Source organism: Chryseobacterium sp. GM_Chr_2, assembly GCF_026540445.1.
In the GTDB taxonomy this organism is placed as follows: domain Bacteria; phylum Bacteroidota; class Bacteroidia; order Flavobacteriales; family Weeksellaceae; genus Chryseobacterium.
The window spans coordinates 1-57,671 of record NZ_JALNUD010000007.1 but is presented as its reverse complement, the minus strand read 5'-3'; the positions used below and the strand labels follow the sequence as shown (position 1 = coordinate 57,671).

The following is a 57,671-nucleotide window of genomic DNA, read 5'->3' as shown; positions in this document are numbered from 1 at the left end:
GACGAGTTTCAAGCTTTCTACAAAAAATTCTATGTTCCGAACAACGCTACTTTAGTAGTTGCGGGAGATATTAAACCGGAGCAGACCAAAAAATGGATTCAGGATTATTACGGAGCTATTCCTAAAGGCACAGTTTATCCAAAAGATTTCCCTAAAGACGCGCCTATTACTCAGGAAAAAGAAGTGACGGCTACAGACCCGAATATTCAGCTTCCTGCCTATATTTTCGCTTACAGAACTCCAGGAAACAAAGAAAAAGATGCTTATATTTTAGATATGCTTTCTACGTATTTAAGCAGCGGAAAATCTTCAGTTTTATATAAAAAATTGGTAGATCAGGAGAAAAAAGCACTTGAAGTAGCTGCTTTCAACCAAGGTCTTGAAGATTACGGTATTTTTGCATTCTTTGCCATCCCGATGGGGCAAACATCAAAACAAACACTTCAAACAGATATTGATGCAGAAATTAAAAAGCTTCAGACTACTTTAATTTCTCAGGACGATTATCAAAAGCTTCAAAATAAATTTGAAAACCAGTTTGTAAACGCCAATTCCAGCATTCAGGGAATTGCGGCTTCATTGGCTACCAATCACGTATTGATGGGCGATACCAACCTTATCAACAAAGAAATAGACATCTACAGATCGATCACCAGAGAAGATCTTCAAAATGCGGCTAAAAAATATCTTAATCCTAACCAAAGAGTAATCATTAACTACGTTCCTGAAAAGAAGTAATTTCTGAATTTTAGGTTGAATAATGATTATCAAAAACAATTTTTTACAAATGAAAAAACAATTAACATATATAGCTGCAGCATTTTTCTTTACTGGAATGATCTCTGCACAAAAAATAGATATTAATGCAATGCCGAAAGCGGGACCAACCCCAGCGATTAACATTGCGAAACCAAAAACTTTCCAGCTAAGCAATGGTCTTACGGTAATGGTTGTAGAAAACAATAAATTGCCAAGAGTAAGCGCTACCCTTACGATGGATAGAGCTCCTTATCATGAAGGAAATGTAACGGGGGTTAGCCAAATCATGGCAGAACAGTTCGAAAACGGAACGACCAACATGAGCAAAGATGCTTTCAACAGTAAGGTTGATTATTTGGGAGCGAACCTAAATTTCAGTTCTGGAGGTGCTTTTGCTAATTCACTTTCAAAATATTTCCCTGAGGTATTAAATTTAATGGCTGATGCAATTGCTAACCCTAAATTTTCTGCTGAAGAAATTCAAAATTCTAAAGAAAGAGCCATTGAAGGCTTAAAAACCAATGAAAAAAGTGCGTCTGCCATAGCTTCAAGAGTTTCTAATGCTTTGATGTACGGAAAAAATACAGCTAGAGGTGAGTTTGAAACGGTTGAATCGATCAACAAAATTCAGTTAGCTGACGTTCAAAATATTTACAAAAAATATTACGCTCCAGACAATGCTTATTTAGTAATTGTTGGAGATGTAAAGTTTGACCAGGTAAAACCATTGGTTGAAAAAGCATTTAACGGATGGAAAAAGGCAAACACACCAGCTTCTCCGCTTGAGCCGGCTTCTAATGTTGCTAAAACTGAAATTAATGTAGTTGACGTTCCTTCTGCGGTACAGTCTGTTGTTTCATTAAACAACCTGAACACGCTTAAAATGAAAGACGCCAATTACTTCCCTGCAACAATCGCCAACTACATTCTTGGAGGTGGTGGTGAAGCTAGACTTTTCATGAATCTTCGCGAGAAAAATGGCTTTACTTATGGTGCTTACTCAAGCATGACAGCGAGCAAATATTCTCCGGAATTCTCTGCTGAAGCAAGTGTAAGAAACGAAGTGACGGATAAAGCTGTAAAGGAATTCATGAATGAATTGAATGCAATTTCTACAGTAAAACCTGAAGAATTGGCAAATGCAAAAGCTAAACTGAAAGGTGCTTTCATCATGTCTTTAGAAAAACCTGAAAACATTGCAAGATTTGCTTTAAACCAAAAAGTTCAGGATTTACCTTCTGATTTCTATACAAACTATTTGAAATCTATTGATAAAGTAACTTCTGCAGATGTAACCAACGCTGTAAAAGCAACTATTTTACCAAACCAAAGCAGAATTTTCATCGCTGGTAAAGCATCTGATATTTCTGAAGGATTGGAAAAACTAGGTTATCCTGTAAAATATTATGATAAAGATGCCAATCCTGTAGCAAAACCAACAGCTCAAAAAGTAGATGCTAATGTAACATTAGGTTCTGTTGCTGATAAATACATCAAAGCTATCGGAGGTGCTGCAGCAGTTCAGAAAATCACTTCTATTTCTACCGAAGCAACAACTAAAGTTCAGGGAATGGATATGGCGATGAAAATGACTCAGGCTAAAGGAGGAAAGATGGCGATGAACATCAGCATGATGGGCAACACGATCCAGAAAATTGTTTTTGACGGAAAAGACGGTTATATGGAAGCTCAGGGACAAAAGAAAACTCTTGACGATAAGCAAAAAGCTGAAATGTCTAAAGAAACAGAACTTTTCCCAGAATTAGGTTTTGCTAAAAATTCTACATTGAAATTAGGAGGAATCGAAAAGTACAACAATGAAGATTCTTACGTAGTAAAAGGTGATAAAGTAACTTATTATTACAGTGTGGCTACAGGCTTGAAAACGGGTGAAGTAAAAGCAGGCGAAGGAGGTTCTATCCCTACAAGCTATGCAGATTACAAAGATGTTTCGGGTGTTAAACTTCCCTTTACAATCATCCAGAATATGGGTGGAATGGATATTAATCTAGCTGTAAAATCTTACGTTTTAAACCAGGCTAAAGATTCTGATTTTAAATAAGAACAGCCTTATTTTATATAAAAAACGGCAACAATTGTTGTCGTTTTTATTTTTACCACAATCTTTTTTTGCTATTCGGTAAAAAAAGATTAAATTTGCCCATTCAAAAAGATATCAAAATTAATGGATACTATATTTACACTATTGATGGTTCTTATTATGATCGCCAGCATTTTACTGGTAATCGTTGTTATGGCTCAAAACCCAAAAGGTGGAGGTCTTTCAAGTACTTTTGGAGGTGCATCTTCTGCACAGTTCGGAGTACAAAGAACCAATGATTTCATGGAAAAAGCAACATGGACTCTAGGAGGAACAATTATCGTTCTTATTCTTTTAAGTGTTGTAATCACCGGAAAACCATCAGTTGCAGTTCCTTCAGCAGCTCAACCTGTAAAAACTGAAGCTCCGGCAAAATCTACTGCTCCAGCTTCTACAACGACTCCGGCTCAAACTCCGGCAGCTCCAGCTAAATAAATAATAAAATATTATATACAAAAAAGCAACTCGTTTGAGTTGCTTTTGTTTTTTTATCTTCTATCCTCTATCCTTTCACAAAAGAATTCCAATATTCATTTTGATCTTTCATGAATAAACATTCTATAAAAGAATCTAAGGACATCATATATAATGTTTTTTCATCCATCTTTTCAAATTCTGAATTAAAAAAAGACTGATCGAGTTGTAAATTTTCCCTGTTGATCACTAAAATATTTTTAGGATTATAAAAAGGATAATTTTTAATATCAACATTAGTTGTTACTAATTTTCTTCCGGATGCCAAAACCTCAAAAGTACGTATGGTTAAACCATTCTGAAAAGGTTTATTGATATCAAGCACCGATTTTGTTTTCTTATAATAATCAATAATTTGCTGATGGCTTAATTTATCAAAGCTAAGTTTTTTATTATCGAATTGTTTTAGATTTTTATCCATTAATTTTCTCAATCTAAAAGCAATTCTGCCCAGCGCATAGTAATAGAAAAATGATCTTAATTTTAATTGATTAGCAATCGTTTTCACTTTTTCACCAACAATATATCTATCTGTATGGGCACTCCCGATAAAAATAATATCATATTCCGAAGATTGAGTATTTTGATTTAAATTTTTATACTCATCAAGATAAAATAATGGTCTGAAACTTAAATTATAGGTTACCGAATCATTTCTTTCAAAAGTAAACTTTTTATCGAAATACTTTAAGTTAGAAATAAGTGTAGGATACTCTTTTAAAGGATCAAAATTATAATACACCATTTCCATTTCAGGATTAAGTGCCTTTATTTTTTCAAGAAAATAAGTGGGAACAGCTTCCCCCTTTATTAAAAGAAAATAATCATATTTCTTATGCTGAATATCATTGATAATTTTAGCATAATAATGATTAATAACCGATTGATAAAGATTTTTATTAAAACGAATGATTCCTTTTGTAAAATTAGAATTAGAAGGTCTCTCATCATAAAAATCTACCTCAGCGCCAAGCTCAGAAAGTCTTTTGGCAATCTCTTTTTCGTACTGAAAAAAACTTACTGCTAAAAAAAGAATCTTTTTACCTTTGAGATTTATCATTTCAAAAGACCTTTACGTTTCATTTCTTCAAGTGATTCCTGAAGTTTTACATCCTGAATATCCTGTTGCAAAACCCAATTGGTAAATCTGGAAAGTCCTTCTTCCAGAGATATTTTAGGTTCAAAATTTAATTTTGACTGAATCTTACTGATGTCTGCAAAATTATGTCTGATATCTCCAATTCTGAACTGCCCGGAAATAGTAATTCCAACGTTCTTTTTATAAAGTTTACGCAGATATTCTGCAATTTCAATAACTGTTGTTTGAACACCGGTTCCTACATTGAAAACCTCATCATTTGCGGCTTCATTTTCAATTGATTTTATGATCGCATCTACAGCATCGTCTACATGAATAAAGTCTCGCGATTCTTTTCCGTCTTCAAAAACATTAATATCATTATCATTCAGAATTTGTGATGAAAAGATAGAAAGAATACCTGTATAAGGGTTTAAAAGAGATTGCCCTTCGCCATATACATTTTGAAATCTCAACGAAACAGCTGCAATCCCGATGGACGAACAAGCTGTCATCACCATTTGCTCTTGGCTTTGCTTGGTAATCCCGTAAATAGATACCGGATGAATTTTCGAATCCTCATCAGTCGGAAGAGAAGAAAGTAATTCTCCATCAGCAGATCTCATCTCGAAATCTCCAATTTCCATATCTTTTGCTTTTCTGGAATTTGGAAAAACTTCACCTAATACAGGATGTCTATATTTTCCTTCACCATAGATTGCTCTTGAAGATGCTACAACAATTTTTTTCACAGAATTGGGTTCATTTACAAGAATATCAAGCATTTTAGAAGTTCCCGAAACATTCACTTCGGTATATCTTTCTATTCGGTACATAGATTGGCCCGTTCCTGTTTCTGCAGCCAAATGAATAATTACATCCTGATTTTTAATAGCTTTTCGCCAATCATCAGTATGAATAACATCACCTTTTATAAAATTAACCTTATCCTTGATACTTTTAAACAAAGGAGAAGTTATGTCCGGATATTCACCATGAATTTGTGGAGACAGATTATCTAAAACCGTTATTTCGTAGCCTTTATTTTTCAACTCTAAAGAAAGCTTACTCCCGATAAATCCCGCTCCTCCTGTGATAAGTACTTTCATTATTAGTTTTTCTTTGTGTTTAAATTATAGCAAAATTGTCTGAACAACAAAAGTAGATATTTTGCCTTGTAAAAAAAATGATAAAAAGTATATTGAGGTAAACTTAAATATTTCAAAGCGTACATTTCTTTCAAATTTCGTTTATAACCATTCTTCATTTCTTTTAAATTGGCTGACAAACCAGAAACGCCAAAAGTTCGTTTTCCGCCACCTGCAATCACCAAACTTTCATCCAAAATATACATTTTATTATTTCTGGAAATTTTCATCCAATAGTTTACATCTTCAGCATATCGCTGATCATCATTGAAAAAACCTGTATTTGCTATAACTTTTCGTTTAAAAATTACAGTAGAAGGCTGGGCTTCATTTCTTATCAATAATTTACTAAACGTTATTTCTGCCAAATTATTAACAACTTCGTAAGGTAAAAGTATTTTATGATTATTTCTTCTTGACGCTAAAAAATCAATGTCTAAATTTTTATTATTTAAATAATTTAATTGTTTTTCTATTTTATCTGAATGCCATTCATCATCAGAATCCAGTAAAGCTACAAGTTCACCTTTTGAATGTTTCAAACCTATATTTCTTGCCTTAGAAACACCTCCATTTTCCTGATTGATTAATTGTAAATTCATTTCAGGATTTTCTTTCACGTATGTTTTTACAATATTTTCACTTTCATCTGAAGAACCGTCATTAACCACAATCACTTCAAATTCATTCACACCAATTGTCTGCGCTTTAATAGAATTTAAAGCATTTACAATTGTTCTTTCGGCATTATATATCGGAATAATTACGGAAATCATTTGTTATGTTTGAGGTTTTTGACTTTTAAAAAACGTCAACCCCATTGCAATAATCATAAATGGCATTGACATATTGAAAAAACTGAGATCAAAATTAGAATTAATTATCAAATCATCATATCCCAAAATCATCATAAAGTATAAAAAGGGTAACAAAATACAAATAAACAACAACCCTCCTCCCCACAAAATAATATGCTGAAAAGATTTTACTTTAAAAGATAAAATAATGGCTATTATGATGTAAAATACACTTATTATCATCGGTTGTTTTCCTCCTTGCAGAATAAACGGATTATGTTTTATCATTAAATCGAAGCTATCTGCCTGATGAAAAAACAAGTATAAAACTCCAGAAATAGTAATTAATGAACTTGTGATAAATAGAAGTTTATCTTTAACAGAAAATTTAAAAAAAGGTTTAAATAAGAGAAATATCAACGGAATTATTACTGAAAAACGGGTCAAAATCATCAATGAAGTTAATATAGCAACCGTACTTATTTTAAAATTTTTCTTTTCAATAAAATTTTTCCAGATCAAATAGATAAAACCAACGAGAATAATAAAATTTGAAAATAAGTCACTCTTCGTATAGATTTCCCATAAATAACTTGGAGAAATAGTCAGTAAAATTAAAATGACCAACCTCTGTTTATATTCCTTAAAAATTTTAAAGATTAAATAGGAAAATAATAGAAAACAAAAAGACTGTAAATAACCAACACTTCCAAAAAGAAGATAAAAAGGCATTCCGAGAATAATCAAAAAAGGTAAATTAGAAGATTCTCTTCCCATATAATCCTTGATCGCATAAGGATATTCATTATTAAAAATAGCCCTGATCCCGATTTCCATAGCGTCCCATCGATCGACATTCAGAGATTTTCCGTCTACAAAATAATTGATACCAACACTCCCAATAAAAAAAACACTCAGTAAAATCCAAAATAAAATTTTATAAACAGACTCTTTGCAATTGATCTTATTATAAAAGTTGACAATAGCCAAAATACCAATAAAAAAGGCAGTCAGTATAGGAATATTATACTTTTCACCATATTTCAAAATAAAAAAAGCATTGATAAAAAGATAAATTATAAAAGGATAATATTTACCTAAATTATTTAAAATATGATGGGATGAAATCTTCAAAATGATCGTTATTAGTTTAATTCAAATTATCACGCACCGCTTTCACTATACGGCAACCTATTAACAATCGATCTTCCCAACGAAACCTCATCCGCATACTCCAATTCATCGCCTACAGAAATTCCTCTTGCAATACTTGAAAAATTTACGTTAAAACTCTTGAATTTCTTATAAATATAATAAGCTGTAGTATCTCCTTCCATCGTTGCACTGAGAGCAAAAATGAGTTCTTTTACCCTCCCGTTGTTTAGTTTTTTTTCAATACTTGGGATATTCAACTGGTGAGGTCCGATTCCTTCCATAGGCGAAATTTTACCGCCAAGAATAAGATATTTTCCGGTATATTTTCCGGTATTTTCTATTGCAATTACATCACGAACATCTTCTACGATGCAGATTACCTCGTCATTTCTTTTATCATTACTACAAATCTCACAAATCTCAAAATCCGAGAAATTATGGCATTCTTTGCAATACTTTATTTCATTCACAAGATTGATCAGAGAATTTCCCAAACTCGTCGCGCGGGAATTAGGCTGTTTCAATAAATGCAATGCTAAACGTAAAGCCGTTTTTCTGCCAATTCCGGGTAATCCGGAAATTTCATCCACTGCTTTTGCCAAAACTTTACTTGGGTAATCCATCAGACAAAAATAGTGATTATTGTTGATAATTCTGAGGTGATAGTTTTCAGTTTAAATTAACAAATTAAAAAGAATTTCACATCAAAAAAGGCACATTTATCCCTTTTTCAGGCTTCTTATCTTAAATTAAAAATATTATCTTTGGAAAACTAAATATTAACTTGAAAAAATAAACAATGGTACTTAACAATCTAAACTACCCGTTAGATTTCAAATTCAAAATTTCAACATTAGCGAGTGATTTTAACATCACAGATAAAAACGGAAACTACGTGGCTTACGTTCGTCAGAAAATGTTTAAACTAAAAGAAGACGTTATCGTTTTCAATGACGAAAGCAAATCGAAAGAACTTTTCAGAATCAGAGCCAATAAATGGATCGATTTTAACGCTTCTTATTCTTTAAACGAAGTACAGACAGGAAAAAGCTACGGAAGATTGGCAAGAAAAGGAATGCGTTCTATCTGGAAAGCAAGCTACGATATTTTGGATGCAACCGATCAGCCAAAATTCAAAATTCAGGAAGACAATGCCTGGGTAAGATTTTTTGACGGAATGGTGGGTGAAATCCCAATTATCGGATTGTTTACAGGATATTTCCTAAATCCTTCTTACACAATTACAGGAATGGACGGGAAAGCTTATTTTAAGCTAAAAAAAATGCCGTCTTTCTTTGGAAGAAGATTCCAGCTTGACAGATTAATTGATATTGATGATGAAGACGAAAGTATCGTCATTCTTTCATTATTGATGATGACTCTTTTGGAAAGAGCAAGAGGATAAATAAAATAAACCACAAACAATGAAATACGTAATCATTTTCATTTCGGCGTTCTTATTAGTCGCCTGTAAAAAAGACAAAGAAGCAGCTTCTGGATCTGCAACTTCAGATTCAGTAAAAGTAGTTCAGGATTCTGCCAATGTAAAAAACTCTTCGGAAAAAATTTTAGTTGAAACTTTTGATTTTCCGACTGAAATTAAAGAATGTTCTTGCTATTTCGCCAGAAATAAAGCTGATTTCGAGAACGAAAAATACATTTATGCAGACGATGCAGGAAAAACGGCTTATATGAAACTGGACGGTAAAAGATTGGTAATGAATCTGATCTCATCCAGCGATATGGAAGTTGATGAAGTCTTAACAAAAGAAATTGAAAATGAAGACTATAAAATCTCTGTAAAAGGTAAAAAAATAAAAGGCGAAGAAGCTTTATTATTTGAAGGTACATTAACCATCGAAAAACCTGATGGCACAATGGAAACCATGCCTGTCTACGGTGAATGTGGTTGTTAACTAGCTTCTAGCTTCTAGCTTCTAGCTTCTAGCTTCTAGCTTCTAGCTTCTAGCTTCTAGCTTCTAGCTTCTAGCTTCTAGCTTCTAGCAAAAATATTGCTTCTGTTTTACGGAAGCATTTTTTATTTCGTAATTTTGAGAAAAATAAAAATTTCATGGAGCTATCTAATATAGAACCGCAAATAATCTGGAAAAATTTCTCCAAGTTAAATGCTGTTCCAAGACCATCAAAAAAAGAAGAAAAAGTAATTGCTTTCATCAAAGAATTCGGTGAAAATCTAGGATTGGAAACTACGGTAGATGAAGTAGGAAACGTAATTATTAAAAAACCTGCCACAGCGGGAATGGAAAATCGTAAATCGATTGTGATGCAATCGCATTTAGATATGGTTTGCCAGAAAAACAATGATGTAAATTTTGATTTTGAAACAGAAGGAATCAAAATGGAAGTTGATGGCGACTGGGTAAAGGCAAAAGGAACCACTTTGGGCGCAGATAACGGTTTGGGCGTTGCTACGATCATGTCAATCTTAGAAAGTTCAGACATTCCTCACCCAGATTTGGAGGCACTTTTCACGATTGATGAAGAAACGGGAATGACAGGAGCTTTAGGTTTAAAACCTGGACAATTATCTGGTCAAATTTTGTTAAATCTTGACACCGAAGAAGATGATGAAATCGATATCGGTTGTGCAGGTGGAATTGATGTTACGATTTCTCAAAACTACGAAACAGAAGCTGCTAACGGACAAATTGTAAGATTTGAAGTGAAAGGTTTACAAGGTGGTCACTCTGGAATGGATATCCACAAAGGTTTCGGAAACGCGAATGTAATCTTAGGAAGACTTCTTTATAAAGCATTAGAAAAAGAAAATATTCAACTGATTTCTATTGACGGAGGGGGATTGAGAAACGCGATTCCGAGAGAAGGTGTTGCGATTGCTTCTGTGAGAAATGCTCAGGAATTTATAGAAGAAGTGACTAATAGTCTTAAAAAGGAAATTTTAGAAGAATTTGCAAGCGTAGAGCCCAATCTTCAAATCAATATTGAAAATGCAACGTCTTCTGATAAAGCAATTTCTGAAGCAGATTCAAAGAAAATTATTTTAACGTTGAAATCTCTTCACAACGGAGTTTACAGAATGAGCCCGGATGTAAAAGATTTGGTAGAATCTTCAAATAATGTTGCAAGAGTTGAATTAAAAGAAGGTAGTTTGAAAATTTTAAACCTTTCAAGATCATCGGTAGATTCATCAAAAGATTCAGTTGCGGAACAATTGAAATCTGTTGCAGAATTGGCTGGAATGAATACTGTTTTCAGTGGTTCTTATCCAGGTTGGAAGCCAAAACCAGGTTCTGAAATCGTTCAGCTAATGGAGAAAATCTATACTGAAAAGTTTAACGAAAAACCTCACGTTGTGGCTTGTCACGCAGGTTTAGAATGCGGAATCATCGGAGCAAATTATCCTGAAATGGAAATGGTAAGTTTTGGACCAACAATTCGTGGGGCGCACTCTCCGGATGAAAAAGCGAATATTTCTTCAACTCAGAAATTCTGGGCATTTACGAAAGATATTTTAGCAAATATTCCTCAAAAATAAAATTGTAAAATTGCTATATTGAATCTCCAAAGTTGTTTTGATTTTGGAGATTTTTAGTTTTAATCTAAATATATTTAATTATAGTAAAAATGCTTCGAGACATCTCTAATACTAATCGTTTTATTAAACGGTAAATTTGCAGCGGTGTCATGCTGAGCTGGTCGAAGCATCCAAACAAAATGTAAAAATTTAACAATGAAAAGTATTACAGTATTCTGCGGATCAAGTTTTGGTTCGGATGAAATGTATAAAGAACAGGCAACTTTGTTGGGACAAACTTTAGCAAAGCAAAATATTCAATTGGTTTATGGAGGGGCGGCAACGGGCTTAATGGGGACTGTTGCTAACGGCGCTTTGGATGCTGGCGGAAAAGTAATCGGTGTGCTGCCCTATTTTTTACAGTCTAAAGAAATTGCTCACAAACAATTGACCGAATTGATTTTAGTCGAAACTATGCATGAAAGAAAAACCAAAATGCATGAACTTTGCGACGGTGTAATTGTTCTTCCTGGAGGTTACGGAACGTTGGAGGAGCTTTTCGAAATGATCACTTGGGCCCAACTCGGGCTTCATAAAAAACCAATCGCCGTTTTGAATATCAACGGATTTTATGAGGATTTGATTAAACTGATTCAAACGATGGTTGATAAAGGATTCTTAAAGCAGATTAATCGAGATATGCTGTTGATTAGTAATGATATTGATGAATTATTGAATATGATGAGGAATTATGAAGCTCCGACGGTTGGAAAGTGGATTTCGAAAAAGGAAATTTAAAATTACACAGTTTATCTAAAAATCATTAAATTTGATATAAAATATTAAAAATTATGAATTTAGAAGCACGTAAAATATCGCTTGTTCAAGAATTTTTAAGGATTGATAATGAAGAAATCATCAGTGCTTTGGAAAATGTACTGCACAAAATTAAGTCTGAAAATTTTGATGAAAGTTTAAAACCAATGTCTGTAGATCAATTTAATGATGAAATTGATAAAGCCATTGATGACGAAGCTAATGATAGAATAATTAATATAAAAGATTTAAAAAATAAGATCCAACAGTGGGATTAGATATCTTTTGGACTCAGCTCGCAGAGAATAAACTGTATGATATTTTTCAATATTATAAATTTAAGGCCGGAGCAAAAACTGCAAAGAAAATTATTAATAAAATTATTGATAAAACCTTAATTTTAGAAGAGAATTCTAAAGCTGGACAAGTTGAAGAATTGTTATCAGAACGGAAACATGAATTCAGATATTTAGTTTCAAGTAATTATAAAATAATTTATTACATAAACTTTGAAACAAATAAAATCATTATTGCCAATATTTTTGACACAAGGCAAAATCCATCAAAATTAAAGGAAACATTATAAACAAAAAACTCCCGAAGAAAAATCTTCAGGAGTTTTATATTTTAAATTAAAAATTTTCTAAGGGTAAGGAGCAATTTCTACTTCAAGACCTTCCATTTCCATCACCATGTGCAATTGGCAACCCAATCTGCTGTTCTCTTTTACATGGAAAGCTTCAGCAAGCATTGCATCTTCTTCATCGCCCATTGGCTCAAGCCCTGGATCATTTATTACGTAAACCTGACAAGACGCGCACATTGCCATTCCTCCACACACTCCGATAGTTCCTTCTTCTGCCAATTCATACGAACGGATGATTTCCATTAAATTCATGGACATATCCGTAGGTGCTACCACATCATGAGTCACCCCTTCCCTATCGGTGATCTTTATATTTATATCGCTCATTTTTGTTGATTGTTGATTTGTTTGTAGTTGATGGCATTTGTCATTCTTAACTACTCACCTTCAACCGCAACAAATTTAGTCAATTTTTTTCACAACTGCTTTCTCAGCTTCTTTTCTACTTCCGTCGAATCCGTCTACACCACTCACTGTTGTATATTTCAAAACGAATTTTTTACCAGGATTCAGTCTGTTGTAAACACTCTGGCACATTAAAGTAGCTTCATGGAAACCACAAAGAATCAGTTTTAATTTCCCTGGATATGTGTTGATATCACCGATAGCATAGATTCCATCGATGTTTGTTTGATAGTCTAAAGCGTTATTAACAACGATTGCGTTTTTCTCGATATTCAGTCCCCAGTTTCCGATTTCTCCCAATTTTGGAGTTAAACCAAATAAAGGAATGAAATAATCTGTTTCCATATCATAAGGATCCTGACCGTCAACAGCAACCGTAATGGCTTCTACTTTTCCGTCACCTTTTACTCCGGTAACTTCAGCAGGCGTGATTAATTTGATTTTTCCTTGATTTTTAAGCTCCTGAACTTTTTCAACAGAATCTAAAGCACCACGGAATTCATTTCTTCTGTGAATCAACGTCACTTCACTTGCCACATTAGAAAGGAAAATACTCCAGTCAAGTGCAGAATCTCCTCCTCCGGCAATTACTACTTTTTTATCTCTGAAGTGCTCAGGCTCTTTTACGAAATATTCAAGACCTTTTTCTTCATAATCTGCAAGGTTTTCGAAAGCTGGTTTTCTTGGTTCAAAAGTACCTAAACCACCTGCAATAGCGATCGCTTTACATCTGTGAACAGTTCCTTTATTAGTTACAACTTCAAACCATTCATCATCCACTTTGGTATAAGAAACAGCTGTTTCTCCCAATGTGAATCCAGGTTGGAATTGCTTGATCTGTTCCATTAAATTATCTACTAATTCTCCAGCATTTACCGATGGATAACCAGGGATATCAAAAATCGGCTTTTTAGGATACAATTCTGCCAATTGTCCTCCAGGTTGAGGAAGTGCATCAATAATATGGCATTTCATTTTTAGCAAACCTGCTTCAAAAACAGCAAACAATCCCGTTGGCCCAGCCCCAATAATCAATATATCTGTAGTTATCATAGTATAAAAGATAATTTAATAATATGTATGTCTGCAAATTTACTAATTTTAATGCGAAGCATATTTAATTCATTCTAAATAAAAACCTGAGATTTATCAAATATGTTTCGAAATCTTATTTGGCAACCTTTTTGTAACTGAGTAATCATGAAAAAAACTTCATTTTTTTTAGCAATATTTATATTTTGTCTGAGTTTTGGCCAGATTAATAATATTGCAGATGGCGAATCTCTGACTTTTAGGATCCATTATGGAATCTTAAATGCCGGAAGTGCCAATCTCACCGCTAGAAAAACCGTTTATAAAGGTATTCCGCATTTGTACGTAAAAGGAACCGGAGTAACCACAGGAGCTGTAAAAACATTCTTTAAAGTGGAGGATCTCTATGAAAGTTATATCAACATCAATACAGAACTGCCAAGTTTTTATGTAAGAAATGTACGGGAAGGCGGTTATACACAACATTACGAAACAACGTTTAATCATAGTAATAATACTTTAATTTTAACCGATAAAAAAAATCCGGCTAATGGTTCTAAGGTTTTAAAATCTGTAAAAGGTGTTCAGGATATGCTTTCCTGCTTTTATTATTTAAGAAGTAAAAGTGCTGCAGAATTGAGAATAGGAACCGTGATTAGTATGAATGTTTGGATTGATGATGAAATGTTTCCTTTTCAACTAAAGGTGGTGGGAACAGAAAATTTAAAGACAAAATTCGGAACGATTAATTGTTTAAAAATCACACCATCTGTACAAAGCGGAAGGGTTTTCAAGGAAAAAGAAGGCGTTACCATGTGGGTTTCTAATGATGCCAATCACGTTCCGATGTTGTTAAAAGCAGAATTGGCTGTGGGTTCTTTAAAAGCCAGTATTGATGATATTAAAAATGTGAAATATCCTTTAAAATTCATAAAATAAAAACATATCACTTGTTTGTTAGTGAAGAATGTCTGTAAAAATTTTTACAGACATTTTTTTATTTGATGTAATAGAATTCAATTCCCGATTGTCATAATTATATAAGACTCAATAACCAAGAAAAATCAAATATCATAAAAGCGAAACGCTATTTTTGAATGTTTTATTGTAGGCGCTTCGTGAGAAGTCGAAGCGTCTTTTTCAGAGACACTGTGTAAATTTTCAATACTCGTTTTTAATTACGTTTTGTTTCTAATGTCAGTAATTAAAAACTAAAACCTCCGATTAATTCGGAGGTTTGTTTTTGGAACTTTGCGAAATAATTTTCTTTCATCATTTGTGTTTTTTTATAACACCAAATCACTTTTAATTTTTTTTAAATCATTAATGTCTGTCAAAACCAATGATTATTTTTTTCATCATCTTGTTATTATAGAATTATCAATATGCGAACCAACTGTGCCAAAAATTTGTCGATTTACTTCGCCTTAGTTGTAGATATTCTTCGACAGATTTTATCTTGAAAGACAATAAAAAAACCTTCGATAGATTTCGAAGGTTAAAGATTTTTCATCCGTTTTAGTGCGAAATAATTTTTTTTCGTCATTTGCTTATGTCAAAAACCAAATAACTTTTTTCTCTTTTGTCTGATACAAAAATAACAACATCGAAGATTATTTTCATTACAAAAGCTGTCGATATACTTCGCTGATCCCGTAGATATTTTTCTACAACTTACATTGATTTTTTCCACAAAAAAACCTTCGTGTCGACTCGAAGGTTTTACATTTTCATTTGTGTTTTTGTACGAAATAATTCTTTTTCATCATTTGTGTTTTTTATAACACCAAATCACTTTTAAATTTTTAAAATCATTAATGTCTGTCAAAACCAATGATTATTTTTTCATCATATTGTTATTATATAATTATCAATATGCGAACCAACCGTGCCAAAAATTTGTCGATTTACTTCGCTTGCATCGTAGATATTATTCGACAGATTTTTCATTGTTGAAAGACAAGAAAAAACCTCCGAAAAAATTCCGGAGGTTATATTTTTACCATTTTAATGTAATGGAAGACTTTTGATTTTTTCTCATCATTTGTGCTTTAGAGAAATCAAAAGTCCTTTGTTTATTCTTTTAATAGTTTTTACCCTTTGTGTTGATACAAAGATAGAAACAGAAGAATATATTCTCTAAATAAATAATGTAGATAAATGTCGTTTGCCTTGTAGATTTTTATCTATTTAAACTATTGACTATTTCTGATGAGCTCGATAAGTTCTACGAGATTTTCAATTTCAAGCTTATCAAAAATCCTTCTTTTAATAGTACTTACAGTATTTTGTTTTACATCTAGCTTGCCTGCAATTTCAAGGTTTCCCAATCCTTCAGCATACATTTCTGCAATTTGTAATTCTCTTTCTGTTAATGATGATAAAGGATTTACCATATTAGGATTTTTCATTGAATTTACCAGCAAAGCCTGCGTTGTAGTAGAAATATATTCGCCATCGCTAATCATTTTCTTAATAGCATGCTCTATTACCTCTTCTTCATTCATTTTGCTGAGAAAACCATCAGCTCCGGCATTCAGATAACGCAGCGAATGTGTATTTTCATCAATTCCGGTAAAGATCAGGATTTTAATTTCCGGTTTTAATGTTTTTATTTCGCCTAAAAAGCTTAAACTATTTCCATCCGGAAAGTGAGCGTCTATAATGGCAATATCAATCGGATTCTGCTTTACAGATTCTATGGCTTGTTGTAATGTTGATGCCTGAAAAATATTCTGAGCCAACTCCATATCTTCTAGTAAAAAGACAATGCCCTGTCTTATCAGACTATGATCGTCTGCAAGCAGGAAGTTGATTGATCTATTATCTAGTTGATTCATTTCTTACTATTTAAATTCACAGAAAAAGTAACCGTTGTACCTTTTCCCAATTCGCTTTCCACAAAAATATTTCCTGAGTATAAAGCTACGATTTCTTTACATAAGCTCAACCCCAAACCAGCACCGAGATTTTCTACATCTTCCGATAAAACGCCTTGGTAATAGGGTTCAAATATTTTTTCTAGATCCGATTGAGAAATTCCGGCTCCGGTGTCATTTATTTTAGTTGTCATGGTTATTGTGTTATCATCAATCTTTTCCGTATTTACCGTTACGCTTATCTGTCCGTTTTCGGTAAATTTATTCGCGTTTCCAAGAATATTCATAAAAACCTGATTGATCTTCTTGTTATCAGAATAAACGGTAATATCCGGGTTTATATTTTCATTGATGACAAATTTATTGTTTCTCGTTTCAATATACGGCTCAATAGAGCTTAAAATCGAAGTAATTTCATTTTTAAGATTAAAATCTACAGGAATTAATTTATTTTCCACCGCCTGATTTTTGGTATATTCTAAAATCTGATTAGCCTGCATCAACAAAGTATCATTGGTAAAACTGATAGATTTAAGATATTCTTTAATTTTATCATCATCCGTTTTTTTATTAATCCTATTGATGAAAAGACCAATTATTTTTAATGGCGATCTTAATTCATGACTTAACATTCCTAAGATTCTGTTTTTAAAATTCAAATTTTCATTAATCTGTTTGTTGGCCGCATTCAATTGTTTTTCATAGACAAAAGCAATTCTTGTTAAAATCATAATTAAAACAGATACAATAAACATCAAAATCATAGCACCAAATATCAAATACGTTCTGATCTTGTTGTTTTTAGAATTTTGTGTCTCATATTCCTTCTCCAAATCCTGTTTAGAAGCCTTGATTGAATTTTCATAAATTCCCATCAATCCGTTGCTATACATCAAAAGATTGCTGAACATTTTATAAAACTGATCATTCCCTTTTTGCTTCTCCTTTACATTCACCTGAATTTTTTTCACCTCACCGGAATAATGGTGATCTACCACATTTATAATGCTGTCCAGTTCTTTTTTAATTGTGGAAGCATCCAACTTTTTGCCCTGTTTTACGGTAATCACCGTGCTTTCCTTTCTTACACTTTCCTTCCCCGAAATAGCATCACCCAAACGTCCGAATAATCCTTTTTTCTTTATAGAATCTGTGTATGTTTTGGTCTCGACATCAAATTTATCTAAATTATAATCCAGATCATATTTTTTCAGCTGTGGCAAATCATTATTTATCTTAAAATTAGATTTGGTTGAATATTGATAAGTAGAATCAATCAACAACTTCAAATTTTTAAGCTCCAACGAATCTTTTTTCTGCGAAGCATTATTCTTCAATCTTGGATATTTCTGTTCAAAACGACTGATGCTATCCAAATTATTACCAAGCTTATTTAACGATTTAAAGTAAGAATCTAAATACGTATTATCTTCGCTTACCACATACTTTTGGAGGAAATCCTGAGCGTTCATAAGCTCTTTTCGGGAGTCATCCGTCAAATTCTCCAATAAGTGAATTTCTTTCAGCTGTTTTTCAATAAAAATTAAATTCTTTCTATTAACAAATTCATTATAAAAAAACGCCGCTATAATCAACTGTATTAATAAAATACATAATATAAGGGAATAATGAATAATTTTTCTAAATCTAAAATTCAATGACTTCAACATTTTCACTTGAGTTATCGTATAAAATTAATAAAAAAATCCTGTAAAAATATTGTTTTACAGGATTTTGAATTTGTTTAAGTTTAAATTATATATTTACAACGTTTTAAACTGCTCTAAAGTTCTGATATCATTCTCGAAGAACATTCTGATATCGCTCATTTGATAAAGAAGCATTACGATTCTTTCGATCCCCATTCCGAAAGCATATCCCGAATACTTTTCAGAATCGATATTTACGTTTTTCAAAACGGCAGGATCTACCATTCCGCAACCCATAATTTCTAACCAACCTGTTCCTTTCGTGATTCTGTAATCGGTCTCAGAGTTTAATCCCCAATATACATCAATCTCAGCACTTGGCTCTGTAAAAGGAAAATATGAAGGTCTTAATCTGATTTTTGACTTTCCGAAAAGCTCGGTGGTGAAGAACTGAATCGTTTGTTTTAAATCTGCAAAACTTACATTCTCATCAATATACAACCCTTCAATTTGGTGGAAAATACAGTGCGAACGAGAAGAAACCGCTTCATTTCTGAAAACTCTTCCCGGAGATAAAATCCTGATTGGCGGCTGATTTTCCTCCATATATCTGATCTGTACCGACGAAGTGTGCGTTCTCAACAAAATATCTGGGTTTTGCTCGATGAAGAAAGTATCCTGCATATCTCTTGCCGGGTGATATTCCGGAAGATTCAAAGCGGTGAAATTGTGCCAGTCATCTTCAATTTCCGGTCCGTCTGCTACGGCAAATCCTATAGACTTGAAAATTTCGATAATTCTGTTTTTCACCAAATTAATTGGATGTCTTGAACCTAAATCCAACGGAAAAGAAGGTCTCGTAAGATCCTCTTTTTCAAGGATAATAGAAGATGCAGAAGCATTTTTTAAATCCTCCAATTTTACGTTAACAGCATTCTTCAGAGTATTGATTTTCTGTCCGAATTCTTTCTTCTGATCGTTTGGAACTTCCTTAAATTTTTCAAAAAAATCGTTTAGAATTCCCTTCTTACCATTGTACTTGATTCGGAAGTTTTCAATTTCCTCTTTAGATGTAGCATTAAAGCCATTTACCTCAACGAGTAATTCTTCTATCTTTTCTATCATTGTTTTACCCTTTCAAAATGTTTTGCAAAAATACGGTTTTTCGATGGAATAATTTTCCTATAATTAAAAAAATCTGCCCCTTATTCGGAGGCAGACTTCAATCACTTATTTCACTTAAATAAAAAAATTATTTTTTTTCTAAAGCTTTTACGCTGATCTGAAGAGTCACATCATCCTTGATAACCCCATTTTCGGCAGGTGTCTGAAACTTCACCCCAAACTCTTCTCGCTTAATATCTTTCGGCTCTGTAGCAATACTTACCACACCTTCCTTCACAGATACATTTGCCTTAAACTGAGCAGGTTTTGTAATCCCTTTGATCGTTAAATTACCATCCAAAAGCGTGTTGTAATCACCTTCTGCAGATGGTGTCACTTTCGTAATTTCATAAGAAGCCGTCGGAAATTTTTCTACTTCGAAGAAATCACCACTTTTTAAATGACCGTTTAATTTTCCTAATTGTTCAGCATCATCTTTTAGATCAACCGATGTAAGCGAATTCATATCGGCTACGAATTTTCCACTTTCAAGACTGCCTTCTTTTACGGTAACATCGCCACTTTCGAACTTAATCGTTCCGAAATGGCTTGTGCTTTCAGATTTAAAAATTTTATATCCCTTCCACTCTACTTTACTGTTTAAAGTATCCAATGTAAACTGGTTACCATCTTTAGTTGTCGTCACTTCATTACCATCACTGGTCACAGGTTTTTCTTTATTACAAGAAACCATAACTGCAACGGCAAAAAGTACGGGAATTCCTAATGAAAACAGCTTTTTCTTCATGATTTTTAAATTTTTAATACTTCCGCTAATATAATAAAAAAAATCAATTTTTCCTAAAAACGATTCATTTCATTACATTTGTAATATGCTTTTAGAAATTAATAATTTACACTTTTCATACGCAAAGGAAAAACCTTTGTTTAATAATCTGAATCTAAAATTTGAAGGAGGAAAAATCATCGCATTGGCGGGAGAAAGCGGCTGCGGAAAGTCAACGTTGTTAAGTTTGATTTATGGACTTTTAGATTGGGAAAGTGGTGAAATTATTTTTGATGGCGTGAAGCTTTTAGGCCCGAAAGGAAATATTGTTCCCGGCGAATCTGAAATGAAATTTGTTGCCCAAAATTTCGATTTGATGCCTTATGCAACGGTAGCTGAAAATGTGGGAAAGTTTATTTCTAATATTAATTTAGCCAAGAAAAAAGAAACCGTAACCGAACTTCTCGAAGTCGTGGGATTGGAAGAATTTGCGAATATTTTACCTAAATATTTAAGCGGCGGACAACAGCAAAGAGTTGCCATCGCGAGAGCGCTTTCCGTGCTTCCGAAATTATTGATTCTTGATGAACCTTTCAGCAATTTAGATTTTCCACGAAAAATTGAATTGCGCGAAAAATTATTCAGATATGTAAAACAAAACAATATTTCATTAATTATTTCTACCCATGAACTTCAGGATATTATTCCGTGGTTAGATCAGATTGTGGTGCTTCAGGAAGGAAGATTGATACAGAATGACAGTCCGCAAGAAACGTTCAAAAATCCTTACAATTCTTATGTTGCGAAACTTTTTGGTGAAGTGAATATTTTTAATGAAACTGAAATTACAGATTTTCAACTTTCTAAATTTTTCTATTATCCGAAAGAGGTTAAAATTTCTGAAAATGGTTTTGAAGCCGAAGTTTTAGAAAGTCGATTTGCCGGAAATCATTATTGGAATAAACTAAAAGTAAAAAATAAAGAACTGGTGGTTTACACAGATATGAGAATTGAAAATTTTGTTACAATTTCCTTTGTTTAAACCTGAAATTTAATTGAATGACAGCTTACCTAGCCCTGATCGCAGCATTTGTTTGAGCTCATTTTTGTAGATTCGGCGAAGCGGCTCCGCCGCTTCGCCGAATCTACAAAAATAGCAAGTGCGAAGAGCAGGAAAAAGCTCCTGAACCAACTTAACCATCACATTTCATTACACTTACACTGTTAAATTTTTAATAAAAAAAATACAAACATAAGAATTGAGTTTAAACTTTTCTTACATTTGTATTTCCACAGCATAAGGAAATTTTTGGTTAATTCTCTTTCTGCCTCTAAAGATGAAAATTAGTCTTATTCTAGACAGGACAATCGACTCTTTTGAAAGATTACACTGCCCAATTCTTTCCTTTTTTTTATGCTTTCTTCACAAATTCCGACTTCAAAGCCATTGACCCGAAACCATCAATTTTGCAGTCAATATTATGATCGCTGTCTGGTCTTAAACGAATATTTTTCACTTTTGTTCCTGCTTTTACAGGCTTTGGAGCACCTTTTACCGGTAAATCTTTTACAACAACTACAGAATCTCCATCCTTCAGTTCATTTCCGTTTGAATCTAAAATCACACCTGAATTAGATGTATCAGCAGATACTTCTTCGGGATTCCATTCGTAAAAACATTGTGAACAAACCATCATATTATCGCTTGGATAGGTAAATTCAGAACTACATTTCGGACAAAGTACAGTATCACTCATATTTTTTAATTTTTGCAAAGGTAAGATTTTAAATGGTGGAATGGAAGTCTGATGATGGAGGATGGAAGTTAGATCCTATTAACCTTAAACACAGAACTAAACACTTTGAACCCAAAATTCTCAACTTAAATTTGTATTTTTGCAGATTCAAAATAGCAGAATCCAATTTTATGGAATTGATACACAGAAACCTGGCAATCGGAATTCACGATGCTTTACAGGAAACATTTTTCGAAAAAAATAAATATGCCGATAAAGTAATCGAAAGACTTTTGAAAGCACACAAAAAATGGGGAAGCCAAGACAGAGCGGTAGTTTCTGAGATTTTCTACAACATCATCCGTTGGAAAAAACGTCTTGAATATTATATGGGTGAAGGGGTAAAACCAAACAACATCTATAAATTAATCATCGCTTATCTTCTTTGGAGCAAAACAAATTATAAAAAATTCGAGGAATTCGACGGAATAAAAATCGCTGATATCCTTACCAAGCTTAAAAAAGGAACTGTTCCTACAAAAGCTATCGAACATTCAATTCCGGAATGGTTGGCTGAAACTTTGGAAAAAGAACTAGGCGACAAATGGGAAAAGGAAATGTTTGCTTTGAACGAGCAAGCTCCGACCGTTTTAAGAGCAAACTCTTTAAGAACGACTCCGAAAGAGCTGATTTCTGACCTTGCCGATGAAAATATTGTTTCATATCCTATAAAAAATTATCCGGATGCGGTTCAGTTAGAGGAGAAAAAGAATGTTTTTCTTACCACTGCGTTTAAAGAAGGATTATTTGAAGTTCAGGATGCCTCTTCTCAAAAAATTGGTTATTTCCTTGATGTAAAAGAAGGGCAAAGAGTGGTTGATGCTTGTGCTGGTGCTGGTGGAAAAACACTTCACCTAGCTGCTTTGATGCAAAATAAAGGGCAAATTATTGCTTTAGATATTTTTGAATGGAAATTAGCTGAATTAAAACGTCGCGCAAAAAGAGCTGGTGCTCATAATATTGAAACACGTATGATTTCTGACAATAAAGTTATCAAAAGACTTCATGAAAAAGCTGACAGATTATTGATTGACGCGCCATGTTCAGGTCTTGGAGTTTTGAAAAGAAATCCGGACAGTAAGTGGAAAATCGATCAGGCTTTTATTGACAGAATTAAAATTGAACAACAACAAATTCTTCAGGATTATTCTAAAATGGTGAAAAAAGGCGGACAAATGGTGTATGCGACTTGTTCTATTTTACCTTCTGAAAATAATTTGCAGGTTGATGAATTCATCAAAAACAATCCGAATTTTAGAATGATTAAAGATGAAAAAGTAATGCCAAGTACTGGTTACGATGGCTTTTATATGGCTTTGATCGAAAGAGTTTCTTAATTTAGAAAAAACATATTGATATAAAACTACTCTATTTTTTGGAGTAGTTTTTTTTATTTTAAGCCTAAGATTTTAATTCTAAAAATCTGGAAAATTAATTTTGATAAGATATTTTCAATTCATAAAGGCAACTTCCACACAAATATTTATACTGATTATTAAAAAAGTACCATTGAAATTCGCAAAGCCCAATTTATATGAATTAAAATTTATCTTTGTGAAAAACCAATATCATTATGAACAAAAGAGTTTTACTCACTTTTTTTATTTTATTTTCTTGTCTGTCGTTTGCTCAGACCTATGAAATTCAGTACATCAGTTCTTACAATGGAAAAGTTTTGACCGATCAATCTCCAACTCTTGTTTGGGTGAATGAAAAGGAAAATTTTATTTTAAATAACAAAATCAGAGAACAAAAATCAGATTATCCATTCGAAATAACGAAAGTGGAAAAACCTTCTAACATAATCGTTTCTTTTGCTTTTCTAAAATCGAATGAAATAATTTCCAATGCAGACACAGAAGCTGTAGGAAAACAATCTTTTGAATTTACGAATGAAACGAAAAAAATTCTTGGTTACAATTGCAAAAAAGCGGTTACAAAAATCAATTCAAATACCATTGAAGTTTGGTATACCAATGATTTAAAAATAAATGGAGGACCTTCTGTTACGGGGCAAAATTTAGGTTTGGTATTAGAAATCGAAAGAAATAAAAACTCTGTGATTACGGCAAATTTCATTAAAAAAGTTAAGAAAACAGACATCGATAATATTGTAAAAGGTTCGATAAATTCAACTGACGCATTAACCTATAAAGATCTTTTATGGAAAAGCAGATTCACCACTTTGAAAGTTTTTGATAATGAAACTATTAATTTTTCTGAAGATTCTAAATCTGATCAAAATATAAAAAGATTCGCCAACGGAACAATTATTCTTAAAAAAATAAAGTTTCCGAAAATCTCTGAAGGCGAACTTATTTTTGCGGAATTAAAGCAACAATCTAATGGTGATGCGTACGACAGAACCGGAACGGTTTTCTTTATTCCACAAGATAAATCTCAATCTTTCTTCGATGGATTAGAAAAAGGCGCAAAAACCCTTCCTGTTTTTGATAACGGAAACGGAAAACAATATTATGGAATTACAGCTACCGAAAACTACAATCCGGCTGTAGAAATGATGAGATTTTTTACACCATTCGGAATTAATAAATTTAACCATATTCAATTAAAAGATAAAAATTGGCAAACCATTAATCCATATAGAGAAGATATTACCGAACTGAAACCGTCTTTATCTGAAAAAGAATTATGGATCGGAACATTTATAGGAAATTATGATAAAGGAGGTCACAAAGTAAGCTTGGAAATTACCATTCACAAAAGCGACCAAACTGTTAATAAAAATAATACAGTAATTCCATTATTCAATTCTTTGAATATTATGGAAATGGCGGGACAAGATTACTCCACAATGTTTAATAATGAAAAAGGTTTATTTGTAGAATTTACGTTGAAAAAAGATTTGAAAAACGCTCAGTTGAGATACACAACTACTGGTCACGGCGGCTGGGAAAATGGTGATGAATTTGTTCCGAAAGCCAATTCTATTTTCTTAGATGGCAAGTCTACCTTTTCTTTCGTGCCTTGGAGAACAGATTGTGGTTCTTATCGATTATTTAATCCAGCTTCAGGAAATTTCTCAGACGGACTTTCATCATCAGATTTAAGCAGATCAAACTGGTGCCCGGGAATGGTTACAAATCCTAACTTTATTCCTTTGGGAGATCTGAAAGCCGGAAAACATACGATTCAAGTAAAGATTCCACAAGGGCCAACAGAGGGAACGAGCTTTAGTGCTTGGAATGTTTCAGGAGTATTATTGGGATCTGAATAAAAAACAAAACCTTCTCACAAATTGAATTGTAAGAAGGTAAAAACACAAATGATGAAAAAAAATTATTTCGAGCCACAAAGTAAAGACAAAAATTCATATAATTAATTATCATATATTAAGAAATATCTCATTTTTATTTCGTATGTGAACAGTGTTTTCGATTGCACAAAGAAAAAAATCAACTTATGGCGTGAATTTAATTCGATTTAATTAAAATTATCCTTTTAAATAAGTTTTTAAGTTAAAAATTTTCACATTTAACGATTTTTTGTTGCTATTTTTAAACCACATCAATACATTTGCTTTTAAATAATAATAAAATGTGCGGAATTGTATGTTTGTTTGATGCCAAACAAAAAACTGAAATACTAAGACCTCAGGTATTGGAAATGTCGAAGAAAATTCGTCACAGAGGTCCGGACTGGAGCGGAGTTTTCCAGGATGAAAAGGTAATTTTTTCTCATGAAAGATTAGCAATTGTAGACCCAACTTCGGGAAAACAGCCTTTATTTACAAAAGATCAAAAAGTAGTTTTAGCCGTAAATGGTGAAATTTATAATCACAGAGAATTAAAAGCCGAATTTCCTGATTATGAATTTCAGACAGAATCTGATTGTGAAGTTATCCTTGCGCTTTACAGAAAATACGGTAAAAATTTCATTGAAAAACTAAACGGAATTTTTGCGTTCTCTTTATATGATACTGAAAATAATGTATATCTGATTGCCCGCGATCATATGGGAATTTGCCCCCTTTATCACGGTTGGGATAAAAACGGAAACTATTATGTAGCTTCAGAACTGAAAGCATTGGAAGGAGTTTGTAAAACGATTGAAACTTTTTTACCGGGGCATTTTGTTTACAGTGAAGACGGAAGTGATCTGCAACAATGGTACACAAGAGACTGGGAAAGTTTTGACAATGTAAAAGATAATGAAACCGATATCGCTAAAATCAGAAAAGGACTTGAAGATGCCGTTCACAGACAGTTGATGAGCGATGTTCCTTACGGAGTTTTACTTTCCGGCGGGTTAGATTCTTCTGTGATTTCTGCGATTACCGCAAAATTTGCAAGACAAAGAATTGAAAGCGGCGATACTCAGGAAGCTTGGTATCCTAGATTGCACAGTTTTGCAGTAGGTTTGGTAGGTTCTCCGGATTTGGCAGCGGCTCAGAAAGCGGCAGAGCATATCGGTTCTGTTCATCATGAAGTTAACTTTACCGTTCAGGAAGGTCTGGATGCGATTCGTGATGTGATTTACCATTTGGAAACTTACGATGTTACGACCATTCGTGCTTCTACCCCGATGTACCTTTTAGCAAGAGTCATTAAATCTATGGGTATCAAAATGGTACTTTCCGGAGAAGGTTCTGATGAATTATTTGGTGGGTATTTGTATTTCCATAAAGCACCGAATGCGAAAGAATTCCATGATGAAACAGTGAGAAAACTTGGAAAACTTCACCTTTACGATTGTTTAAGAGCCAACAAAGCGTTGATGAGCTGGGGAATTGAAGGACGTGTCCCTTTCTTGGATAAAGAATTCATGGATATTGCGATGACGATTAACCCTAAAGATAAAATGATTAACGTTGCAGAAGGTAAAATTGAAAAGTGGGTTTTAAGAAAAGCATTTGAAGATCTTTTGCCTGACTCGATTGCATGGAGACAAAAAGAACAGTTCTCAGACGGCGTAGGATATTCTTGGATCGACACTTTGAAAGAAGTTGCTGAAAAAGAAGTGACCGACGAAATGATGGCAAATGCGAAATTCAGATTTCCGTTGAATACCCCTCAAAACAAAGAAGAATATCGTTACAGAACCATTTTTGAAGAGCATTTTCCAAGTGAAACGGCGGCGGCAACGGTACCTTCTGTGCCTTCAGTAGCTTGTTCTACACCTATCGCTTTAGAATGGGATGAAGCCTTCAAAAAAATGAACGACCCAAGCGGAAGAGCTGTAAAAGTACACGAAACGTCGTATGAAAAACAGTGATACGTGTTTTAGTGTTTTACAGATAACTTTTTATGTTGAAAGATATTATGTCTGAAAGAATCTAAAAATATCAGTTTAAAAAACTAAATCCTAAGCACTAAAATCTAATCCCTTAAAAATAAATTTATCAATCCTGTAGCAATACAGGATTTTCTTTTGAATTAACAACAATAATATTGATATAATTTAACCAAGAATCAAAATTATTATCTAATAAATAATTATATTTGGAAAACGAAAATATCAATTATAAAGAAATGAGAAGAAACATTACTATCTTATTTGCCTTATTATCTATGACTTTTGCTTTTGGACAGGGAAAATATGGCAAGTATCTCAACTCAAAAAAGCTGGCAATGGCTTATAAAACAGTGAAGGATGCTGATAAAGATGATTACTACCAACAATATTACTGGTTGGCAAAAGCTGAGCAACTGAAAACCTTCCCTCACCTTAAAGATGTAAAACCGGTAGTTTTATATGAATTTGTAAAAAAGGTGAATCCTCAGAATCCTACTAAAAAATTGGATGACAGAGGAAAAGAATTGAGAGCTACAGCAGAATTATCATTGAATCAATATTTCAAAAATAAAAACTTTGAGAACAATTCTGTTTTGATGTATAATCTTGAAACTTATGTAGATCCGTCTAAAGGTCAATACTATACAAAGGTTGATCCTGAAAAAATTAAAGAATTGGTTCCGAAAGAATTATTTGCATTCAATTCTAACAACAGAAATACAGGAGAAGACAAAACGTATTATCTGTGGATCGAAAAGAAAAAAGATGATTTTCACATTGTAGACATCATCCCAAGTGAGAAAGAAGATAAAGATTTTTATGTAAGATTAAAACAATATCTTCCGAGCTATAAATTCTCAAAATATGTTCCTTCGGTTAAAAAAGGAACAAAAACTGATAAAACCGACGTAGATTATTATTACATTATGCCTTTTGAGCAGAATACAGATAATATCGAATACAAAACCAAAGATTTCAAAACTTTCACATTAAGCCAGTACAGAAAAGCAGGCGATGAATGGAAAGGAGTAGAAAAACCTAGAAGATAAAATAGAAAAGTCTTGTGAAATTTCACAGGACTTTTTAATTTTATATAGATTTCTTTATCTAAAGAATGGACTGTTTTTTGAACCGTCATCTTTAAACCCAAAACAAAGTCTGGAAATCTTGAATTTTCAGCCGATAAAAAATGTCAGAACTTATTCCTACACAAACCCCGATTAAAAAAATTCTACCCTTGATTCTTGCAACCGCAATTTTTATGCAAATGCTAGATTCAACCATTCTTAACACCTCATTACCTTCCATTGCGAAAGACCTGAATGAATCGCCGCTGAATATGCAAAACGCCATTATCAGTTATGTTTTAACATTAGCGGTTTTTATGCCTGCGAGCGGATTTTTGGCAGATCGATTCGGGACAAAAAAGGTTTTTATCGTTTCTTTAGTTCTATTCAGTTTAGGATCATTGTTTTGTGCCATGTCTCAAAATCTTACGCATCTTGTGATTTCACGAGTACTTCAAGGAGTTGGAGGAAGTTTAATGACACCAGTCGGGAAATTAGCTTTAATTAAAACTTTCGATAAAAATGAATTATTAAAAGCAATGAATTTTGCCATTATTCCTGCATTAATTGGTCCCGTTTTAGGTCCCTTAGTTGGAGGATATATGGTAGATTACCTTTCGTGGCACTGGATTTTCCTGATCAATATTCCGATTGGGTTATTGGGAATTGTTTTGGCGATAAAATTTATGCCTAATTACAAATCCAAAGATGTTGATTTTGATCTGAAAGGCTTCCTTATTTTTGCAGCTGCCTCTCTCCTCCTTTCCATTTCTTTGGAACTTTTCGGAGATCTTCAAAATACAACTCCCGTTTTGGTCGTGTTTATTCTAGGATTTCTTTTTATGTATTATTATTACCGACATGCAAGAAAAGATAAAACCGCGATTTTCCCATTAAGCTTATTTCAGGTGAGAACTTTTCGTGTAGGAATTGTCGGAAATCTTGCCACAAGGTTAGGAATAAGTTCTGTTCCTCTTTTACTTCCGCTAATGATTCAAATTGCTTACAAGCAATCGGCGGTAACTTCAGGATGGATTATCGCGCCGATGGCTATTACCGCAATGTTCGGAAAGTCTTATGTTATTAAAATTTTAGACAAGTTTGGTTATCGACAGACTTTAATGGTCAATACTTTTATCATCGGAACCTTAATTTGCCTGTTAGCCATTCCCGATATTCACACTTCTTTATATTGGTTTATCCCGATTATTGCGATCTTAGGATTTTTCAACTCGATTCAGTTTACCTCAATGAATACGATTTCTATTGCTGATTTAAGAAACTTCCAGACCAGCAGCGGAAATTCATTGTTATCAGTCAATCAACAGTTGGCGATTGGTTTTGGTATTGCTTTCGGATTAATTGTTTTAAAAATATTCGAAAATACCCCTAAACTTATCAATCATGAAATTCACAATGCTTTTCGATGGACGTTTTTAAGCATCGGTATTCTAACCATTATTTCAGGGTTAGTTTTCAGAAGACTACACATTTCGGATGGAAAAAATATGCAATCGAAAGAAGAGTAATTTAAAAAGATGATTGGATTGGTGAATTTTACTTTGTAAATCAATGGTCAATCGTCAAATCGAAATATTCAGCGCAACAACTAACAACTAACAACTAACAACTAACAACTAACAACTAACAACTAACAACTAACAACTAACAACTAACAACTAACAACTAACAACTAACAACTAACAACTAACGACTAACGACTAACAACTAACAACCAGCCACCAAGTAATTACCACAGATCAATGCATCTGATTTTCAGCTGCCGTACCTTTGTTTTATTAATATCAACAATATTATGGCAACTAAAAAAGTAGAAAAAATAGTATCTCCCAGACCTGCTCATTTTGTGGGTGATGGTTTTAGGGTTCATAATTTTATTCCGGGAGTACAGGGAATGGACATGAAAAGAATGGATCCATTTCTTGTTCTGGATTACAATTCAAAATTTCATTTCAACGGAACAGATCAGCCGCGAGGTTTCGGAGTGCATCCTCACAGAGGCTTTGAAACCGTAACCATAGCGTATAAAGGTAAAGTTCAGCATCATGACAGTGCAGGCGGCGGCGGAATCATCGGTGAAGGCGATGTACAATGGATGACCGCTGCAAAAGGCGTTCTTCACAAAGAATATCACGAAAAAGAATGGGCACAGAAAGGCGGATTTTTCCAGATGGTTCAGCTTTGGGTCAATCTTCCGTCGGTGTATAAAATGAGCTGCCCAAAATATCAGTCCATCAAAAATTCTGAGATGACGAAAGTTGATCTTGGCGAAAACGGTTTTATCGAAATTATTGCCGGAACATATAAAGATCAAAAAGGTCCCGCTTTCACTTTCAGTCCTGTGAATATGATGAATGCCAAACTGAAAAAAGGCGGAAAGGCAGAATTCAGTTTTCCGGAAAATTTCAATACGGGAGCCTTGGTTATCGAAGGAAATATTATCGTGAATGGGGAACAAAAAACAGCAACCGATCATTTTGTTTTATTCCGAAATGAAGGCGAAACATTTACCATAGAAGCCTCAGAAGATGCCATTGTTTTAATTATCAGCGGCATGCCATTGAACGAGCCAATTTACCCTCACGGTCCTTTTGTAATGAATACCCGAGAAGAAATCATGCAGGCATTTGAGGATTACAATTTGGGACGTTTTGGTTATTTGGCAGATTAATTTCATTCAAACTTATATTTTGAGTTCTTCTTTTTCTTAATTTTATGTGATTGTCTTTTAGTTGGTTTTCACAAAGACGCAAAGATCATTTACAATCTTTATGTTCTAAGACACAAGGATTTTATCTTCGATAAAATTGGTTACGAAAAAATGAAAATCTTTTGTCACACTGAGCCCGACGAAGTGTTATTGCGTCTTAAAACAGTTTTAAAATTAAAAACTCTTTGTGTCTTTGTGAAAATCCAACATTATTCAAAAATCCAACATCATGAATTCAGAATTTGAAAATATTTCATTAACAAATACAGGAAAGCGATTCGAAATAGAATTCAACGGTCATTCTGCTTTTATTGATTATCGCGAAATGGGAAGCCAGATTGCCTTAAACCATACCGAAGCAGATCTGTTGATCTCGGGAACTGGCGCCGCAGAAGCCGTTGTCGAAAAAACATTACAATATATTGAAGACCATCATAAAAAAGCACTCCCTTTCTGCCCTTACGTTGCCGCATTCATTAAAAAAAATCCTGAATGGAAACGTATTGTCGATGAGAGGTTTCACGGTTACGATCAACTTTAATTTTCCTTAAAGTACCGTAAACAGAAGAAAAATTAATTACATTAGCTTATATAAAATTTAAAAAACCACCTTAATATCATGTCAAATATCGGACTTATTATAGAAGAAAAATCAGCAGATATAGGAAACTTTTTAGTCGGCAGACTATTGCCTTTCCGTGAAAAAAGAGCGGTCGGTCCCTTCGTTTTTATCGATCACATGGGGCCTTCAGAGCTTAAAGATTACCAAAATCTTGATGTTCCACCGCATCCGCACATTGGTCTTTCAACATTAACTTATCTTCTGGAAGGATCAATTTTTCACAGAGACAGCATCGGAAGTGCTTTGGAGATCAAGCCGGGAGCCGTAAACTGGATGACTGCCGGAAAAGGAGTTGTACATTCTGAAAGAACACCTGAATATTTGAGACATTCTGATAAGAGACTTCACGGTTTTCAAATTTGGGTGGGACTTCCGAAGCATTTGGAGCAGTCTGAACCTACTTTCCATCATATCGAAGCAGAAGAAATTCCAGTTTGGGAAGAAGACGGAATTCAATATAAATTAATTGCAGGGGAAGCGTTCGGCAGAAAATCTCCGGTTCCGGTTCACAGCAAATTATTTTTTATTGAAATTAAAACTACAGACGCAAAAAAAATCAGCATCGGAAAAGATCTTTATGGGGAAGCGGCAATGTACGTTTTGGACGGAACCGTTACAACAGACGGAAATTCTTATGGTTCAAAACAATTGATGATTGCCAAAGACACCAAACTCTGCGAATTTGATATGAGTGAAAATGGAACGGTGTATCTTTTTGGCGGTGAACCTTTTGAAGAAGAACGTTTTATTTTCTGGAATTTCGTAAATTCAGACAAAGAATTAATTGAAGAAGCAAAAGTAAACTGGAACGACCAGAATCACGACGCTTTTCCTTTAGTTCCGGGAGACGAGGAAGAATACGTTCCGCTTCCGAAAGCGATTTTAAACAGAAAACCGTAAGAAATTAAATATAAACGATGAAAATATTAGCATTTGCAGGAAGTACATCTTCCACATCGATCAATAGAGAACTGGTAAAATTTGTTTTGAAAGATTTTCCGAATGAAGATATTCATTTAATCGATTTAAATGATTTTGATATGCCCGTTTTCTCCGTTGACCGCGAGAAAAAAGGTTTCCCCGAAGAAGCGCATAACTTTTTAAAAGCCATTGAAGAATCTGACGTCATTATCTGTTCGCTTGCCGAACACAACCGATCGTACAGTTCGGCTTTTAAAAACGTTTTCGACTGGGCTTCGAGAATCAACGTCAAAGTTTTTCAGGATAAACCCATGTTTCTGATGTCGACTTCTCCCGGAGGTTACGGAGGCGGAAATGTGATGAATACGGCAAAAACATTTTTTCCGCAATTTGCAGCAGATATTAAAGATACTTTTTCATTGCCGAAGTTTTATGAAAATTTTGATCTGGAAAGTGGCGTTATCAACCCGGAAATGCTGAAAGAGCTCAAAGACAAAATTGAAAATTTTAAAAATCAGATTAAAAACTAAAAATTTAATTGATTTTTATATTTAAATTAGAACCCAATAGAAAAAACAATGGCGGTAACGGTAAAAGCAAGTTTAGGAAAAGAAAAATATTATACACAGGTTGTCGCTGGTGAAAATACTTTGATCACTGATGAACCTATAGATAAAGGCGGACAGAATAAAGGCTTTAACCCTTTTGAAATCCTGGCAACTTCTTTGGCAAGCTGTACGGCAGCAACCCTGAGAATGTATATTGACAGGAAAGAATGGGACGTTGAAAACATTAACGTAGAAGTAGAACTGGAAAACTTCCCATTGACCAAAAGAGCGATCTTTAAAAGAGATATCAGCTTTGAAGGCACAAATCTTGATGAAGAACAATTGAAAAGACTTCACACGATTGCAGACGCGTGCCCGATACATAAAATATTAACAAACGAAATAGAAATATTAACCAAATTCTCATAATATGATTGAAGTAAAACAAAACAACGACGAAAAACACGGAAATTTTGAGGCATTCATAGATGGAAACCGCGCAGGTTTAATGACTTACACCTGGGCTGGTGAAGAGAGATTTATCATCGACCATACTGAAGTGGAAGAAGCATACAACGGCCAAGGTGTTGGCAAAGAAATGCTTGTGGCTGCGGTAGATTTTGCAAGAAAAAACGGAAAAACCATTATTCCGCTTTGCCCTTTTGCAAAAGCTACTTTCCAGAAACATGAAGAGCTTCAAGATGTTTTAGTGAATCAGACTCATGCTTAGTTTATGCTAAGATTGAGATTGATTATTTTAAGTTTAATTAATTCTTAAGAGATGCTTCGGCAGGGTTAGCATGACATTCCCAATACTAACTGTCTAATTTTAACAGCAAATTTTAACGTGCCATGCTGAGCTTGCCGAAGCATTTTAAACAAAATAAAAACCTTTTGGATTTATATTCCGGAAGGTTTTTTCTTTTTCAGCAGACTATAAAAAAACTATATTTGTAAAATTTTAATCGAATAAAATATGTCTCCATTTATATTACTGGCCATCATTATCGTGTATTTTGCATTGCTGCTTTGGGTAGCCTACCGCACCGGAAAAGGAAGTGATAATGAGAGTTTCTTCATCGGAAACCGTAAAAGTAATTGGATGCTTGTGGCGTTTGGAATGATCGGAACTTCACTTTCAGGAGTTACTTTTGTGAGCGTTCCGGGAGCTGTGGGAAATGACAAATTTGCTTATTTACAGATTACCGTCGGATATTTGATTGGTTATGTGATCATCGCCTACGTTCTTCTCCCTTTATATTATCGATTAAAATTAACCTCTATTTACGGCTATCTTCAACAAAGAATGGGTCAGCTTTCCTATAAATCGGGAGCATGGATTTTTATTGTTTCCAGATTGGTGGGCGCCACCGCTAGATTGTATCTTGTGGTGAATATTTTACAGGTTGCCATTTTGGATAGTTTAGGCGTTCCTTTTATTGTTACAACGTTGATTATTCTCGCAATGATCATTCTTTATACGTATGAAGGCGGAGTGAAAACCATTGTCTGGACCGATACTTTACAGACTTCATGTATGCTTTTAGGTTTAATTATCTGTACTGTTTATATGCTGAATCATTTAGGATTAAGCTTAGGTGAAAGTTTTACCGCGATGAACGAAAAAGGCTATACAAAAATCTTTGATTTTGATCCTAACCAGAAAAGTTTCTTCATCAAGCAAATCTTAGCCGGAGCATTTATCACCATCACCATGACCGGAATTGATCAGGAAATGATGCAGAAAAGTTTATCGGTAACCAAACTGAAAGATTCTCAGAAAAATATGGTGACTTTAGGCTTTATTTTATTAGGTGTAATTTCATTATTCCTTTATATGGGCGGGCTTTTACATCTGTATGGCGCTCAGGAAAATGTAGCAAGTGCGGGAGATCAGTTATTCCCTGATATTGCTTTGAATCACATGCCTCCATTTATTTCCATCATCTTTATTATTGCTTTGATTTCAGCCTTATTTCCAAGTGCAGACGGCGCGATGACAGCTTTAACCTCATCTTTATGCATCGATATTTTCGGAATGAAGGAGAAAAAAGAATGGGATGATAAAAAGAAGGAAAGATTCAGAAAAAATGTTCACCTGATTGTGGCACTATCTTTCTTAATTATGGTGATTATCTTTAAAGTCATCAATGATAATTCGATGATTGGTTTAATTCTTAAATTGGCAGGTTTCACTTACGGACCGCTTTTAGGACTTTTCGCCTTTGGAATTTTTACTAAATTTAAAGTGAAAGACAATCTGGTTCCATTCGTTTGTATTGCAGCACCAGTGATCTCTTATTTTATCGATAAATATCAGGAAACTTTATTCGGAGAATTTAAAATCGGACTGGAATTATTGATTATTAATGGATTGCTTACTTTTATTGGCCTTTGGTTGATTAGAAAGAAATAATTTATTTTTAAACGCAAAGATTATATTTCTTCCTGCATTATTTTTTAGAAGGCAAAGGCAAATAATTTGCTTCGCGAAGCTTGAAACAACGCTTCATCAAATCAACTTGTTGATATTTTTTACTCCTTTATTTTAAAAATAAGCAAATTAAAAACTTTGCGTCAAAAAGTATTTAAACAAATTTAAACAGATTATAGGTTTTGGCTAAAGCCAAGTTTGAGGTCTGCTTTTTAAACGGACTAAAGTCCGCTCCTATTGAATTTTGAATTACTGATTTTTAATTATTAATTCAAATCTTTAATTTAAATTTTAGTTATCATTACAAATACGAAAAGTATTATCTATAAATTCATTTTACGGTTAAGATTCTTCCTTCGTCAGAATGACAAAAACACTCTTAGTTCGGGTGATAAAACAAAATACATATCATAAAAACAATCAAAAATATTGAAATTCGGAGTCAAAATCCGGATTTTTACATTTCCGTAAGCCACTAAAAAATTGTAGATTTGTCTATATATAAATCCTATACAATGAGTAAAAGTATCGAAGAGTTAAAATCTCTTACTACGCAAATCAGAAGAGACATTTTGAGAATGGTTCACGCTGTAAATTCAGGACACCCGGGAGGAAGTTTAGGTTGTACAGAATTCTTCACAGCCCTTTATGGTAAGGTGATGAACTACAATCTTCCTTTCACAATGGAAGGTAAAAACCAAGACCATTTCTATCTTTCAAACGGGCATATTTCTCCGGTTTTTTATTCTACTTTGGCTAGATTTGGCTTTTTCCCTGTTGAGGAATTAAGTACTTTCAGAAAATTAGATTCAAGATTACAGGGTCACCCGACAACGCACGAAGGTTTACCGGGAATCAGAGTCGCTTCAGGATCTTTAGGACAAGGTCTTTCTGTAGCATTAGGTGCTGCTGAAGGTAAAAAATTAGACGGAGACAACTCTTTAGTATATACTTTACATGGAGACGGAGAATTGCAGGAAGGACAAAACTGGGAGGCATTTATGTATGCTTCTGCGAAAAAGGTAGACAACATCATTTCAACAATCGATTATAACGGACAGCAGATTGACGGAAGCACAGAACATGTACTTTCATTAGGAAATCTTCATGCTAAGCTTGAAGCATTCGGATGGACTGTTCTAGAAGAGAAAAACGGAAACGATCTTGAAGCTGTAATTGCTATTCTTGAAAAAGCAAAAACTGAAACAGGAAAAGGAAAACCAGTGGTTATTCTTCTTCACACCGAAATGGGTTACGGTGTAGATTACATGATGGGATCTCACGCTTGGCACGGAAAAGCTCCGAATGACGAGCAACTGGATACCGCATTCAAACAATTATACTTAGAAGCTCCTGCGGATTATTAATTATAAGCAATAAATAATTGGTAATAAGTAATCTTTTAATCTTTAATTAATAATTAAAATAATGAAATATACATATACAGAAAAAAAGGATACACGTTCAGGATTCGGAGCAGGATTAGCTGAATTGGCAGATAAAAATCCTAATGTTGTAGCACTTTGCGCAGACCTTATCGGTTCTTTGAAAATGGAGAAATTCATTGAAAAAGCTCCGGAAAGATTCTTCCAGACAGGAATTGCAGAAGCAAATATGATTGGTTTGGCAGCAGGTCTTAGCATCACAGGAAAAATTCCTTTCACGGGAACTTTCGCTAACTTCTCTACTTCAAGAGTGTACGACCAGATTCGTCAGTCGGTAGCGTATTCTAATAAAAATGTAAAAATATGTGCTTCTCACGCAGGTCTTACTTTGGGTGAAGATGGGGCAACGCACCAGGTTTTGGAGGACATCGGAATGATGAAAATGCTTCCTGGAATGACAGTAATCAATACTTGTGATTATAATCAGACCAAAGCGGCAACTTTAGCTATTGCTGAGCACGAAGGTCCGGTATATTTAAGATTCGGAAGACCGGTCGTTCCTGTTTTCATTCCGGAAGATATGCCTTTCGAGATTGGAAAAGGAATTCTTTTGCAAGAAGGAACTGATGTAACGATTGTAGCAACAGGTCACCTTGTTTGGGAATCTCTTTTAGCTGCTGATGAGCTTGAAAAAGAAGGTATTTCTTGTGAAGTAATCAATATCCATACAATTAAACCTTTGGATGAAGAAATCATCTTAAAATCAGTTGAAAAAACCGGTAAGATTGTTTCTGCAGAAGAGCACAACTACCTTGGTGGTTTAGGAGAGTCTATCGCGGGAATGTTGGCAAGAAAAAGACCGACAAGACAGGAATTCGTTGCTGTAAACGACACTTTCGGAGAATCTGCTACTCCTGCTGAATTGATGAAGAAATATAAAATTGATTCTGAAGCGGTAAAAGAAGCTGTGAAAAGAATTTTAAACAAATAATTTCTTTTGAAATATATAAATCAAAAGCATCCGTTTCTGGATGCTTTTTTGTTACTTAAACTTTCTGTCTTCTTCTTTTATCGCCAAATCATTAATACTTGCAAATCTTTTTCTCATTAAACCATTTTCATCAAACTCCCAGTTTTCGTTTCCATACGCTCGAAACCAGTTCCCTTCTTTGGTTTCATATTCGTATTCAAAACGCACAGCAATACGATTTTCAGTGTGTGCCCAATATTCTTTTTTAAGCTTGTAATTCAATTCTCTGTCCCATTTGCCACTGAGAAATTTCACAATCTCTTCTCTGCCGTTAACGAATTGATCTCTGTTCCTCCATTCGCTGTCGATGGTATAAGCTTTGGCAATTCTTTCGGGATCTTGGCTGTTCCATGCATCTTCTGCAAGTTGAACTTTTTCTAAAGCCGTTTCTAAGGTAAACGGTGGAAGTGGATGTTTTTGTTCCATTTTAAGTTAAATTAAATTGATAATTATTTTTTTTGATTTTTCTATTAATTCATTCGATTTGAAAAGCTGACTTTCGATGATACTGCTTTCGAATAATAAATAAATATGATCCGAAATATTTTCATCTTTTACCAATGCTGAAAAATAATTCCTCAGATCTATTTTATGATTTTGAATAACATTTAAAATCTTCACATTATCCATCGGGATCTCTGATAAAATATTCAGAAAACTACAGCCTCTGAAATTTTCTTTTTCATTCATGTAGATTAAAAAATCGAAAGAAGAAATGATTTTAGACTTTATATCATTTTCCTTTGAAGTGAATTGGTGTAATTCATTAAACCAATACTCATGTCTTACGTTTAAAAATTCCACACAAAGGTCTTCTTTAGACTTAAAATACTGGTAAAAGCTCGCTTTCGCAACCTTAGCCTCCGCAATAATTTGGTTAATTCCTGTGGAGTTATAGCCTTGACGAGCAAACAGGTCGAAGGTAGTTGTGATAATTCTTTCTTTTGGTGATGACATAATTTATTTTTGATAATACAAAGATAAAATAAAAACATTAAAATAGACAGACTGTTCTGTCTATTAATATTATAAAGAAATATCTATAATTAAATCTAAAAATGAAAAATTTTTATTCACTTTTGGTAAAAAGAAAACTCAAGTAGAAACAAAAAAAAGCGGGTTAAAGCCCGCTCATATTGAAAATATAATTTATTTAATTTTAAAAGTGTTATCTAAAAAACTTCCACTTCGGAATAATCGCCAACATCCCAAATCCTGTGAAAAGGAAAAGATTGGTAACATCCGTATAAAGGAAAGTTGAAAGATAATAGCTGTGCATAAAGAAATGCAATACCAAAAGAGCTGGAAAAGAAAATATGCCTATTTTTCTGTAGAAAAACATTAAAATCAAACTAATCATCATCAAAGCATCCACCGAAAAAATAATATAAAAATACCATCTCGGGATGTTTAGAAAATCGTGCTGAAGATATTCATCCACATCTATTCCCAATCCCATGATCGTAAACAGCATCAACGCTGCAAAAGCGCCTATAAATCCCCATCCTTTCTTAGGATCTTCATCAAAATAACTGTACTCTTCCATAACTACAAAAATAAAGAACTTATGAGAGATTTCATAAGTTCTTTTATATAATTCGTTTAAAATTTGAATTAAATAGAAATAGCGTTAATCAGTCTGTTTTTATCGCTTAAGTACTCTTCCATAGAAATCATACTTTCAGTTCTCATTACATCCTGAATATCATCTATTTGATAGATAATTCTTTTAGCATCTTCCGTATTTTTAGCTCTTACTTTACAGAAAATATTGTATTTTCCGGAAATTACGCTAGCCTCAATTACGTTAGGAATACTTGTAAGCTCTTTCAAAACCTCTTGCGTACGGTTTGATTTTGTTAAAAGGATTCCTATGAAAGCTGTAAAATGGTAATCTAACTTACCATAATCGATATTAAGAGATGATCCCAAAATAATACCTGCATCTTCCATTTTCTTTACTCTTACGTGAATTGTTCCGGCAGATACATCCATCTGCTTTGCAATCTCAGTAAAAGGCATTCTTGTGTTTTCTACTAAGAAATCAAGAATCTTCTTGTCTATTTCGTCCAGTTGATAGTTCATATTAGTTAAATTACAATTTTCTTAAAAAATATAAGTATTTTTTGCAAATTTATAAAAAATAATTTAACTAAAAAAGATATATCAAATATTAACAATAATTAACACAGATGATAAAAATCATTAAAATATTCTGATTATTTACCCTCGGATTTTGTAGAATCTGTTTTTATTTCACTTTTCGGTTCTGGCTTTTTTTTGTCTTTCTTCTTCTTAAATAAAGAATTAAAGCTCTTCGTCCACACGATACCCCCGCCATAGGCCTGATTTGCAGAACCGTTTGTTCCGGCTCCGGCAAGCCCCATTCCAATATTGCTTGGTTTAGAATATCCTCTTAAAACCAGTCCGCCGTCATTTTTCTTAGAAACATCGTATTCTATGGAGCCTTCTCCGGAAAGATAATTGGTTTCCGTAGCGTCGGTTTTCGTTAAAGGAATCCCAAGACCTGTTTTCACTTTAATTCTCGGAGAAACCGCCACACTAATCCCCGCATTGGCTCTGTCACCTGTATTTGAATATTGATCTCCTTTTACATAATTAAGGTCGATCTGGAATTCGTTACTCATTGTATTCAATACAGATCCCAATTGTTTTAGAAGCATATTATACCCTGATGATTCAGCCACACCAGCAACGTCTACGTCTACTCCACCCGTATTGGAAACGTTAAAACTATTCAATAACAGAATAGAACCGAATTGAAGTACTTTTTCCCCTTCCTGACTCATTTTAGCAGCTAATGTTTCCTTCACCTGACTTGAAACATCCATCGCGGTAACATTCAGATCAATCTTAGGATCAACCAATGATTGCGTAATATTGGCCTGTAATAAAATACTGATCGGCTGCAGGCTTCCCATGTTCAGATACTGACCTGCATTGGAAACCATTCTTACATAATTGGCTTTAATATCAAGAGCCGGCTTCATGGCATCACCATCCCAACGAATACTACTTCCTTTATCGATCTGGAAGGTTTTGTTAAGAATCGCTTTAGAAACAAATGTTCCGTTATCTACTTTATAGGTTCCACCCATTCCGATATTACCTTGGCGGCTCATTACAAAACGTAAATCATCCGCAACACCTTTTACGGTAATATTCCCGACATCATCACCAATCAAAACATTTACGGTAGTTCCTTTATCAACATCCAGATTAAAGTCGATATTCATATTGGCTCCCGTTTTCTTCTTTTCCTCAAGTGTTACCAAACCGTCTTTTCCTTCTTTCAGGAACCTCAGCATTTTAAATTCTTCAACATTCGATGTCGATCCTGAATTGAAAGTAAATGTACTTCCATTCAACGCTTTCATATTCGGAGTTGAAATATTCAATCCTGAAACCGGGCCATCCACATACAAATCTCCCTGACCGTAAACCCTTCCCCAGAATAGATCAGAATCTTTTTGAGTGGTATTCAACATTAATAAATTATCAGCTCTCATTACAAGGTTAACCCCCATTGATGAAAGCGTTTCAAACTGAATTGCCCCGGAAATATTTCCTTTGGAATTAGATCTTCCGTCGTGAACTTCAATATTGTTAAGAATCGCTAATCCTTTTGATAAAGGAACCACTGTATCATCAAACGAATAATCAACTCCGGTAAACAACAGTTTTAATCCAAAACCTTTTAAACCAATATCTCCACTATAATCAAGATCGTTAAATTTTCCAGCAATTTTAAGATCTCCGGTGGCTTTTCCGCGCAGATTTCCAAAAATGGACTGTACAAACTGTTGCGTAAACGCCAAATCAAAATCGCGCATTTCTGCGGTAAGATCAATAGTTGGTGTAGCTGTATTATTATTAACAGTTCCAGTTAAGTTTAAGCTGTTATTGCCTAAAACACCTGCCGAACTTACTTTTACATCAATATCATAAACATTAAGGGAGAAACCGTTGGTTGCAGAAATGGTAATGTCTCCCATATCGTTTCCGTTCATCATGATATCGTCAATCGTCATATCTACCAAAGGCTGCAACGTACTTTTATCCATTCGGATTTTCACACTTCCGTTAGCCAAACCTTTAATATTCATTGAATTTCCCCCAGACTGCATTTCAAGAAGTTTCTCTATCGCAAAATTGTCGATATCGGCTTCCACATAAAAATCCTTGGCAGATTTAAACTGAGCATCTTTTATAAGCAACGCACTATTATCAGAATATATTCGAAGGTTTTGAATATCAAAATCTGCTGTTTTTTTACGATAGGTAATAGAATGATTCAGCGCCGGACTTGTATCAACAGCCCAGGTAACATTGTTGAACTTCACTTCGGTAGGTTCAAACCTGAAAACGTAATCCCCAATTTCATTGGTCGACTGATCTACATTTATTGCATAAGCTTTTAATTTATCTTCAATCTCATCTTCAGGGCTTCCGTGTTTAAAGGTAGTCGATAAATGCAAAGTGGAATTATCTTCATTTTTACCGCTTAACACAAGATCTTTGATAATATTTTTATTGTACTGAAGTCTGCTTACTTTGGCATACAGCTGCTCGCCTTGATTTGCGGTATTGATTCTCACCACAACGCTGTCTACCATCGCACTGTCTTTGCTGATGTTCTCTCTGTCATTGAGTTTATAATCAGGATTGGCAGCAGCCAGTGCTTTATCTGCTTCGGTGATTTCCTCAGTTTTGGTCATCATATATTTCAATGAAGCCGCATCAAGATTCAGAATCAGATTGTTTGAATTGCCATCGTATTCGCCTTCTACTTTTGCACCTTGGGGAATTCTCAGATCGGGCAAGAAATAATTAACCAAACCTTGCTCCACATCAAAGCCCATTGTAAAGTTTTGCCCTCGATATAACTTTCTCGGCGGTGGACCCACTAGAATTTTGCCTAAACCGTTTTCTACCATTCCCGCTAAATCAGCAAGATTATATCGACCGGAAATTTTTCCGTTAGCAGCTCCTGGCGCATCTACATCTATCACTCGGTTTCCTCCTTCCACAAAGGTTTTCAGCTTGGCACTCGGAATATTATATTTTTGAGTAGCTGTTGCAAAATTCAAACTATTTGCCTCCACATCTAACGTCAGATCATTTACAGAAGACATCGACATCTTACCAACCACTTTTCCGCTCACGATTTGATTTCCGGGCTTGTTGGTAAAATAATTCATGTTTAAATAACTCACATCTGCATCTACATTCATAGCTACACGTGAGGTACTGAAATCAATTAAACCTTTTATGGTTGCTTTTGCCTGTTCGTCATTAATGGTAATCAATCCGTTATATTTTTTATGATCGAGTAAACCATCCAGATAAAGATTGTTAATTTCTTTATCCATGATTTCAATGCTGGTGATCTGAGACTTGGTAATCAGTTTCATTGTATTCACATCGAAACTTTGCCCGTTTATATCAAATCTTCCCGAAATAAGACCCACCGTTTTATTTTTGGTAATAACCGAAGTATTCAGATCCTTCACTTCCGCAAGTCCGGAAAATTTCGGCACTGCCGTGCTGTAATCCGAAAGAGAAAATTTAGTAATTTTTGCTTGTCCGATCCCTGTTAACAAATTTCCGCTTGCCACATATACCTGTTCAGGAGTTACTCTTGCTGCACCGTTATATTTCAATTTACCAAAATCATCCGCAAAATTTTTCATTTTGGTCGAAATAAACTTCGGCATCATCGCTTTTAGATCTTTATACGTAAAATCTGCAGAAAGATCATTTGTTTCAATTAAAAAATTACCCTTCAGTAGATTATTGACCTTCATTGTTTTGGTAGCAACATTTACACTAGGATTACTGATATGGAAATTTTCTAGATTAAATTTATTTAAAGGCCCCGTCATTGTTCCCGACACATTAAAAGGAATAAAATTATCCCAGTTGGTCACAAAATAACTGATGTCATAACCGCTCAACTGGCTTCCTTGCTCAAGATTCATATCCCAGCGAACACGATCTGCAAACTCAGACCAGGAACCATCATGAAGATTAAATTTTATATCACCCTGCAACAGCGAATGATCTGTATTCAACGTTAAATCTTTAAGCGAAAGAAAATCCGGCGTCAGAGATAATTCCGTGGAAAAAGTATCTACTAAATGAGATTTCCCCCATCTTTTAGTGACGAAGGACATATTATTAATGATCGCAGAAATATTGGCTCCGTTTACTTTTACATTGGGAGCTTTAAGATTAAAGTTGGTTGCTGTAAGCCATTTTCCTTTATCTCCCGGAGAATTTAAATTAACAATAGAAACTTTAGAATCTAAAATCTGCAATCTCGAATTTAACTGAAATGGCGGCTTGCTGTGGTCTCTTTTTTTCCCGCTGTCGAATAACTGGGTAAAACGTATAAAGTTTGAAATACTGTCGCCCTTGTAGGTAATAACTTTTACGTCTGCATTTTTTAAGGTTAAAGAATTAAAGCTTAAAGAATTATTTTTTCCGATGTTCGTTGCTAAAGAAAACCAGTCGGAATTGGCAATAAATTCTTTAGCTGTAATAAAATCGAGCCCTTTATTATCTTTAATTTTTAATCCCCTGATCTTTACATTTCCGAAAAAATTAACCTCAACACTTTCGGTAGACATTTGTGCCTTAAAATCTCGATTAACCAGTTGCAAAGCCTGATCTGCCGCCCATTGTTTCGTGATCGGAAGATTGATAATAATGACAATAGCCGTGATAAGTCCAAACCCAAGCCAGAAAAGAATCAACAACAATTTTGCCCACCAAGAATAGCTGGTAACATCTTTTATCGCCTGTTTCCCAAACTCTTCAGCTGTTTCCACGGGATGATGAATGGCATCTGATGCCAGCTCAGACGCTTCTTTAACTGTCTCCTTTACAACACCTTCAGCATTTTCTACAGCCTTGTGTACCTGATCACCTAAGTTGCCAGCTACTGATTTTTTGTTCTCATTCTCGTTATTATTCTCTAACTTTGCCATTATTATGAGCGACTCTATAATTTTAGGTATTGAATCGTCCTGCGACGATACATCCGCAGCTATCATCAAGGGAAATTCTATTCTTTCGAATATCGCTGCGACTCAGGCAATCCATAAAGAATATGGCGGTGTAGTTCCTGAACTGGCATCGCGCGCACATCAGCAGAATATCATCCCCGTTGTTGAAAAATCTTTAACCAAAGCAAATATACAACAAAATGCAATTTCTGCTATAGGATTTACACGTGGCCCCGGACTTTTAGGTTCGCTTCTTGTAGGAACCTCATTTGCTAAGTCATTGGCAATGAGTTTGGATGTTCCGTTAATTGAAGTAAACCACCTCCAGGCGCACATTTTAGCACATTTCATTGAGGATGCAAATCCTATGCCGCCCAGATTTCCGTTTTTATGTCTTACGGTAAGCGGTGGGCACACGATGATTGTTTTGGTGAAAGATTATTTCGATATGGAAATTATCGGAAAAACCACTGATGATGCGGCCGGAGAAGCATTCGACAAGATCGGAAAAATCTTCGATTTAGATTATCCGGCAGGTCCGATTATCGACAGACTGGCAAAAGAAGGAAACCCTGATGCTTTTAAATTTAATAAACCAAAATTAGAGAATTACGATTATTCTTTCAGCGGAATCAAGACTTCTGTATTATATTTTATACAAAAAGAAGTTAAAAAAGACCCTGATTTTATTAAAAATAATTTAATTGATCTTTGTGCTTCTGTACAGAAAACCATTATCGAAATTTTAATGGCTAAGCTTGAAAAAGCGGCAAAAGATTTAAATATAAAAGAAGTTGCCATTGCCGGCGGTGTTTCTGCCAATTCTGAATTGCGAAAAGTAATGCAGAACAATCACGAAAAATTGGGCTGGAACATCTATATTCCTAAGTTTGAATATACAACCGACAATGCCGCAATGATTGCCATGGTGGCACAATTGAAATTTGAGAGAGGCGAATTTACTGATTTGAGAACCTCTGCCACGTCAAAATATGATTTATGAGAATACTGTTAGAAGAAAAAATACTCGAAAAGCATTCTAAAAAGAATTCAAAATATTACTGGGTTTTAGAAACGATAACCGGGAAAAATGAAGTTACTGACGAGTTTGACGAAGGTTTTGAAATGATCGGCTCAGAAACAGGATTTATTCAGAATATCAAAGAAGAAATTATTGAAAAAATAAACTCAGAGAACGTTTTTAGTTTTGAATATGAACCAAAAGAAGGCGATTATCTGTCGATTAAAAATAATTTAAGAAAAAAAGAATATTTGAATCTTATTTTCCTGAATAATCTTTGGGTTGAAGAGATTTATGCATGCACTTACCGTGATTGTGAAGGCGATATTTACACGACGATAAAAACCGGAGTGGCATTTTTAAGCGATAATGAAATTTACTTTTAAGAATCCTTTTAAATAAAATCCCGGCAGATTCTAAATATTTTACCTATGAAACTTTTTTTTGGAGAAATAAATAACGGAAAAGCAATCCTCAACGATGAAGAGCAACAACATATTGTAAAAGTTCTTCGAATGAAAAATGGCGAGGAAATTCATGTAACGGACGGAAAGGGAAATCTGGCGTCCGGAAAATTAGTAATTGAAGGAAAAAAGGCCAATATTGAGGTTTATGAAATAAAGACAGACTTACCAAATTTCAGTTCAAAGCTTCATATTGCGATTGCTCCGACTAAAAATATTGACCGTATTGAGTTTTTCGTAGAAAAAGCCGTGGAAATGGGGATTTCTGAAATTACCATTTTACAAACTGAAAAAACAGAAAGGAAAAATATTAATATCGATAAACTGAGAAAGCAAGCTATTGCTGCCTCAAAGCAAAGTTTGAGATTTCATTTTCCTGTTATTAATGATATTATTAAAATTCAGGATTTTCTGAAGAAAACTAATCCGGAAACAACTTTTGTGGCGCATTGTCATGAGAATTTAGAAAGAATTGATTTGAAAGAAATTCCAATATTGGAAAATATAACGTTCTTTATTGGTCCTGAAGGGGATTTTTCGGAGAAAGAAATTTCGTTTTTGGCTGAAAATAATGTAAAAGCAGTTTCATTAGGAAATCAAAGATTAAGAACGGAAACGGCAGGAATCTTTGTCGCAGCGTGGAATTATTACAATTTGATATAAAAATAAGGAGACTTAATAACAGTCTCCTTTTTCATTATTTCCAATCAATATTATTTTCTCTGAGATATTTTTCAAAAATCTGCTGACCGCTTCTCATTGAATTAACTGCCCACAGAATCTTCAATCTTAAGAGTTTTTCATTATTCAATTTATAATCAATACCCGATTTTATCAATTTCTGTTTCAGCTCATACATACAGATCGAAGCCGCCACCGAAACATTAAAACTTCTCGTAAAACCATACATCGGAATCGCCAACGTTTCATCTGCAAACTCAAGAATTTCTTTAGAAACCCCTTCCATTTCAGTTCCAAAAACTAAGGCAATAGGTTCGGTAATTTCGTATTCAGGCAACATTTTCGCATTATTTTCCAGCGAAACAGCAACAATTTTGTATCCTCGGTCTTTTATTTTCTGAAAAGATTCCATATTTCGGGGAAGTTTTTCCACTTCAACCCAAGTGTCAGCACCTTTTGTTACGCGAAGATTGGGTTCAAAATTATATTCTTCCTGCAAAGCCACGACTTTATGAAACGCGCAGGCTTCTGTGGAACGCACGATAGCTGCCGCATTTCTGAACTGATACACATCTTCTACCACCGGAAGCACAAAATCTGAACTTTCCTGAGAAAAATGATTTATTTTCTGTAATCTTTCTTCGGTTAAAAACTGTTTTAAATACTCAAACGTCTGTTCTAAATCTTTCTGCATTTAGTTATTTTTTTCAATAGCTGAATGAAACATTTCTGGGAATGACTTAATTTTTAGACAATTTTGCCATTAGCGTTTCATTCATTTTCAAATCTTTGCAAATTAACGTAATTTTGAAATTCTGAACCTGAAAGAAATTCAAATTCTTTAATAAAAGTAAAAAATGAAACGTAAAGTCCTGCTTATTTATACTGGTGGAACCATTGGTATGGAAAAAGATTATGAAACCGGAAGCCTCCGCGCCTTTGATTTTGGAAATATTTTTGAGAAAATGCCCGAAATGAAACTGATGGAATGTGAAGTTTTCGTTCATCCTTTTGAAAAGCCGCTGGATTCTTCAGACATGGGACCTGAGGAATGGAAAGTGATTGCTCATTACATTCATAAAAATTATCAGAAATATGACGGATTTTTGATTCTTCACGGAACAGACACCATGTCATATACTGCATCTGCATTAAGTTTCATGCTAAAAGGTTTGACTAAACCCGTTATTTTAACAGGTTCACAACTTCCTATTGGAGATTTAAGAACGGACGCAAAAGAAAATCTGTTAACGAGTTTGTATTACGCCAGTCTGTATGAGCAAAATGATGCAGTTATTCAGGAAGTTGCGATTTATTTTGAATATAAATTATTGAGAGGAAACCGCACATTGAAATACTCTGCGGAATATTTTGATGCCTATTCAAGCCCGAACTATCCTATTCTTGGGCAATCTGGAGTTCATTTAAATATTATTAAAGATAATTTGCATCGTTGTGATCCTAGAATTGAATTTCATGTAGACGATCATATTTCGGAGGATATTATTTTTTGGAGAATTTTCCCTGGAATGAATCTGAATCATTTTAAAGAAATTCCAACGATGAAAGTTTTAATTCTTCAGGTTTTCGGTTCAGGAACGATTTTCAGCAGTGAAAAAACGGTAGAAACACTTCAGCAAATCCGAAATAACGGAACGGAAATCGTAGTGGTAAGTCAGTGTATTTCAGGAGGTATTTCGTTTGGAAAATATGAAAACAGTAACATTTTCTCAAGAATCGGTGCCATCAGCGGAACAGATATTACTGCGGAAAGCGCGATCACCAAAGCCATGCACTTAATCGACAACCCGAATTACCACGGAAGCTTCGCCGACAACTTTGCCAGAAGCCTTTGTGGAGAAATTTCCGAGTAATTGAATTTATTATTTGCAGATTCGGGAAAATACTCTATTTTTGCAGTCTCGAATAAAGAGAGGTGTCCGAGTGGTTGAAGGAGCTACCCTGGAAAGGTAGTATACGGGTAACTGTATCGAGGGTTCGAATCCCTTCCTCTCTGCAAATCAAAGTCTTACAAATTGTTTTGTGAGACTTTTTTATTTGAGAATATTATTATCTTTATTCTTAAAATGCATTCGATGAAAAATTTTTACCTGTTATTAATTTTTTGTACAGTTTTATTACTCTGCTATATTGCGATATACTATGTAAACAAAACTTCAGATCAAAAAATAAAGCAATCTCAAATTAATTATTTGCTTAAAAATGGAATTCCATTAAAAATAGATTTGATAAATTCAATAATAAAGATAAAAGAAAAGCAAACTTCTAATCCAACTAATTTTCAAGATTTTATTAATCTTTTTGTTCCTTTTTATGTAATAAAAAATACTTTATTCTTTAATCCTAAAAACATTGTCACTTTCATAAAGTTAAAATACCAAGTAAATGGAATTCAATATAATAAAGAAATAACATTACCTTATACTGTAGAAAGTGTGATGATATATTTTAAAATGCAAAAATCTACAATCCTCTATTATAATGAAGCATATCCTGAGAATAGTTTGATCGATTTGAACTTTATTGAATAGATAAATTATTTTTAAGGAATATAGAATCTTCGTGATACAAATCATTTTTATTACCATATGTTTCTATAGTATCTGTGACATATCCTTCCTTCTTTAAAAGGATTAGAGTTGCCAATTTATGACTTTCCATTCCAATTTTTAATTTCGTTACTTCTCCTACCTTGAAATTGCCATTTATTGATGTTCTTGCTATTATTTGTTCTTCACCATTTACTAGTTGGAATACTTTTACTTCATTAATTGGTTTCTTAGTATCAAAGTCATATACATAGCAATTCATTCCTATTCTCTCAGTATCTTTGACACAGGATAATGAAATATTCACTATGAATAAATAAAAGATTTTTTTAATCATTCTAAGTTTTATTTGTTAACTATATTAAGCCTAAAACATCTCTTTCTGCTATAACCATTCTCATTTTATCTTTTAAAGTAACTTCTTAATTATAAATTACTCAGGAATAGAATCTTTTTCTATACTTTTTAAATCTTCAAAATAAACTATGCCTAAATCAATTGCATCTTTTTTATTATAATCCTCTTTATTATAATATTTTTTCACGTTGATGTATTTATAAGTTTGATCCTTTTTCAAAAAGAAAACTTGTTGAACAATAGGCGCATATTTTCTAACATTGGAATAACTATTTTCAAACCAACCAAACACCAAAAACCTGCCCTTTTCATCTGTTTTGATTGTATCGAAATTATTAACAGCAAATTTACTTACAAAAAATCCTACTCCGTTTACTGGTTTTTTATCTACTTTGGAATAAACTCTACCTTTTACATTAGGCATTACAATATATTTTCTAGTGCATCCGAGAAAGCACATAATTGTAAAAAAATATAGTAGCAGTTTCATAATATTATTTCAATTTTCGATACTCATCAGTACATTTATGAAGAGTAACAGTATCAGGAGTTTTAAAAATGAAAAACAATCCTTCAAAATCATCATATTTTGGTCTATAGCTAGAAGTGCCAATATTTGTGGGAACACTATCTAATTGATAACCTTTTTTATTAAAAACAAGCATTTTTGTTTCTGTTTGGACATGCAAAATATCTATTGATTTATCATTTATTCTAAAGTATCCTTTATCGTTTGTATAGGTTATTGAAGGTTTTATATCCTTAACTATAGTTCCCTTCTCCTGATCTACAGTATACATTTTAACCTCAACATTCTTAATGAGTTTTTTATTCTCATCTACCACTATTCCATTATAATAATCAACAATTTCTCTATTCTTACTTTTTATTGTATTTTTTTGACATGAGCTTACAAATAAATTAATACTAAAAATATAGATGAAAATTAATAGCTGTTTTGATAATTTCATACGTTCAATATATTATGTCCCCGTTAATTTTAAGAATAGAATCTTTCACCTTATTCTTTAATATAAATATTGTATCACCTTTAAAAAGTCCCTTTTGTTTTTCTCCGTTTTGAATTTGAATACTAGATATAGTGTCCTTATAATATTGTTCTTTATGGAAAATAAAACAATAATAACTTTACAATATTTTAATTTTTTTAAACCACAATAAACTCAAAACATCTTTTTCAGCCGCGGCACGTCTTAAAAAATAATTAGATTCAATATAGAACTTCTAATATTAATTTTTCCTTTTCAAGAAAATTTCTCCGAGATCAATCACATTATTTTTAGATGAGTAAGTTGTATAGTCCACAATGTCGTTTGCATACCCATCTGCTTTTATAACTATCTTATTTGTTAATGCAGAGCCTTTTGGTTTTTCCATTCCTAAAAAAGTCCAGCTTTCAGAAGATATTTTGGTTAAAATAAATCTTCCTGTACTTTTAGAAGTGGTATAATCTACTGGTTCACTTTATATTGGTACTGTTTCTATTTTTCGCATTTAACAATGGCTTATTAGAATCAAAGCTCAATATAGTACCTCGAATCTCTGGTCGAAATACCCACTCATTGTGACATGAAGTAAGAACGAATAATAAAATCAAGAATATTTTCTTTTTATTCATATTTCATATGCAATTATTCAAACCAACTTTACTTTTCATAAAAAATCATTGTAGCGATATAGAAAAAAATATTGTAAAATAAAAAATGTAGGAACACAAACAATAAGATTGGTAAGGTAATAGTCATCCATTGCGGACAGAGTACCAATAGTAATTAATTGTATTAAAATTATATATATATTTTTTACTTTTGAATTGTATATCAGTAAATAAATAACTGTGACAATACTGTTCGTACCTCCAACTATTCTCGTAATTTCCTCCTTCCATAACTTAATGCATTTTAGAATTTTCACCACTATTATTATCAAAAGTACCTTTTGTATGAACTTCGTTTTTATTTTCAGATATGATTTTCTTTTCTTTAGATTGATCGGTAACTTCTTTCGCTCTAGATTTTCGTTCCCCCTGTGCCACTTCCATAATATTAGCAGCCATCAAAGAATAATCCGCCACCGCATTCTGAATCATCATACCACCCGCAAAACTACTATGGCTTGTCCCTGCAGTTTCAGAAATATTCATGCCTGCATTAGAAGTAATATTCATTCCGGCAGTTATACTCACATTCTCTACCGCCGAAATATTAATATTCTTCGGCGCCGTAATGTCAATATTTCCATCACCATAGAAAACTGCAATAGTCTGCCCTTTCTGACTTTCCAGGGTCACATCTCCCGTTTCATCATCCATAATCAGACGGTTTCCTATGCGGGAATGAAGCACTTTATAACGATTATCCGCCGTCGCATAACCGCTGACTTCCTTTCCATTATACATCGCTCCCGAAACGTAAGGCTTTTCGGCATTGTTACTTTCAAAATTTACCAAAACTTCATCACCTATATGAAAACTTTTACTCTTTGAAAAGGTTTTCTAATTTTATAAAGGTGTATTATTTTTCCAAAATAAAGAAAGTAACTAGATTCCTTCTTTAATGCCTTTTTTAGAAAACTTACATTTGTTTCCCTTACCTGTACTTCTCAAATCTTTTTAGTAATTTTTTTTTTTGATTCTCTTCCCACAAGTAATTTTCATTAAATTGCTTTAATGTCATAATGATATTACCACTGTACAAATAATTTTGATCAATACCAATTGAAGCTTCCCATTCAGATTTGTTTTTTTGAACCTTCATAACTTTAAATGAATTGATATCGGCTTTTACAACCTCTAATCCTCTCCAGTAAATTTTATTATTAACTTCTAAATAAGCTCCTCCTAGAAGATTATAATTCGAACTACTACCTACCTGAAAAAATCTGGGCTTGGAAGAATTATCATCATATATGTAGACGTAATTTTTGTCTTTAAAATAATTATAAAACGGATTATTCTGATAATAAATATTATTGATCTTTTTTTTCTCTGCTTCTGTACTGGGAATCAAGACAAATGTATTAATATCTATAACATCTTTGAGAGGCAACTCATCATTATTCAAAGTATATACAACCTTAAAAAATACAGTATCATTTTTTGTATAAAAATTTTTGTCATTCGCACTTTTAGAATAATAGGGAGCTTTAAATAATATTTGTCCGTCACCATCCTTTACTAAAAATGTATTATTATAATTTTTATTCTGTCTTTTACAGGAAAAGATGATCACTAAGAAAATTGCATAAAATAATATTTTCCACATAAAAATTTTTCAACGCTATTAAAAGAGGGATTTTAGTAATGAATCTTTTTGCTTATGATTGATAGGAAGGTTCTTTAGTTCTTCTTTATTCATTTTTGATTCGTTCCAATAGAGATTTTTCTTAAATATACCACGATAGAATACTTTATTTGATATAGTATCTTTTAATTTTAAAACAGTAAATTTTTCAGGTAATATGCTATCCATTTTAATACAATTGACACCTCCGAAACTATAGATGCTTCTCATATCTTTAATATAGCTTCCTGGAAGTATTTCAGACTTGACAGGATCCAAATCCATTATAAAATAAGCATCATTATTATTGGTGGTTGATGTATTAAAATATATGTTACTTTTATCTTTATAAATTTTATTTTTTCTTATTTCTGTATATGTACAAGTATCAATAATTTTATTAACGTTGTAATACAAACCTTTTTTTCAGAAAAGATAGAGTCTTGTAATAAAATTCCATTTTCCTTTTTTAGTAGCTTTTCGTCATTATTAGAACTGACAATTACATACGGTGAGCCTAAAACAATATTTCCTTTATATTTATACAAGTTAAATTTAGTAATGTAAATATCCTTTGCTGCTATTTGTTCCCCTTCTCGATTATAATATTTAGGATGAGAACTACCATGACAAGAAAGAATCAAAATACATGATATTAATTTTAATATTTTCTTTGTATTTTCCATATTCCAAATTTTGTAGATGCTGTTTTATCATTTGTTAGTGATGCTGCACCACTCCAATTTTTACTATTGAAGTACCACTACCTAAATTTTTTGCTTCTTCGGGATATTTTTTTTCTATATTAAATTTGAATATATTTCCTTCCTTACTAAAATAGCTACATATCCCGAATCACGTGTAATTTTTTTATGAAGTATACAATCCTTATATGAAAAATGGTCTTTATAAGTATTTTCATTATACTTGAGTACATATATTTATACAACAAAGCATTCATTTCATTTGCTCAAATATTCCCTCTTGGGGATTATATGTAAATATTTTAAGTGGAATCTTATTTATTGGACGGATATTTAAATTTTCATCTTCTATACTTCCTAATAATTCACCTTTAAAAATAGTAATAGTTTCTACGCAGTTTTCTTTAGATTTAGATACTTGTATGTAATTCACTTCTTTTATATTTTCTCCTTTTCTTACAAGACTAGGATATTCAAAAATGGTTTTTATTGAATTTTTTAAAGGATTAAATTTTAGTATTTTACAATAACGATTCTCTCCTACACTTCCTCCATTACTATCTTTAATTAATAATCCAATTTCCTTTTTATTGCATTTTACATATATAGAATCAAAACTAAAAAAACGGGATGTTATATTTTTTTCATTGATAATACTTTTTTCTGTTTTTCCGTCAAAGAAAAAGATAGGACTATTATAATCCATTTCATCAAAAAAAAGATAATCAGGAACATTATCATTAGTGAGATTTATTCTAAAAGAGTCTATTGGATAGCCTTTGTTATGCATTAAAAAACTCTTCAATTCAGATAGTTGATTGTTCCCATCTTTTAATGGGGACGTTTTTTTGCTACAAGTAACAAATAGTATTAATAATATTACAGATATAACTTTTTTATAAAACATTGGGATCATATGGTATTGCTTTAACAGGATGAGAAAATTTACTAGGATTTTCTTTAAAATATTTAATAATTTTCTCTAAATGATAAATACATGTAGTTGAATTTATCCTTCTCAGATTAAATCCTTTTAGTTCTACAACTAATTTTTCTTGAACTTTACATTGTTTTTGTAGCCAATAATATTGTCTTGCAGTTTCCCATTGACCATTTATTCCATCATTAATTTGCATATCTGCAACATTATTCCCTTGCCCATGCCAACCAAGATATTTAGTCTTAGGATTTTCGCAGAGAATTTTTTCATCAATAAATTTACAATATTCCTGAGCCTGTTGTCTATCTTCTTTTTTAATATACTCTTCATAAAAAATGCTAACTTTTTTTCCATAACTAGCCGTATTCTTCTTAATTTCTCCTATCTCTTCACCAAATTCTTTGTTTCCTAAACGATACATATGAACTTTATACATAAATTGCTTCTTAAGATAGGCATTAGATCTACTCATACCTTTTTCAAACCCTAAATCATTTACTAAATTAAGATAAATGTACGCTATATCTTCTAATTCTTTGACTCCACCAGATGATTCAACTAAAACTGTAGATTTAAAAATATCTTTCTGCTTGGGTGTAAGATTTAAAGTTTTTGTTGTCTGTATTTTTAACTCATCCTGACAGTCCCCAATTTTTATTCCTCCACAGAATACATGAGATATTCCTCCATCAAAATATAAATCATCATCGTCTGCATAAAATTTAATTAGGCTTACCTTAAAACTGTCAATTTCCATTTCAAAACTGCTTCCATAAGACGTTTTTATTTTTTTTGATTCTGCTTTTTGGTTAGAAGTATTATAAATATCTGCTACTATAATTCCTGTATCATCATCTGCTGTTTTATTCCCTTTTTCTACTTTAAATTTTAATTTAACTTTTGACTTCGTAGAAACTAATCTTACTCTTTGCATTTTCGGAGATCTTTTGTCATTATCAATTCTAACATCTAATTTCCAATAACCATCTTTATCTTTAAACTCATAGTCTTTACCATTGGGAACAATTGAAACTATGGGTATAAAAGCATTCCCAAAATCAATATCTTCAGGATTACTATAGGTTAATCCTTTATCAATCCCTTCCACTTCGAAAAGGTTACAGTTATATTGAATGTCCGAATCAGATAATATCCTGTAATCACCTTCTATTCTCTCTATAAGTTTGCCGCCAATATATGTTTCTTTACTGATAATTAATGATTTTTAGACTTTTCACCGCTATTAATTTTCACTTCTTGCTGAGCCTGCTTAATAATCGTACCATTGCTATTTACCATAACTCCTTTTTCGTTATTAATAATAGTAGATCCTTTTTTTACTTCACTTTCCTTATTTCCAGTGATATATTCAACCATTTTGCCCATTACGTTGGTGATAAAATCTGTTCCTATGGTCATCATGCTCAGCATTCCAACTCCTACAGATTTGTTCATTCCCACTGTTTCCGAAGAATTCATTCCCACATTCGTATTCATATTCTGCCCTACATTCATGTTCATATTTTTTCCGGCCGTGAACGTAATATCATTCGGTGCATTCACCTCAATATTTCCCTGTCCGTCCATGAGATATGTATTCCCGCTCGGGTCTTCAATAAAAACACTTCCTTCCCCATCATTCAGGATAATTTTCGTTCCTGATCTTGTGTGAATTACCTTTTTATCATTCCCACTTGTATGATAAGAACTTACCTCCTTTCCATTATAATGCGTGCCCACCACGAAAGGCTTTTCCGCATTTTGAGACTCAAAACCAACCATAACTTCCTCACCAATTTCAGGGATAAAATGAAAACCTTTTCCATTTCCCGAATGCGGCTGAATGATCCTTATCCACGGCGATTTCTCACCCTTCCTTTCCTGCCACTGAAACTGCACCCTCACCCTTCCCATACCCGAAGGATCGTTATTATCAACCACTCTGGCCGACTGCTCCTCACCAAAAGGAACCGCGTCTGAATCCTGATACGGCGCATTTTCCAAGTCCGGAATTCCCACAAATTCATTATAATATTCATTGCCATCGTGATAATGCTTAAGCTCAATGATGCGGTACGTTTCCATCGGATTATCATTGATATCGATCAGTTTTGCCAAACCTCCGATTTTCAACAGCGGATCCCGACTTTTCCCTTTAATCATAATTAAATTTTCACGGTTTTCGCGCTCCCTTCTCACCGAATCTTTCAGCTCTCTCGATGTATTATTCGAAATTCCGGTATGATTGTAAAACATTTCGGATCTCTTTTTGTAAACACTTTCAGAAGCATTGATCGCCATCGCCTGAAACGGATTTTCTTTATATTGATATTGAACAGCATTCGACTGATAATCAATATTTTCACCCGCCTGAACATCATACGCCGAATAGCTGAAATGCTGTGGTTTGATATTCATTTGAAACTCAACTTCAATCAAATTTTTATTTTCCTCCAAATCCAACATATCCTGCACTTTATTGCCG

The 57,671-nt window shown here is 33.4% G+C and carries 59 protein-coding genes and 1 tRNA gene (1 of these 60 running past the window's edge); 31 read left to right on the top strand and 29 right to left on the bottom strand.

Annotation, left to right across the window (positions count from 1 at the left end):
* The 3 genes from OXQ85_RS12180 to secG all read left to right on the top strand — a co-directional run.
* A protein-coding gene (locus tag OXQ85_RS12180) for a pitrilysin family protein (protein ID WP_267404919.1) crosses the window boundary here: on the top strand, positions 1-738 show its 3' portion. Its footprint begins 576 nt before the window's first position; the window shows 738 of its 1,314 coding nt (coding positions 577-1,314); the start codon falls outside the window, past its left edge; the stop codon is at positions 736-738.
* Positions 739-787: 49 nt separating this feature from the next.
* Positions 788-2,821 carry a pitrilysin family protein gene (locus tag OXQ85_RS12175; RefSeq protein WP_267404918.1) on the top strand — a complete coding sequence of 678 codons (2,034 nt, stop codon included), beginning with the start codon at positions 788-790 and terminating at the stop codon, positions 2,819-2,821.
* A 123-nt stretch (positions 2,822-2,944) separates the two neighbouring features.
* On the top strand, positions 2,945-3,295 hold the full coding sequence (secG, locus tag OXQ85_RS12170) for a preprotein translocase subunit SecG (RefSeq protein WP_267404917.1): 351 nt from the start codon (positions 2,945-2,947) through the stop codon (positions 3,293-3,295).
* Positions 3,296-3,362: 67 nt separating this feature from the next.
* On the opposite strand, the gene OXQ85_RS12165 is transcribed toward secG, so the two are convergent.
* The 5 genes from OXQ85_RS12165 to recR form a co-directional block, all read right to left on the bottom strand.
* The gene (locus tag OXQ85_RS12165; RefSeq protein WP_267404916.1) at positions 3,363-4,394 is read right to left on the bottom strand and encodes a hypothetical protein; all 1,032 of its coding nucleotides are present in this window, start codon (positions 4,392-4,394) and stop codon (positions 3,363-3,365) included.
* Entirely contained in the window at positions 4,391-5,521 is a 1,131-nt protein-coding gene (locus OXQ85_RS12160) for an NAD-dependent epimerase/dehydratase family protein (RefSeq protein ID WP_267404915.1), read from the bottom strand. The genes OXQ85_RS12165 and OXQ85_RS12160 overlap by 4 nt, the downstream gene beginning before the upstream one ends.
* Positions 5,522-5,523: 2 nt before the next feature.
* Positions 5,524-6,336, bottom strand: coding sequence for a glycosyltransferase family A protein (locus OXQ85_RS12155; RefSeq protein WP_267404913.1), 813 nt, complete (start codon positions 6,334-6,336; stop codon positions 5,524-5,526).
* 3 nt (positions 6,337-6,339) lie between these two features.
* Positions 6,340-7,404, bottom strand: coding sequence for a hypothetical protein (locus OXQ85_RS12150; protein WP_267404912.1), 1,065 nt, complete (start codon positions 7,402-7,404; stop codon positions 6,340-6,342).
* Between the two features lie 116 nt (positions 7,405-7,520).
* A complete protein-coding gene (recR, locus tag OXQ85_RS12145) occupies positions 7,521-8,135 on the bottom strand; it encodes a recombination mediator RecR (protein ID WP_267404911.1) in 615 nt (204 codons plus the stop codon).
* 176 nt (positions 8,136-8,311) lie between these two features.
* Between recR and OXQ85_RS12140 the strand changes: the two genes are divergently transcribed.
* The 6 genes from OXQ85_RS12140 (at position 8,312) to OXQ85_RS12115 (ending at position 12,410) form a co-directional block, all read left to right on the top strand.
* Complete coding sequence (locus OXQ85_RS12140; RefSeq protein WP_267404910.1) at positions 8,312-8,917, top strand: hypothetical protein; 606 nt, start codon at positions 8,312-8,314, stop codon at positions 8,915-8,917.
* A gap of 19 nt (positions 8,918-8,936) precedes the next feature.
* Positions 8,937-9,428: a hypothetical protein gene (locus OXQ85_RS12135; protein ID WP_267404909.1), complete on the top strand. Its 492-nt coding sequence runs from the start codon at positions 8,937-8,939 to the stop codon at positions 9,426-9,428.
* Positions 9,429-9,583: 155 nt separating this feature from the next.
* Entirely contained in the window at positions 9,584-11,029 is a 1,446-nt protein-coding gene (locus OXQ85_RS12130) for an aminoacyl-histidine dipeptidase (protein WP_267404908.1), read from the top strand.
* Positions 11,030-11,224: 195 nt separating this feature from the next.
* Positions 11,225-11,806, top strand: a complete 582-nt coding sequence (locus OXQ85_RS12125; RefSeq protein WP_267404907.1) for a TIGR00730 family Rossman fold protein — start codon at positions 11,225-11,227, stop codon at positions 11,804-11,806.
* Between the two features lie 53 nt (positions 11,807-11,859).
* A complete protein-coding gene (locus OXQ85_RS12120; RefSeq protein ID WP_267404906.1) occupies positions 11,860-12,102 on the top strand; it encodes a hypothetical protein in 243 nt (80 codons plus the stop codon).
* Positions 12,093-12,410, top strand: a complete 318-nt coding sequence (locus tag OXQ85_RS12115) for a type II toxin-antitoxin system RelE/ParE family toxin (protein ID WP_267404905.1) — start codon at positions 12,093-12,095, stop codon at positions 12,408-12,410. Before OXQ85_RS12120 ends, OXQ85_RS12115 begins: the two co-directional genes overlap by 10 nt.
* Before the next feature lie 57 nt (positions 12,411-12,467).
* Here OXQ85_RS12115 and OXQ85_RS12110 read toward each other — a convergent pair whose 3' ends face one another.
* Positions 12,468-12,797: a 2Fe-2S iron-sulfur cluster-binding protein gene (locus OXQ85_RS12110; RefSeq protein ID WP_267404904.1), complete on the bottom strand. Its 330-nt coding sequence runs from the start codon at positions 12,795-12,797 to the stop codon at positions 12,468-12,470.
* Between the two features lie 75 nt (positions 12,798-12,872).
* A complete protein-coding gene (locus OXQ85_RS12105; protein WP_267404903.1) occupies positions 12,873-13,928 on the bottom strand; it encodes an NAD(P)/FAD-dependent oxidoreductase in 1,056 nt (351 codons plus the stop codon).
* Positions 13,929-14,075: 147 nt separating this feature from the next.
* On the opposite strand from OXQ85_RS12105, the gene OXQ85_RS12100 reads away from it, so the two are divergent.
* The gene (locus tag OXQ85_RS12100; protein ID WP_267404902.1) at positions 14,076-14,846 is read left to right on the top strand and encodes a DUF3108 domain-containing protein; all 771 of its coding nucleotides are present in this window, start codon (positions 14,076-14,078) and stop codon (positions 14,844-14,846) included.
* 1,256 nt (positions 14,847-16,102) lie between these two features.
* On the opposite strand, the gene OXQ85_RS12095 is transcribed toward OXQ85_RS12100, so the two are convergent.
* The 4 genes from OXQ85_RS12095 to OXQ85_RS12080 all read right to left on the bottom strand — a co-directional run bounded on the left by OXQ85_RS12095 (position 16,103) and on the right by OXQ85_RS12080 (position 20,347).
* The gene (locus OXQ85_RS12095) at positions 16,103-16,747 is read right to left on the bottom strand and encodes a response regulator transcription factor (RefSeq protein ID WP_267404901.1); all 645 of its coding nucleotides are present in this window, start codon (positions 16,745-16,747) and stop codon (positions 16,103-16,105) included.
* A complete protein-coding gene (locus tag OXQ85_RS12090; RefSeq protein ID WP_267404900.1) occupies positions 16,744-18,294 on the bottom strand; it encodes a HAMP domain-containing sensor histidine kinase in 1,551 nt (516 codons plus the stop codon). Before OXQ85_RS12090 ends, OXQ85_RS12095 begins: the two co-directional genes overlap by 4 nt.
* Positions 18,295-18,549: 255 nt before the next feature.
* Positions 18,550-19,560, bottom strand: a complete 1,011-nt coding sequence (pheS, locus tag OXQ85_RS12085; protein WP_267404899.1) for a phenylalanine--tRNA ligase subunit alpha — start codon at positions 19,558-19,560, stop codon at positions 18,550-18,552.
* A 127-nt stretch (positions 19,561-19,687) separates the two neighbouring features.
* On the bottom strand, positions 19,688-20,347 hold the full coding sequence (locus OXQ85_RS12080; RefSeq protein WP_267404898.1) for a YceI family protein: 660 nt from the start codon (positions 20,345-20,347) through the stop codon (positions 19,688-19,690).
* 85 nt (positions 20,348-20,432) lie between these two features.
* Between OXQ85_RS12080 and OXQ85_RS12075 the strand changes: the two genes are divergently transcribed.
* The gene (locus OXQ85_RS12075) at positions 20,433-21,368 is read left to right on the top strand and encodes an ABC transporter ATP-binding protein (RefSeq protein ID WP_267404897.1); all 936 of its coding nucleotides are present in this window, start codon (positions 20,433-20,435) and stop codon (positions 21,366-21,368) included.
* A gap of 370 nt (positions 21,369-21,738) precedes the next feature.
* Here OXQ85_RS12075 and OXQ85_RS12070 read toward each other — a convergent pair whose 3' ends face one another.
* On the bottom strand, positions 21,739-22,083 hold the full coding sequence (locus tag OXQ85_RS12070; protein ID WP_267404896.1) for a zinc ribbon domain-containing protein YjdM: 345 nt from the start codon (positions 22,081-22,083) through the stop codon (positions 21,739-21,741).
* A 170-nt stretch (positions 22,084-22,253) separates the two neighbouring features.
* Between OXQ85_RS12070 and OXQ85_RS12065 the strand changes: the two genes are divergently transcribed.
* The 14 genes from OXQ85_RS12065 (at position 22,254) to OXQ85_RS12000 (ending at position 38,077) form a co-directional block, all read left to right on the top strand.
* Positions 22,254-23,459, top strand: coding sequence for an RsmB/NOP family class I SAM-dependent RNA methyltransferase (locus OXQ85_RS12065; protein WP_267404895.1), 1,206 nt, complete (start codon positions 22,254-22,256; stop codon positions 23,457-23,459).
* A 236-nt stretch (positions 23,460-23,695) separates the two neighbouring features.
* Positions 23,696-25,360 carry a GLPGLI family protein gene (locus OXQ85_RS12060; protein WP_267404894.1) on the top strand — a complete coding sequence of 555 codons (1,665 nt, stop codon included), beginning with the start codon at positions 23,696-23,698 and terminating at the stop codon, positions 25,358-25,360.
* A gap of 320 nt (positions 25,361-25,680) precedes the next feature.
* Positions 25,681-27,357: an asparagine synthase B gene (gene asnB, locus OXQ85_RS12055; protein ID WP_267404893.1), complete on the top strand. Its 1,677-nt coding sequence runs from the start codon at positions 25,681-25,683 to the stop codon at positions 27,355-27,357.
* 227 nt (positions 27,358-27,584) lie between these two features.
* A complete protein-coding gene (locus tag OXQ85_RS12050; protein ID WP_267404892.1) occupies positions 27,585-28,427 on the top strand; it encodes a hypothetical protein in 843 nt (280 codons plus the stop codon).
* A gap of 140 nt (positions 28,428-28,567) precedes the next feature.
* On the top strand, positions 28,568-29,974 hold the full coding sequence (locus OXQ85_RS12045) for an MFS transporter (protein ID WP_267404891.1): 1,407 nt from the start codon (positions 28,568-28,570) through the stop codon (positions 29,972-29,974).
* 287 nt (positions 29,975-30,261) lie between these two features.
* Complete coding sequence (locus OXQ85_RS12040; RefSeq protein WP_267404890.1) at positions 30,262-31,137, top strand: pirin family protein; 876 nt, start codon at positions 30,262-30,264, stop codon at positions 31,135-31,137.
* A 268-nt stretch (positions 31,138-31,405) separates the two neighbouring features.
* The gene (locus OXQ85_RS12035) at positions 31,406-31,717 is read left to right on the top strand and encodes a GNAT family N-acetyltransferase (RefSeq protein ID WP_267404889.1); all 312 of its coding nucleotides are present in this window, start codon (positions 31,406-31,408) and stop codon (positions 31,715-31,717) included.
* 78 nt (positions 31,718-31,795) lie between these two features.
* The gene (locus tag OXQ85_RS12030; RefSeq protein WP_267404888.1) at positions 31,796-32,698 is read left to right on the top strand and encodes a pirin family protein; all 903 of its coding nucleotides are present in this window, start codon (positions 31,796-31,798) and stop codon (positions 32,696-32,698) included.
* Between the two features lie 17 nt (positions 32,699-32,715).
* On the top strand, positions 32,716-33,249 hold the full coding sequence (locus OXQ85_RS12025; RefSeq protein WP_267404887.1) for an NADPH-dependent FMN reductase: 534 nt from the start codon (positions 32,716-32,718) through the stop codon (positions 33,247-33,249).
* A 48-nt stretch (positions 33,250-33,297) separates the two neighbouring features.
* Positions 33,298-33,696, top strand: coding sequence for an OsmC family protein (locus OXQ85_RS12020; RefSeq protein ID WP_267404886.1), 399 nt, complete (start codon positions 33,298-33,300; stop codon positions 33,694-33,696).
* A gap of 1 nt (position 33,697) precedes the next feature.
* Entirely contained in the window at positions 33,698-33,997 is a 300-nt protein-coding gene (locus OXQ85_RS12015) for a GNAT family N-acetyltransferase (protein ID WP_267404885.1), read from the top strand.
* Positions 33,998-34,243: 246 nt separating this feature from the next.
* Entirely contained in the window at positions 34,244-35,683 is a 1,440-nt protein-coding gene (locus OXQ85_RS12010; RefSeq protein WP_267404884.1) for a sodium:solute symporter, read from the top strand.
* Between the two features lie 533 nt (positions 35,684-36,216).
* Positions 36,217-37,068 carry a transketolase gene (locus tag OXQ85_RS12005; RefSeq protein ID WP_267404883.1) on the top strand — a complete coding sequence of 284 codons (852 nt, stop codon included), beginning with the start codon at positions 36,217-36,219 and terminating at the stop codon, positions 37,066-37,068.
* A 61-nt stretch (positions 37,069-37,129) separates the two neighbouring features.
* A complete protein-coding gene (locus OXQ85_RS12000; RefSeq protein WP_267404882.1) occupies positions 37,130-38,077 on the top strand; it encodes a transketolase family protein in 948 nt (315 codons plus the stop codon).
* Between the two features lie 51 nt (positions 38,078-38,128).
* Here OXQ85_RS12000 and OXQ85_RS11995 read toward each other — a convergent pair whose 3' ends face one another.
* The 5 genes from OXQ85_RS11995 to OXQ85_RS11975 all read right to left on the bottom strand — a co-directional run bounded on the left by OXQ85_RS11995 (position 38,129) and on the right by OXQ85_RS11975 (position 45,129).
* The gene (locus tag OXQ85_RS11995; protein ID WP_267404881.1) at positions 38,129-38,542 is read right to left on the bottom strand and encodes a nuclear transport factor 2 family protein; all 414 of its coding nucleotides are present in this window, start codon (positions 38,540-38,542) and stop codon (positions 38,129-38,131) included.
* 6 nt (positions 38,543-38,548) lie between these two features.
* Positions 38,549-39,073, bottom strand: a complete 525-nt coding sequence (locus OXQ85_RS11990; RefSeq protein ID WP_267404880.1) for a TetR/AcrR family transcriptional regulator — start codon at positions 39,071-39,073, stop codon at positions 38,549-38,551.
* 211 nt (positions 39,074-39,284) lie between these two features.
* On the bottom strand, positions 39,285-39,662 hold the full coding sequence (locus OXQ85_RS11985) for a hypothetical protein (protein WP_267404879.1): 378 nt from the start codon (positions 39,660-39,662) through the stop codon (positions 39,285-39,287).
* Between the two features lie 68 nt (positions 39,663-39,730).
* Positions 39,731-40,201 (bottom strand): AsnC family transcriptional regulator, encoded by a 471-nt coding sequence (locus OXQ85_RS11980; protein ID WP_042723244.1) that lies wholly within the window; start codon positions 40,199-40,201, stop codon positions 39,731-39,733.
* Positions 40,202-40,335: 134 nt separating this feature from the next.
* Positions 40,336-45,129, bottom strand: coding sequence for a translocation/assembly module TamB (locus tag OXQ85_RS11975; protein WP_267404878.1), 4,794 nt, complete (start codon positions 45,127-45,129; stop codon positions 40,336-40,338).
* A gap of 4 nt (positions 45,130-45,133) precedes the next feature.
* Between OXQ85_RS11975 and tsaD the strand changes: the two genes are divergently transcribed.
* Genes tsaD through OXQ85_RS11960 form a run of 3 tightly spaced genes read left to right on the top strand, consistent with a single transcriptional unit; the run spans position 45,134 to position 47,295 of the window.
* Positions 45,134-46,150, top strand: a complete 1,017-nt coding sequence (gene tsaD, locus OXQ85_RS11970; RefSeq protein ID WP_267404877.1) for a tRNA (adenosine(37)-N6)-threonylcarbamoyltransferase complex transferase subunit TsaD — start codon at positions 45,134-45,136, stop codon at positions 46,148-46,150.
* Entirely contained in the window at positions 46,147-46,554 is a 408-nt protein-coding gene (locus OXQ85_RS11965) for a hypothetical protein (protein ID WP_267404876.1), read from the top strand. The genes tsaD and OXQ85_RS11965 overlap by 4 nt, the downstream gene beginning before the upstream one ends.
* 45 nt (positions 46,555-46,599) lie before the next feature.
* Positions 46,600-47,295 carry an RsmE family RNA methyltransferase gene (locus OXQ85_RS11960; RefSeq protein WP_267404875.1) on the top strand — a complete coding sequence of 232 codons (696 nt, stop codon included), beginning with the start codon at positions 46,600-46,602 and terminating at the stop codon, positions 47,293-47,295.
* Positions 47,296-47,329: 34 nt separating this feature from the next.
* Here the strand turns inward: OXQ85_RS11960 and OXQ85_RS11955 are convergent, their stop codons facing one another.
* Positions 47,330-48,007: an RNA methyltransferase gene (locus tag OXQ85_RS11955; protein WP_267404874.1), complete on the bottom strand. Its 678-nt coding sequence runs from the start codon at positions 48,005-48,007 to the stop codon at positions 47,330-47,332.
* Positions 48,008-48,170: 163 nt separating this feature from the next.
* On the opposite strand from OXQ85_RS11955, the gene OXQ85_RS11950 reads away from it, so the two are divergent.
* The 3 genes from OXQ85_RS11950 to OXQ85_RS11940 all read left to right on the top strand — a co-directional run bounded on the left by OXQ85_RS11950 (position 48,171) and on the right by OXQ85_RS11940 (position 49,865).
* Positions 48,171-49,187, top strand: coding sequence for an asparaginase (locus OXQ85_RS11950; RefSeq protein ID WP_267404873.1), 1,017 nt, complete (start codon positions 48,171-48,173; stop codon positions 49,185-49,187).
* A 56-nt stretch (positions 49,188-49,243) separates the two neighbouring features.
* A tRNA-Ser gene (locus OXQ85_RS11945) sits at positions 49,244-49,330 on the top strand.
* 79 nt (positions 49,331-49,409) lie between these two features.
* Positions 49,410-49,865, top strand: a complete 456-nt coding sequence (locus tag OXQ85_RS11940; RefSeq protein ID WP_267404872.1) for a hypothetical protein — start codon at positions 49,410-49,412, stop codon at positions 49,863-49,865.
* Here OXQ85_RS11940 and OXQ85_RS11935 read toward each other — a convergent pair.
* The 11 genes from OXQ85_RS11935 to OXQ85_RS11885 all read right to left on the bottom strand — a co-directional run.
* Entirely contained in the window at positions 49,855-50,220 is a 366-nt protein-coding gene (locus OXQ85_RS11935; protein WP_267404871.1) for a hypothetical protein, read from the bottom strand. The genes OXQ85_RS11940 and OXQ85_RS11935 overlap by 11 nt on opposite strands.
* Before the next feature lie 96 nt (positions 50,221-50,316).
* Positions 50,317-50,664, bottom strand: coding sequence for a hypothetical protein (locus OXQ85_RS11930; RefSeq protein ID WP_267404870.1), 348 nt, complete (start codon positions 50,662-50,664; stop codon positions 50,317-50,319).
* 70 nt (positions 50,665-50,734) lie between these two features.
* Positions 50,735-51,211, bottom strand: coding sequence for a hypothetical protein (locus OXQ85_RS11925; protein WP_267404868.1), 477 nt, complete (start codon positions 51,209-51,211; stop codon positions 50,735-50,737).
* Between the two features lie 280 nt (positions 51,212-51,491).
* Positions 51,492-51,638 (bottom strand): hypothetical protein, encoded by a 147-nt coding sequence (locus OXQ85_RS11920; RefSeq protein ID WP_267404867.1) that lies wholly within the window; start codon positions 51,636-51,638, stop codon positions 51,492-51,494.
* A 514-nt stretch (positions 51,639-52,152) separates the two neighbouring features.
* Positions 52,153-52,710, bottom strand: a complete 558-nt coding sequence (locus OXQ85_RS11915; protein WP_267404866.1) for a hypothetical protein — start codon at positions 52,708-52,710, stop codon at positions 52,153-52,155.
* Positions 52,711-52,849: 139 nt separating this feature from the next.
* Positions 52,850-53,524 (bottom strand): hypothetical protein, encoded by a 675-nt coding sequence (locus tag OXQ85_RS11910; protein WP_267404865.1) that lies wholly within the window; start codon positions 53,522-53,524, stop codon positions 52,850-52,852.
* 18 nt (positions 53,525-53,542) lie between these two features.
* Positions 53,543-53,959, bottom strand: a complete 417-nt coding sequence (locus OXQ85_RS11905) for a DKNYY domain-containing protein (RefSeq protein ID WP_267404864.1) — start codon at positions 53,957-53,959, stop codon at positions 53,543-53,545.
* The gene (locus tag OXQ85_RS11900; RefSeq protein WP_267404863.1) at positions 53,908-54,228 is read right to left on the bottom strand and encodes a hypothetical protein; all 321 of its coding nucleotides are present in this window, start codon (positions 54,226-54,228) and stop codon (positions 53,908-53,910) included. Before OXQ85_RS11900 ends, OXQ85_RS11905 begins: the two co-directional genes overlap by 52 nt.
* A gap of 271 nt (positions 54,229-54,499) precedes the next feature.
* Positions 54,500-55,162 carry a hypothetical protein gene (locus OXQ85_RS11895; RefSeq protein ID WP_267404862.1) on the bottom strand — a complete coding sequence of 221 codons (663 nt, stop codon included), beginning with the start codon at positions 55,160-55,162 and terminating at the stop codon, positions 54,500-54,502.
* Positions 55,143-56,294: a hypothetical protein gene (locus OXQ85_RS11890; RefSeq protein WP_267404860.1), complete on the bottom strand. Its 1,152-nt coding sequence runs from the start codon at positions 56,292-56,294 to the stop codon at positions 55,143-55,145. The genes OXQ85_RS11895 and OXQ85_RS11890 overlap by 20 nt, the downstream gene beginning before the upstream one ends.
* A 107-nt stretch (positions 56,295-56,401) precedes the next feature.
* A partial coding sequence (locus OXQ85_RS11885; protein WP_267404857.1) for a phage baseplate assembly protein V occupies positions 56,402-57,671 on the bottom strand: 1,270 nt, incomplete at its 5' end.

What these genes read in the sequence shown, in the direction of transcription:
- OXQ85_RS12175 (WP_267404918.1), top strand. Translation starts at nt 788, where the DNA reads ATGAAAAAACAATTAACATATATAGCTGCAGCATTTTTCTTTACTGGA.
- secG (WP_267404917.1), top strand. Translation starts at nt 2,945, where the DNA reads ATGGATACTATATTTACACTATTGATGGTTCTTATTATGATCGCCAGC.
- OXQ85_RS12165 (WP_267404916.1), bottom strand. Translation starts at nt 4,394, where the DNA reads ATGATAAATCTCAAAGGTAAAAAGATTCTTTTTTTAGCAGTAAGTTTT.
- OXQ85_RS12160 (WP_267404915.1), bottom strand. Translation starts at nt 5,521, where the DNA reads ATGAAAGTACTTATCACAGGAGGAGCGGGATTTATCGGGAGTAAGCTT.
- OXQ85_RS12155 (WP_267404913.1), bottom strand. Translation starts at nt 6,336, where the DNA reads ATGATTTCCGTAATTATTCCGATATATAATGCCGAAAGAACAATTGTA.
- recR (WP_267404911.1), bottom strand. Translation starts at nt 8,135, where the DNA reads ATGGATTACCCAAGTAAAGTTTTGGCAAAAGCAGTGGATGAAATTTCC.
- OXQ85_RS12140 (WP_267404910.1), top strand. Translation starts at nt 8,312, where the DNA reads ATGGTACTTAACAATCTAAACTACCCGTTAGATTTCAAATTCAAAATT.
- OXQ85_RS12135 (WP_267404909.1), top strand. Translation starts at nt 8,937, where the DNA reads ATGAAATACGTAATCATTTTCATTTCGGCGTTCTTATTAGTCGCCTGT.
- OXQ85_RS12130 (WP_267404908.1), top strand. Translation starts at nt 9,584, where the DNA reads ATGGAGCTATCTAATATAGAACCGCAAATAATCTGGAAAAATTTCTCC.
- OXQ85_RS12125 (WP_267404907.1), top strand. Translation starts at nt 11,225, where the DNA reads ATGAAAAGTATTACAGTATTCTGCGGATCAAGTTTTGGTTCGGATGAA.
- OXQ85_RS12120 (WP_267404906.1), top strand. Translation starts at nt 11,860, where the DNA reads ATGAATTTAGAAGCACGTAAAATATCGCTTGTTCAAGAATTTTTAAGG.
- OXQ85_RS12110 (WP_267404904.1), bottom strand. Translation starts at nt 12,797, where the DNA reads ATGAGCGATATAAATATAAAGATCACCGATAGGGAAGGGGTGACTCAT.
- OXQ85_RS12105 (WP_267404903.1), bottom strand. Translation starts at nt 13,928, where the DNA reads ATGATAACTACAGATATATTGATTATTGGGGCTGGGCCAACGGGATTG.
- OXQ85_RS12100 (WP_267404902.1), top strand. Translation starts at nt 14,076, where the DNA reads ATGAAAAAAACTTCATTTTTTTTAGCAATATTTATATTTTGTCTGAGT.
- OXQ85_RS12095 (WP_267404901.1), bottom strand. Translation starts at nt 16,747, where the DNA reads ATGAATCAACTAGATAATAGATCAATCAACTTCCTGCTTGCAGACGAT.
- pheS (WP_267404899.1), bottom strand. Translation starts at nt 19,560, where the DNA reads ATGATAGAAAAGATAGAAGAATTACTCGTTGAGGTAAATGGCTTTAAT.
- OXQ85_RS12080 (WP_267404898.1), bottom strand. Translation starts at nt 20,347, where the DNA reads ATGAAGAAAAAGCTGTTTTCATTAGGAATTCCCGTACTTTTTGCCGTT.
- OXQ85_RS12075 (WP_267404897.1), top strand. Translation starts at nt 20,433, where the DNA reads ATGCTTTTAGAAATTAATAATTTACACTTTTCATACGCAAAGGAAAAA.
- OXQ85_RS12070 (WP_267404896.1), bottom strand. Translation starts at nt 22,083, where the DNA reads ATGAGTGATACTGTACTTTGTCCGAAATGTAGTTCTGAATTTACCTAT.
- OXQ85_RS12065 (WP_267404895.1), top strand. Translation starts at nt 22,254, where the DNA reads ATGGAATTGATACACAGAAACCTGGCAATCGGAATTCACGATGCTTTA.
- OXQ85_RS12060 (WP_267404894.1), top strand. Translation starts at nt 23,696, where the DNA reads ATGAACAAAAGAGTTTTACTCACTTTTTTTATTTTATTTTCTTGTCTG.
- asnB (WP_267404893.1), top strand. Translation starts at nt 25,681, where the DNA reads ATGTGCGGAATTGTATGTTTGTTTGATGCCAAACAAAAAACTGAAATA.
- OXQ85_RS12045 (WP_267404891.1), top strand. Translation starts at nt 28,568, where the DNA reads ATGTCAGAACTTATTCCTACACAAACCCCGATTAAAAAAATTCTACCC.
- OXQ85_RS12040 (WP_267404890.1), top strand. Translation starts at nt 30,262, where the DNA reads ATGGCAACTAAAAAAGTAGAAAAAATAGTATCTCCCAGACCTGCTCAT.
- OXQ85_RS12035 (WP_267404889.1), top strand. Translation starts at nt 31,406, where the DNA reads ATGAATTCAGAATTTGAAAATATTTCATTAACAAATACAGGAAAGCGA.
- OXQ85_RS12030 (WP_267404888.1), top strand. Translation starts at nt 31,796, where the DNA reads ATGTCAAATATCGGACTTATTATAGAAGAAAAATCAGCAGATATAGGA.
- OXQ85_RS12025 (WP_267404887.1), top strand. Translation starts at nt 32,716, where the DNA reads ATGAAAATATTAGCATTTGCAGGAAGTACATCTTCCACATCGATCAAT.
- OXQ85_RS12020 (WP_267404886.1), top strand. Translation starts at nt 33,298, where the DNA reads ATGGCGGTAACGGTAAAAGCAAGTTTAGGAAAAGAAAAATATTATACA.
- OXQ85_RS12015 (WP_267404885.1), top strand. Translation starts at nt 33,698, where the DNA reads ATGATTGAAGTAAAACAAAACAACGACGAAAAACACGGAAATTTTGAG.
- OXQ85_RS12010 (WP_267404884.1), top strand. Translation starts at nt 34,244, where the DNA reads ATGTCTCCATTTATATTACTGGCCATCATTATCGTGTATTTTGCATTG.
- OXQ85_RS12005 (WP_267404883.1), top strand. Translation starts at nt 36,217, where the DNA reads ATGAGTAAAAGTATCGAAGAGTTAAAATCTCTTACTACGCAAATCAGA.
- OXQ85_RS12000 (WP_267404882.1), top strand. Translation starts at nt 37,130, where the DNA reads ATGAAATATACATATACAGAAAAAAAGGATACACGTTCAGGATTCGGA.
- OXQ85_RS11995 (WP_267404881.1), bottom strand. Translation starts at nt 38,542, where the DNA reads ATGGAACAAAAACATCCACTTCCACCGTTTACCTTAGAAACGGCTTTA.
- OXQ85_RS11990 (WP_267404880.1), bottom strand. Translation starts at nt 39,073, where the DNA reads ATGTCATCACCAAAAGAAAGAATTATCACAACTACCTTCGACCTGTTT.
- OXQ85_RS11985 (WP_267404879.1), bottom strand. Translation starts at nt 39,662, where the DNA reads ATGGAAGAGTACAGTTATTTTGATGAAGATCCTAAGAAAGGATGGGGA.
- OXQ85_RS11980 (WP_042723244.1), bottom strand. Translation starts at nt 40,201, where the DNA reads ATGAACTATCAACTGGACGAAATAGACAAGAAGATTCTTGATTTCTTA.
- OXQ85_RS11975 (WP_267404878.1), bottom strand. Translation starts at nt 45,129, where the DNA reads ATGGCAAAGTTAGAGAATAATAACGAGAATGAGAACAAAAAATCAGTA.
- tsaD (WP_267404877.1), top strand. Translation starts at nt 45,134, where the DNA reads ATGAGCGACTCTATAATTTTAGGTATTGAATCGTCCTGCGACGATACA.
- OXQ85_RS11965 (WP_267404876.1), top strand. Translation starts at nt 46,147, where the DNA reads ATGAGAATACTGTTAGAAGAAAAAATACTCGAAAAGCATTCTAAAAAG.
- OXQ85_RS11960 (WP_267404875.1), top strand. Translation starts at nt 46,600, where the DNA reads ATGAAACTTTTTTTTGGAGAAATAAATAACGGAAAAGCAATCCTCAAC.
- OXQ85_RS11955 (WP_267404874.1), bottom strand. Translation starts at nt 48,007, where the DNA reads ATGCAGAAAGATTTAGAACAGACGTTTGAGTATTTAAAACAGTTTTTA.
- OXQ85_RS11950 (WP_267404873.1), top strand. Translation starts at nt 48,171, where the DNA reads ATGAAACGTAAAGTCCTGCTTATTTATACTGGTGGAACCATTGGTATG.
- OXQ85_RS11940 (WP_267404872.1), top strand. Translation starts at nt 49,410, where the DNA reads ATGAAAAATTTTTACCTGTTATTAATTTTTTGTACAGTTTTATTACTC.
- OXQ85_RS11935 (WP_267404871.1), bottom strand. Translation starts at nt 50,220, where the DNA reads ATGATTAAAAAAATCTTTTATTTATTCATAGTGAATATTTCATTATCC.
- OXQ85_RS11930 (WP_267404870.1), bottom strand. Translation starts at nt 50,664, where the DNA reads ATGCCTAATGTAAAAGGTAGAGTTTATTCCAAAGTAGATAAAAAACCA.
- OXQ85_RS11925 (WP_267404868.1), bottom strand. Translation starts at nt 51,211, where the DNA reads ATGAAATTATCAAAACAGCTATTAATTTTCATCTATATTTTTAGTATT.
- OXQ85_RS11920 (WP_267404867.1), bottom strand. Translation starts at nt 51,638, where the DNA reads ATGGAAAAACCAAAAGGCTCTGCATTAACAAATAAGATAGTTATAAAA.
- OXQ85_RS11910 (WP_267404865.1), bottom strand. Translation starts at nt 53,524, where the DNA reads ATGTGGAAAATATTATTTTATGCAATTTTCTTAGTGATCATCTTTTCC.
- OXQ85_RS11900 (WP_267404863.1), bottom strand. Translation starts at nt 54,228, where the DNA reads ATGGAAAATACAAAGAAAATATTAAAATTAATATCATGTATTTTGATT.
- OXQ85_RS11895 (WP_267404862.1), bottom strand. Translation starts at nt 55,162, where the DNA reads ATGATCCCAATGTTTTATAAAAAAGTTATATCTGTAATATTATTAATA.